We start from the raw sequence: 54,464 nt of genomic DNA, 5'->3' as shown, positions 1-54,464 counted from the left end.
CGTCGCCGCCGTACTCGCCTCGCTCTACCCGGTGGTGACGGCCCTGGCCGCCCGCGGCTTCCTCAGCGAACGGCTGCGTGCCGTTCAGGCGGCGGGCGCGGGACTGGCCCTCGCCGGGACTCTGCTGCTGGCGACGGGCTAGGGCCTGTCGTTTGGATCAGGTCGGCTGAGAGAGACTGCGGCTTTCAGCCGACCCGAGCGGGGGCGATGGGGGTGCCCCCGCGCGAGCTGGTTCGAGCGTGGGGGAGTCGGCAACCGACGACAACGCGGCTGGGGGTACCTCCTCTGGGGAGCGCGTGCCAGGCCCCGCGACGCCGGCATGATCCAAACGACAGGCCCTGGGTCAGGCCTCCGGCTCCAGCTCGGCCAGCCGTGCCGCCGTCTCCTCGTCGAGGTCCGCGAGCGCCGTCAACTGCTCGGGGGTGACGCCCTCGGGTATCGGCACCGGCGCCGGTGTCCTGAGCGGCGGTTGCCAGCCGTCGACGGCAGTCCAGCGGCGTACGATCCGGGCGGGCGCCCCTGCCACCACGGCGTGGTCGGGCACCACCCCGCGCACCACCGCACCCGCGGCCACCACCACGTTCCGCCCGATCCGTGCGCCCGGCAGGATCACCGCGCCGGTCCCGATCCAGCAACCCGGCCCGATCTCCACGGGCTCCATCCGGGGCCACTGCTTGCCGATGGGCTGGTGCGGGTCGTCGTACGAGTGGTTGGTGGACGTGACGTAGACGTACGGCCCGAAGTAGCAGTCGCTGCCGATGGTGACCGTCGTGTCGGCGATGACGTGGCTGCCGCGGCCCAGGACGACTCCGTCGCCGATGTGCAGGATGGGCTCGGGTCCGAGGTCGAGGTCGGGCATCAGACCAGCCGTCAGGGTGACCTGTTCTCCGACGATGCAGTGGGCGCCGAGGTGGATCCAGGGTTCGCCGAAGATCGTGCCGAGCGGGAAGGCGAGCCGGGTGGCTTCGCCGATCGAGCCGAAGTGGAAGCGGCCGGGGTGCTCGGCCGTCACCGAACCCGTGCGCTGCACCCAGGCCCAGCCCGCGTGGACAGCGCGCTGCGCCACTCGGTGTCGCCAGGATGAGAACGTGTTCTTGCGCTTCGGCACGCGCACACGTTACTCAGCGGGCGGTTCATGCACCGTGCCGGAGGCCTGTGATCTTCGCCCCATGGGTTGGCGTACCGTTCCCTCGTACTCGACGACCAGGGAGACGAGGATGACGCAGCAGGCGCTGATCACCGGCATCGGCGGCAAGGAGCCGAGGGTCGATCAGGAGGCGTTTGTCGCACCGACCGCGGCGGTGATCGGGGACGTGACGGTGGGGGCCGGGGCGAGTGTCTGGTACGGGGCCGTGCTGCGGGGGGACGTCGAGCGGATCTCCGTGGGGGCGAGCAGCAATGTGCAGGACAACTGCACGCTGCATGCCGATCCCGGGTTTCCGGTGAGCGTCGGCGAGCGGGTGTCCATCGGGCACAACGCCGTGGTGCATGGGGCGACCGTTGAGGACGACTGCTTGATCGGGATGGGGGCCACCGTGCTCAACGGGGCGGTGATCGGGGCGGGGTCCCTGGTCGCGGCCCAGGCGCTGGTGCCGCAGGGGATGCGGGTGCCGCCGGGTTCGCTTGTCGCGGGGGTGCCTGCGAAGGTTCGGCGGGAGCTGAGCGAGGAGGAGCGGGAGGGGATCACGCTCAACGGGACGATGTATGCGGAGTTGGGGAAGGCGCACCGAGAAGCGCACGGGGAGTGACCGTGGTCAGCGGTCTGCGGGCCGCGGGGGCTGGTCGCGCAGTTCCCCGCGCCCCTTAGGCAGGTCTACTCGCCGACGACGACAGGTTCCCGTTCGGGCACGTGCTGTACCTGCGCCGACTTCTTCGCCTTGCGCTTGAGCACCAGCATCGACGTCAGGCCGATCAGAACCGCCAGCACCAGCCCCACCCACGAGAACCGCTTCAGCCACGCCTCGGCCACGACACCCACGTAGTAGATGACCGCCGTCGTGCCGCCCGCCCACAGGATGCCGCCGAAGACGTTGGCGATCAGGAACTTCCAGTACGGCATCCGCAGCACGCCCGCGAGCGGGCCCGCGAAGATGCGGAGAAGAGCGACGAAGCGGCCGAAGAAGACGGCCCACATGCCCCACTTCTCGAAGGAGCGCTCGGCCGTGGCGATGTGCGCCTCGCTGAAGTGCTTCGGGAACTTCCCGCCGAGCCAGGCGAGCAGCGGCCGCCCGCCCTTGCGGCCGATCGCGTAGCCGATGGAGTCACCGATGATCGCGCCGGCACTGGCGCACGCGCCGAGGACGAACGGGTCGATGTCGCCGTGCTGGGAGGCGAGCAGTGCGGAGGAGACCAGGATGATCTCGCCCGGCAGCGGGATGCCCAGGCTCTCCAGGCCGATGACCACTCCCACCAGCACGTAGATGGCGACCGCGGGTACGGTCTCGAGCCACTCCTGGACGTGCACCGCCGGTTCCTCCCGAATCGCGTCCCTGCACACACACGGCGTGCGCCCGGTCCCGGGCGCACGCTGGGAAGCCTACCGGGTCACGACGACACTCCCCGGTCCCACAGATCGCACTGGTGCTCCGCGCCGACGGTCGTGCGGCCGGGACAGCGCCCGCTGCTCGGCGTTGAGGGGCGAGTCGAGCCCGAAGCGACCGTCGGTGAGTCGTGTCACGCGGAAGGGGAGGTTCAGCCCAGCAGGGACTGCGCCACCGCCGTGCCGCCCGACGTGACCGCACCCCGGACGCCGGCAGTCAGATCGTGTACGCCGGATTCGAGCACCGGCGGGACGACCGGCTCGGCCTGCTCCTCGCAGCAGCCGACCTGGGCGAACCATTTCTCGTACTCGTCCGGCGCGTCCTCGGGGACATCCCGGCCGTCACGATCCTTGTCACCACCGTCGGGGTCGCCGCCACGCCGGTCGCTGTCACCCCCGCGTCGGTCACCGTCTCCCTCACGCTGGCCGGAGTCGCCGCGCGGCTCCTCCGGCTGGTCGTGGCGGGAGCCGCGCTCCCGCCCGTCGTCGCTCTTCGGCGAGGTCTCGCCGGAATCGCCGGTCTGCCCCGTCTGGCCGTCCACCGCCTCCAACCGCCACCGCTGCTCCGCCGAGCCGTCCCGCGAGGCGACGACCAGTTCCCCGTCCGTGCCGGGAGCGACGAGTCTGCCCTTGCCCCAGCGGAGGAGCAGTTCGCCGCGCACGGTCAGGTCGAACTGCACCTGGCCGGACGGCGTCCCGCAGTCGGCCAGCGTGACCCTTCCGGCATCGGTGTCGGCGTCGAGGCAGAGCGAGGGGTCGGCGACGCTGCGCAACTGACCGTCGTCCTGGTACGACCACTGCTGCGAGTCGGCGGTCGTGCAGGCCGCCAGCCCGGCCTCGCCGCCCCGGCCGTCGAGGCACAGGCCGATCGAGAGGTTGCGCAGGCGTCCCCGGGCGACCTCGACGGGGCGTTCCACGGAGGCGGCGGACGGGGTTCCGGCGGACGGGTTCTCGGACGCCGGGCCGGGGCGGACGGTCTGGCCGCTGGGGGCTCCCCAGGTGGCGCCGGGGCCGGGGGCACCGTTGTCATCGGACCAGCCCCTGGCCGCCAGCACCGTCCCGAGCAGCGCGAGGGAGGTCAGGCCGACGCCGACGGCCACGGTCCGGGCGTGGCGTCGGGGCATGGTGAGGAATCCGGTCTGCGTCGCGGTCCGGTGGCGGCCGCCGGTTCTCGGGCGGATGGCGGCTCTCGGGCGGCCACCGGCTATCGGGCGGGCGGCGGCGAGCGGGCGCGGCCGGGGCGGTGGCGCCGCGGTACGGCCGGGGCGGGATTCGAGGTAGCGGTGGGCGCCCCAGCCGAGCACGGTTTCGGCGAGCAGGACGTCCAGGGCACCGTCGAAATGGCTGAGTTGTTCAGCGGCGTGACGGCAGTACCCGCACTGCGTCAGATGCCGTTGCACATCGGGCAGCAGGGCGCCGCCGCGGCGCATGGGGACGTCGAGGAGGCGGTTGCAGAAACGGCATTCCCTGGTGGGCGCGAGTTCCCGGTGGGCGCGTACGCAGCCGGTCCGGAATTCCTCGCGTGCCCGCTCCAGGGCGGAGGATGCGGTAAGGGCGTCAATGCCCAGCAGACCGGCCGGTATGGTTATCGTTTCCGTCTCGACCTCGGTGTGCCACAGGAGGCATTGGGAGGCCGACGGAAGGGCATGGAAAGCGCGCTCCGCCAGGCGCCGCTTTTCGGGCGTCGCGGACCTCACCGCGCGCAGTCCACGGGCTCCGGTGGGTTTGGCGAGTTCCGGCAGCAGTGCCGCCACATCGTCCTCGGCGGCCCATTCCCGGACCGTGTTCCGGACGGTCATCAGCAGCTGCGGGCGCAGTGCGCCGACCGGCATCCTGCGGCCGAGCACTTGCTGAAACGCGGCGCCGGCGGCGATCGACGCCGAAGCGGAGGAGGAGGCCAGGCAGATGACGGCGTATTCGTGCACGGCGCGCCAGTGCCGGGCCATGAGCAGGGCGACGGCCCTGACGTCCGGTTCGGGATCGGCGAGCCGGGCGAGAAGATCGCGGTCGGACTGCCCCGGGCGGGAACCGGGTCGGGGCGGGTAGGGCGGACGTGGGGGGTAGGGGGGCTGCACGGAACCATTTCCTTCCAAGCCGAGGACAGCACACGGAATGCGCTTCCTTCGGAAAGAGGTGCTGATTGGTGCGTACTTATCGGCCTTGACCTGTGCCTTTGCCTTCCAGCGGGGGCATACCTTCGCACATGCGCCGCACAGGAAACAAGGAGTTCGAGTGACCGTTGCCCAACGATTCGGAAATTGCCGGGTGTTACCTCGGGTATCCGTACCCGCATTCGAAATCAGCAGGTGGCGCCAACCTCAACTTGTGTACATACGAAGCCCGTTGTCGCACACAATCTCCAACTTACGGGCGCGCATGACCACCCCACGCTAGCGCTGGTGCTTGCGGGGTCGGCCAAGGCGATGGCGCCCCGGGACATGCCACGCGTGCGTGCAGTGCCCACCCTGCCGCCTCTGCCCCCGGCGGGCGCCTTGCCATACGGTGATCAGCGCTGCGACACCGCTGAGGAAACCTCCGGTGCCCGACACCCCGGCGACCACAAGGGTCAGCACGCTGACGAGATTGGTCGAGGTCGGGTCGCCGTCACCGCTGGTGCCACCGTCTGAATTCGGCTGGTCGCCGGCCTCGTGCTGCTGGAGGCCACCGTCAGCCGGCTGGGGGCCACCGTCAGTCGGCTCGGCGCCACCGCCAGGGCCCGGCTCGGCGCCATTGGACGTGCTTCCGGTGAATGGATCGGGGCCGGTCTCGGAGGCAGGCGGGAGGAGATTGGAGGGGTCCGTGATGGACCACTCCACCGCGAGAGCACAGAAGCAGATCGCGAAGCCGACGAGAGCGATGATCTGCCATCGCAGCGCGGCGCGGAAGCCCCTCGGTCGACACCGGGCGGCCGGTGTCCCGACGCCCGCCGATGTCCGCTCAGGACGATCCAGCATCTGACTCACTCCAAACCTCAGCCGGCGCCACACCTCCGTGTGAACCCATGCCTCCATTGCGCCCTGGCTGCCGATGCGCGTCACGGCACTGCATTTCGGGACTTGACAAGGGAGTGAGTCAGCTCAGAGGACGCCGGATCCCCGTCCCCGCGAGATCCGGGGGGAGGGACGACTGGGCCGTCGATGTACTGGTCGACTGGATCACCGAGTCGTATGGGCCATGCCCATCTGTCAGCCTCAAATACCGGAGCCTCCGGAAGGGCTGCGGCGAGAAGGGGTGCACGGGGTCAGTTCCCCTGGTTCGTTCCGTCAGTCGTCCGAGCCCCACCCCCTGGCCCGACCCCGCCCCGACCGCCGCACCAGGCGGCGCCATCCTGCCAGGAGGCGCAACGGGCCGTCGCAGTGGGCCGGTTGGCGAGTGGCCCCGGCGTATGGCCGGGGCCACTCCGCAATGCAGCTCTCAGCTGTTGGGACGCAGCGTCCACACCACCGTCATCTCCGTGGTCACCGCCCCGTCCTCCCGCTGGATGGCGACGGCCACCGGAAACTCCGGGCGCTTGCCCTCGTCGAGCTCGGCGACGACCTCGGCGGCCGGGCGTCCGAGCGTCGCGGTGGCCGTGACGGGACCCAGGGCGATCTTCTTGAACGCGATCTCCGCATGCACCGGCAGCGGCACGGCACGCGAGAGCTGGTCGCCGAACGCGGCCAGCACAATCGCGCCGCTGGCCGACTCGCCCAGCGTGAACATGGCTCCCGCGTGCGGCCCGCCGACGTGATTGCGGTACTCGCTCTGATCCGGCAGGGCCAGCACGGCCTTCTCCGGAGTGGTCTCCAGGTACTCCAGGTTCAGCGTCCGAACCATCGGCACCGTGGCGGCGAGCATCTCGCCGATCGACATCTGATCTGCGCTCATGACCGAAGGTTACCCATGAGTAGCCTCAGCTGGCCAGATCCGCGTGATGATCGTCGTACCCTCGCGTCCACCCAACAGCGCCCGCAGCACGGAGATCGCCCGTGCGGATTTGCTACGTCCCTGACAAAGCCCGGTGACCGAATCGTGTCCCCAGCCCTACTAGGGTTACGGCTCATGTGGCCAGGACAGCAGCCGCCCGGGGGCGAGCAGAATCCGCAAGGGCAGAACAACCCGTACCAGCAGCCGGGGTACCAGCAGCCGAATCCGTATCAGCAACCCGGCTATCAGCAGCAGCCCAACCCGTATGCGCAGCAGCCGCAGTGGGGCACCCCCGCGCCGGTGGGTGCGCCGCAGCCGCAGCCCCAGCCCGGCGGTAGCGGAGGCGGTGACGGCAACCGAACCAAGCTGGTCGCCATCATCGCGGCCACCGCCGTGGTGGTGACCGCCGGTGTCACGGGCTTCCTGGTCCTCGGGGGCGACAAGGACGACCAGGCCGACGGCGGCGGGCAGACGAAGACGAGCCAGTCGCCGTCGGACCCCGCCGAGCCCACCGCGTCCGGGTCCGGGTCGGACGACAACCCGCGGAGCAACGAGACCGAGCAGCCGACGATCCCGGGCTGGAAGGTCGTCGTCAACCCCAAGCGCGGCGTCGCCTTCGACGTGCCGCCGGACTGGGAGGTCGAGTCGCCGGGGATGTCCATCGGCTTCGAGGACCAGAAGTCGGACGACGCCAAACCGCTGATCGTGATGTCGGCACCGGCGTACTACAAGTCGAAGTGGTGCACGACCGACGAGAACAAGGACGGCCGGACCGAGGACACCCACCTGGCCGCCGTGGGCACCAAGGGAGCCGACGGCGCCAAGGACACCGACGAGGTGGCCATCAACACGGTCCCGTGGTGGGTCTACGGCGGCTACACCCAGCCCGACAAGAAGAGCATGAAGTTCGAGGAGAAGGCCGAGCCGTACACCACCAAGTCGGGCATCGAGGGCAGCGTCGCCTGGGCCGAGTCGCAGAACACGCCCCAGAAGGGCAAGTGCGACAGCGACGGCAAGGCGGTCACGTTCGGCTTCAAGAACTCCGCCGGCGACTTCGTGTCGTGGAACTTCTACGGCGCCAAGGGCGTCGAGGGCGAGGTCCCCAAGGCGACCATCATGCAGATCCTGAGCACCGTACGGCTGCACGGGGAGCCCACCGGAGGCTGACCGACAACCGGTTTGGCAAGTCGGGGGCCGGGCGGTGATAGTCGGCCGGTGAACACCGCCGCCGAAACCTCCCGCCCCCCGCAGGCCCGCTTGGGCGGACCGCAACTACAGCCTGCTGACCGCCGCCGCGGTCGTCACCCAGCTCGGCAGCAACGGCGCGCTCGTCGCCGCCGCGTTCGCGGTGCTGCAGGCGGGCGGCGACGGCGGCGACGTGGGCCTCGTGGCCGCCGCACGCACCCTGCCGTTGGTGCTGTTCCTGCTGATCGGCGGCGCGGTCGCGGACCGCCTGCCCCGGCACCGCGTGATGGTCGCCGCCAACGCCCTCAACTGTGTCTCGCAGGGCCTGTTCGCCCTGATCGTGCTCGCCGGCGAGCCGCAGCTGTGGCAGATGATGCTGCTGAGCGCGCTGGGCGGCACCGGCCAGGCGTTCTTCGGCCCGGCCGCCGAGGGCATGCTGATGTCCTCCGTGCGGGGCGAGCAGGTGAGCCGCGCGTTCGCGGTGTTCCGGATGGCGATGCAGGGCGCGGGCCTGGGCGGTGCCGCCCTCGGCGGTGCGATGGTCGCCGCGATCGGCCCGGGCTGGGTGCTCGCCGCGGACGCCGCCGCGTTCGCCGTGGCCGGGGCGCTGCGCGCCTTCCTCGACGTCAGCCACATCCCGCCGCGCGAGCCGGGCGGCGGGCTGCTCGCCGATCTGCGCGAGGGCTGGCGGGAGTTCGCCGGCCGGCCGTGGCTGTGGGGCATTGTCGTCCAGTTCTCCATCGCCAACGCGGTGGTGGCGGCCGCCGACGCGGTCTACGGCCCACTGGTCGCCCGGGACCATCTGGGCGGGGCGGCGCCCTGGGGTCTGGCGCTGGGCTTCTTCGGCGCGGGCACGGTCGTCGGCGCGCTGCTGATGACCCGCTGGAAGCCACGCCGGCTGCTCCTCGCGGGCATCCTCTGCGTCTTCCCGCTGGCCCTGCCGTCCGCGGCGCTGGCGGTGCCGTTGCCGGCCGGGGGCCTGTGGGCGGTGATGTTCGTGACCGGCGTGACGGTGGAGGTCTTCGGCGTCTGCTGGATGACCGCCCTGCATCAGGAGATCCCGGAGAACAAGCTCTCGCGCGTCACGGCGTACGACTGGTTCGGCTCGGTCGCCCTGGTCCCGCTGGCGACGGCGCTGGCGGGCCCCGCCGAGCTGGCGTTCGGGCGGACGGCGGCGCTGTGGGGCTGCGCGACGCTCGTCGTGGTGGTCACGGCGGCGGTGCTGTGCGTCCCGGACGTGCGGAATCTACGGCGCCGTACCCACCACGTGGCCAAGGGCGCACCGGCCGACTCAGCCGATGCCGAACGCCCCGTCCGGGGGCTCGGGTGAGGGCACGGCGTCCTCGTCCCGCACCGGCCGCGCATCGCCGATGAACTCCCGTACCGCGGGCCCGTGTTCGACGCGGGCCGGGAACGCGTCGGCGGCGGTGCGCCGGGCCAGGGCGGCCGTGTCGAGCGGTCGGTGTGCGGCGACCAGCACCGCGTTGCCGAACCGGCGCCCGCGCAGCACGGCCGGTTCGGCGATCAGCGCGAGCTCCTCGAACACCGTGGCGAAGTTGGCCAGTTGGGAACGGAGGAAGGCGAAGGGCGCGGCGTCGGCCAGATTGGCCATGTAGACCCCGTCGGCACGCAACACCCGCTCGACCTCACCGGCGTAGCCGACGGTCGTGAACCCGGCCGGAACCCGCGAGCCGCCGAAGACATCACCGACGACGACGTCCGCCGAGTCCGCCGGGGCATCCGCCAGCCAGCGGCGCGCGTCCGCGACGTGCAACGCGATCCCGGAACCCGCGCCGACCGGCAGATACTCGCCGACCAGCTCCACCAGCCCCCGATCGGCCTCGACGACGTTCTGCCGAGAACTGGGCCGCGTCGCCGCCAGGTACCGCGGCAAAGTGAGCGCACCCCCGCCGAGATGCAGCACATCCAACGGCCGCCCCGCCTCCGCAACGGTGTCCAGCACATGCCCGAGCCGCCGCGCGTACTCGAACTCCAGATGCGTCGGCTCGTCGAGGTCGACATACGACTGCGGCGCCCCGTCGACGGTCAACAGCCAGGCCCGCTCCCGATCGACATCAGGCATCAGCTTGGCGAACCCATGATCGACAGCACGACTGACGGGAATAGCCTCGTTCACACCTCCATTGTGCGGGCGGACATCGCCGCCAAGGGGCGCGGGGAACTGCGCGACCAGCCACAACGGACCCGCAGTCCCCCACGAACCGCAACACCCCTCACACGACGGCTGTCACGGTCCCCGCCCCGACGGTCCTGCCACCCTCCCGGATGGCAAATCCGAGCCCCGGCTCCAGAGGCACCTCACGCCCGAGCTCCACGTTCACCGTCACCGTCTCGCCGGGCCGGGCAACCCCCGCCTCACCGAGGTGCATGTCACCGACCACATCCGCCGTACGAATGTAGAACTGCGGCCGATACCCGGTGGAGACCGGCGTCGTACGCCCGCCCTCCCGCGCCGACAGCACATACACCTGCGCGGAGAACCGCCGCCGCGGCACCACACTCCCCGGCGCGGCCACGACAAGCCCACGACGGACCGCGTCCCGCGCGACACCCCGCAGCAGCAACGCCACGTTGTCCCCGGCCTGCGCCTCCTCCATCGGCTTGCCGAAGGTCTCCAGGCCGGTGACGACGGACTCCAGCTCGGCGCCCAGCACCTCGACCCGGTCACCGATCCGAACGGTCCCCCGCTCCACCGCACCGGTCACCACCGTCCCGCGCCCGGTGATGGTGAGCACGTTCTCCACCGGCAGCAGGAACGGCGCATCCAGGTACCGCTCGGGCATCGGCACATACGTGTCCACCGCGTCGAGCAGCGCCTCGATGGACGCCGTCCAGCGCGGGTCGCCCTCCAGCGCCCGCAGCCCGGACACCCGTACGACCGGTACGGAGTCACCCGCGTAGCCGTGCTGGGTGAGCAGGTCACGCACCTCCAGTTCGACGAGGTCGATGAGCTCCTCGTCATCCGCGCCGTCCGCCTTGTTGAGGGCGACGACGATGTGGTCGACGCCCACCTGCCGGGCGAGCAGCACGTGCTCGGCGGTCTGCGGCATGATCCCGTCGAGCGCGGAGACGACGAGGATCGCCCCGTCGAGCTGCGCCGCGCCGGTGACCATGTTCTTGACGTAGTCGGCGTGACCCGGCATGTCGACGTGCGCGTAGTGCCGCGTGTCGGTCTCGTACTCGACGTGCGCGATGTTGATGGTGATGCCGCGCGCCGCCTCCTCGGGGGCGCGGTCGATGCGGTCGAACGGCACGAAGGTGCCGCTGCCGCGCTCGGCGAGGACCTTGGTGATGGCGGCCGTCAGGGTGGTCTTGCCGTGGTCGACGTGACCCATCGTGCCGATGTTCAGGTGCGGTTTGGTGCGCACGTATGCCGTCTTGGACATGGCGATACCTCGAAGCGTCTCGATGGTGGTGGCTGGACCCCGGGGACTGACCGACCCTCCCCCTGCGGGGTCCGCCGGACGATCCGGGGAGGGTCAGCTTCGGGCGCCGTCGACAGCGGCCAGGAGGATCACAGCGGCAGCCTTCGGGGCATCCGCGACTGCGGATGCTGCGAGGAGGAAGGCGTGCCGGAACATGACGTCGATCATCGCCGACGCCGGGGCGGGCGTCGAATGGTTTTTCCAGGCAGGGGGTTCACGCCGCCCCGCCCGCCCCCACAGTCACGGCCCGATGGTCACGGCCCGATGTTCTTCAACGCCTCCCGCACCGACAGCGGCGCGAACCGCCCCCGCTCCCGCGCGAGGAAGCCGCGTACGGCCGCGGGATCGGTCTTGGCGTACTCCCGCAGGCACCAGCCGATGGCCTTGCGGATGAAGAAGTCCGGGTGCCCGGACTGACGCAGGCAGTAGGTGAACAGGCGTTCGCTGTCGGTGCGCTCCTTGTAGCGCAGTTGGTGGAGCAGGGCCGCGCGGGCGATCCACAGGTCGTCGTCCACGATCCAGGCGTCCATCTCGGACTTCAACCCGCCATCGGCAGCCACCAGTGGGCCCACCACATGGGCGGCGATCAGGTCGACGGTGTCCCACCAGGACACGGTGGTGATGAGCTGCCGGGCCACCGGCAGGAAGGCGGACGAGCAACGGCTCACATGGCGGCGCAGATAGTCGACGGCGAAGTAGTGGTACTCGCGTTCCGGCAGCTGCCAGCAGCGCAGGGCGACGGCGGTGCAGTCGGTCTCGTCCGGTCGGGGCGTGCCCTCGACGACCGTGCGGGACAGGGCGCGCCGCACGGGTGTGGTCAGGCCGAGGAAGGGCGCGACATCCTTCATGTACGCCCGCATGGGCGCCGCGCGCGCCGGATCGGCCGCGGCGGTGTACGTGGCGGTGAGCCGTTCCAGCAGCGTGTCGGCGAGGGTGCTGTGCGGGACACCCACCGTTCCCGCACCTGTGACGCTCATGAGACGAACCATACGGCGATCACACATATTTGTCGGTTAGTGTCACCGAATGCTCGATGCCCACACCCGCTCTGGGGGCACCGCACCGGCCTCTCCCCGGGCCACTGCCACCGAACTCGCGGCCGCCGTCCCCGCCGGCGCCGCGGCTGCGGCCGTCCGCCTCGGCTTCGCCGCGCGCTGCGTGAGAGTCCTGCTCTCGCCCTGGGCCCGTTTCTCCCTGCTCGTCGCCCTGCTGGTCGGAGCCGGGGCGGCGGTGCTGCTCTTCCAGCCGCAGCGGCTGCTCGCGCACGGCTGGCCGCCCCAGCTCGGCGGCGTCGCGGCCGCGCTCATCTTCGCGGTCGCGTACGGCGTCATCACCGTCGCGTTCGTGCCGCGGCCGCTGCTCAACCTGGCGGCGGGCGCGCTGTTCGGCTCCGAGCTGGGCATCGCGGCGGCGATCGGGGGCTCGGTGATCGGCGCCGGGATCGCCTTCGGGCTCGGCCGGTTCCTGGGTCAGGACGCGCTGCGCCCGCTGCTGCGCGGCAAGTTCCTGAACACCGTCGACGGGCAGTTCAGCCGGCACGGCTTCCGCTCCATGCTGGCGGTGCGGCTGTTCCCGGGCGTGCCGTTCTGGGCCGCGAACTACTGCGCCGCCGTCTCCAAGATGGGCTGGCTGCCGTTCCTGCTGGCGACGGCGCTCGGCTCGCTGCCGAACACCGCCGCATACGTCGTCGCCGGCGCCCGCGCCTCGACGCCGACGTCGCCGGTGTTCCTGATCGCGATGGCCGCCATCGCCATTCCGGGTCTGGCGGGCGCGGTGGTGGCCTGGCGCAAACGCCACCACCTGCGCGGCTGACCAGCGGTCAGAAGGCTTAGGGCCTGTCGTTTGGATCATGCCGGCGTCGCGGGGTCTGGCACGCGCATCTGCCGCGTTGTCGTCGGTTGCCGACTCCCCCACGCTCGAATGCGCTCGCGCGTGGGGACCCCCATCGCGTCGCCGCCCTCCTCCGCCTTGCAGCTGCACGCTCCCCCACGCTCGAACACGCTCGCGCGGGGGCACCCCCATGGCCCCGCTCGGGTCGGGGGGAAAGGCGCAGTCCCTCGCAGCCGACCTGATCCAAACGACAGACCCTACGCGGCTTCCAGGATCATCGCGTTGGCCAGCCCGCCCGCCTCGCACATGGTCTGCAGGGCATAGCGAGCGCCGCGCTCGCGCATGGCGTGCACGAGCGTGGTCGTCAGCCGGGTGCCGCTCGCGCCGAGCGGATGGCCGATGGCGATGGCGCCGCCGTGCACGTTGACCTTGGCCAGGTCGGCGCCGGTCTCCTGCTGCCAGGCGAGAACGACGCTGGAGAACGCCTCGTTGACCTCGAACAGGTCGATGTCGTCCAGGGTCAGGGAGGCCCTGCGCAGCACCTTCTCGGTCGCCGGGATGACGCCGGTGAGCATCAGCAGCGGGTCGGAGCCGGTGACGGCGAAGCTGTGCAGCCGGGCGAGCGGGCGCAGGCCGAGGCGGGCCGCGGTCTCGCTGGTCGTGATGAGCACGGCGGAGGCGCCGTCGTTGATGGGGCTGGCGTTGCCCGCGGTGACGTTCCACTCGATCTGCGGGAAGCGCTCGGCGAAGGCGGGGTCGTAGTAGGCGGGCTTGAGGCCGGCCAGGATCTCGGTGGTGCTGCCGGGCCGTACGCACTCGTCGCGCGCGACCCCGTCCAGGGGCGCGACCTCGGCGTCGAACAGGCCGCCGTCCCAGGCCGCGGCCGCCTTCCGGTGCGAGGAGACGGCGAAGGCGTCCATCTGCTCGCGCGTGATCGACCACTTGGCGGCGATCAGCTCGGCGCTGATGCCCTGCGGGACGAGGCCCTCCGGGTAGCGCTCGGCGACACCGGGGCCGAACGGGTCCTTGCCGGGCGGGACGTTCGACCACATCGGCACGCGGCTCATGGACTCGACGCCGCAGGCGACCACGATGTCGTACGCGCCCGAGAGGACACCCTGCGCGGCGAAGTGCACGGCCTGCTGGGAGGAGCCGCACTGACGGTCCACCGTGGTCGCGGGGACGGTCTCCGGGAAGCCCGCCGACAGCACGGCGTACCGGGTGGTGTTCATGGCCTGCTCGCCGACCTGGTCGACGGTGCCGCCGATGACGTCGTCGATCAGCGCCGGGTCGACGCCGGAGCGCTCGACGAGGGTGCGCAGGGTGTGGGCGAGGAGTTCGACGGGGTGGACGTGCGCGAGCGAGCCGTTGGGCTTGCCCTTGCCTATGGGGGTGCGTACGGCTTCGACGATGACTGCGTCACGCATGCTGCGGGCCTCCTTGGCCGCCTGGAGCCACCTGGGCGCCTACCAGTGAGTAGGAAATCCAGACTCACCATAACTCTGCGAGTTGGAAAAACAAACCCACGAGCGCAAGCAATCAGTTGGATAACCAAACCCTCCCCTAGACTGGGCTGCATGGCCGCCACCAAAGATCCGCGCCCCTGCTCGATCGCCGACGCCCTCGCGCTCGTCGGCGAGAAGTACTCCCTGCTCGTCCTGCGGGAGGTCTGCCTCGGCAACGGCCGCTTCGACCAGCTCGTGCGCAACATCGGCGCCCCGCGCGACATCCTGGCCACCCGCCTGCGCCGCCTGGTCGACGCCGGGATCCTCACCAAGCGGGCCTACAGCGAGCGCCCGCAGCGCTTCGAGTACCGGCCCACCCAGGCGGGCCTCGAACTGGAGCCGGTCCTGCTCACCCTCATGGAATGGGGCAACCGCCACCTGCGCAAGGACGACCGCCCCATGGTCGTCGAGCACATCTGCGGCCACGAGCTGGTCCCGCTTGTCACCTGCCAGGCCTGCGGCGACCCGGTCCAGCACGAGGACCTGACCCCCCACCCCCAGTCCCCGGGCTGGACCGTCACCGGGCCGACGGCTGCGTGATCCGACCTAACGGGCGCGTGATGCTGACCTAGTGCCCGGGATACACGTCCAACCGCCCGCACATCCCGAACTTGCCGCGCGCCGACGGCTGTTCGCTCCGCACGACGGCCCCCGCGAGGTGGGACACATCCCCCCGCTCCAGCCGGTCCAGCTGCTCCCCCGTCGCAGCGGCCGCCGCCTCGGCGCCCCGCCGCCAGCGCTCACGCCACTCGACGAGCCGGGGCCGTACCAGCGCGCCCGCGGCCCGGTGGAACTCGGCCAGCGCCTCGGGGCCGGACGCGCGCAGCACGCGGTAGCCCTCCAGGGCGAGGTCGCGCCGGGCGCGGGCCACGCGCTCCTGCTCGGCGACGGGCGCGTCCGCCGGGATCGCGGTGGCGGCGGCGTACGTCTCCGGGTCGGTCAGGTACTCCGGCGGCAACGTGAGCACCGCGTCCCCCGCCTCGGGCAGCCCGCTGTTCTGCATCAGGACCGTGATACGCAGGTCGTCGTCGTTGACCAACCGGTGGATCGTGCCGGGCGTGAACCAGGCGACCGTGCCGGCCGCGAGCGGCGTGACCTCGTACCCGGACGTGGTGAGCGTCTGCACCGCGCCGCGCCCGCCGGTGACGACGTACGCCTCCGAACAGGTCAGGTGCATATGGGGAGTTCCGCCGCACACCCCGTCCGCAGCCGGCCAGTCGTAGACGGACAGGTGCGACACGGCGACCGAGCCCGGCAGGCCGGTGAACACGCCCGTCAGCTCCTCGGTATTCACCACGGGTGCGCCTCCAGGTACTTGGCGATCTCGTCGCGTTCCCATGCCCCGTCGGCGACGACGACCCGGTAGCGGCGGGTGAGGGTGTCGCCCGGGGCCAGCTGAAGTTCGTCGTAGAACGCCCAGGAGGGGGCGACTGCGGCGAAGGGCTCGTTGCGGACGAACCAGTGGGCGGGGTGGGCGCCCCCGGCACCGGTGTGGTCGTTCTCCGGGGCGTGCGCGAAGACCAGGGTGGCGTGGCCGTCGACGCCGTCGTGCTCGCCGGAGTACGCCAGCCACGGCGCCTGCTTGCCCATCAGGTCGGGGCCCTCGCTGTCCGGCCCGAGGACGCGGCCGTCCCGGAAGGCGCGCGGTCCACGCCAGAACAGGCCCGTGTAACCGGCCATCTCGCGCCCCGCCGTGGTCGGGCTGCCGAACAGCAGCGGCTCGTCCCGCCGGTTGGTGATGGCGCTGGTCCAGGTCAGCGCCCACGAGCCCGCCGCCGGGTCGACGTCGTGCACCTCGATCCGGCGCTGCTCCTCGGCCCACAGCTCGCCGCCGCGCGGGTGCCAGGTGAGCCGCTCGGCGATCACGACCCGGGAGCCGTCGGAGGCGACCTCGTCGAAGCCGACGTGCGCCATGGACCCGACGCGGTCCGGGAGGGCGACATAGCCCTCTCCGTGCACGTAGGTGTTGCCGCCCCACAGGTTCTGGCCGGACAGGTGGGAGGCCGTCAGCTGCAGGCCCTTGTGCCAGCGGTGGTCGTTGGGCCGGTAGTCGGTGACGACCGCGTTCCCCAGGGTGCGGATCGGGTGCAGATACGGCTTCGGCGCCTCCCAGGCCGCCTCGGGCCGGTAGACGTAGGAGAACAGCTCGACGCCGGTGGTGGGTTCGGTGACCGTGATCCGGTCGCCGTGCGCGTGGACGATGTGGGGACCGGTCATGCGGGCACCTCCTGGTTCGCGGCGGCCTCGGCGACGACGGGTGCCCAGCCGGGCGCACCGCCGTGCAGGGCCGTGTAGTACGGGTCGCCGGGGCCGATCTCGCCCCGGCTGACGGTCGTGTCGGTGAACGCTGACTTGTACAGCGCGGTGATCAGCTCCAGGCTCTTGCGCCCGTCCGGCCCGCTGCTGCGCGGCCGCTCGCCCGCGCGCATGCTGGCGACCAGCTCACGCAGTTGCGCCAGGTGCGAGCTGGGCACATCGGGCCCGAAGTCCCTCCAGAGCGCGGCCTCCTCGGCCGGTACGTCCGGCGCCGGGGTGATCCGCCAGTCGTCGTTGGCGTGCCCGTACAGGTGGGTGAGCTCGACGGTGGCGCGCTCGCAGTCGACGCGGATGCGGCTCACCTCGTCGGGACTGAGGACGCTGTTCACGACCGTCGCCATGGTGCCGTTCTCGAAGCGGACCAGCGCGGTCGAGACGTCCTCGGTCTCCACGTCGTGCACCAGGCGCCCGGCCATCGCGCGCACCTCGCTCCACGGACCGAGCAGATCGAGCAGCAGGTCCATCTGGTGGATGCCGTGCCCCATCGCGGGCCCGCCGCCCTCGGTCTGCCAGCGGCCGCGCCAGGGCACCGCGTAGTAGGCGGCGTTGCGGTACCAGGTGGTCTGACAGTGCGCCACCAGCGGCCGCCCCATGGCCTGCTCCGCGAGCAGCCTGCGCACATGGGCGGCGCCCGAGCCGAACCGGTGCTGGAAGACGATCGAGGCGTACGGTCCACCGGCCGGGCCCTCCGCCGCCTCCACGGCGTCGAAGTCGGCGAGCGTGGGCACGGGCGGCTTCTCGCACCACACCCAGGCGCCGGCGCGCAGGGCGGCGATGGTCTGCTCGCGGTGCAGCGTGGGCGGTGTGCAGATCGTCACCAGGTCGGGCCGCTGTTCCCGCAGCATCCGGTTCATGTCGGTGTACGCGTGCGGAATCCCGCCCTCCGCGCAGAACGCCTCGACGGCGGCCCGGTCGATGTCGACGGCCGCGACGACCTCCGTCTCCCCCTCCTCGGCGAGCCGGGTGAGGGCGGGGAGGTGACATCCGCGGGCGATGCCACCGGTGCCGATGACTGCGGTTCTGACGGGGCGGCCGGTGAGGGGGGCGGAGGGGGATCGGGAGGTCTGGGGGTCGTGGGTGTCGACTGTCGTGGCCGTCGTGGATGGTGTGTCAGCCGCTGATGGCACCGATGTCGCGGATGTGGGCATGAACCTGATCAGCACTCCTCCGGGGTCCCTGGACGCATGACAAGCGCGACAGCAAGCGCTTTCCCCGCCCTGCAACGTAGGCCCGGCACGGCGGCCGGTCAACACCCCGAACCGATCACCGTCGATCGCCCGGGAAACCCCCTGTGTCGGGCGTGTCTGCCCGGGACGCTACGCTGCCCCTCAACACACCCGATCACCGCGCGCGGGGGCCCGGTGTGTCCTCCGTCCGTTCCACGATCGGCACTTGGACTCCGTAACTTCATGTCTTGGTTCGAATCACTCATCCTCGGACTCGTCCAGGGGCTGACCGAGTTCCTCCCCGTGTCCTCCAGCGCGCACCTGCGCCTGACCGCCGCCTTCTCCGGTTGGGAGGACCCCGGCGCCGCCTTCACGGCGATCACCCAGATCGGCACGGAGGCCGCCGTGCTGATCTACTTCCGCAAGGACATCGGGCGCATCCTGTCGGCGTGGACCCGCTCGCTCTACGACAAGACGTGGCGCAAGGACCATGACGCCCGGATGGGCTGGCTGGTGATCGTCGGCTCGATACCGATCGGCGTCCTCGGCGTGACGCTCAAGGACCAGATCGTCGGGCCGTTCCGTGATCTGCGCATCACCGCGACAATGCTGATCGTGGTCGGCCTGATCATGGGCATCGCCGACCGGATCGCGGCCCGCGACGAGACCGGCGGGCGCCACCGGGCGGCCAAGGAGCGCAAGACGCTGAAGGAACTGGGTGTGCGGGACGGCCTGATCTTCGGCATCTGCCAGGCCATGGCGCTCGTCCCGGGCGTCTCCCGCTCCGGCGCGACGATCACCGGCGGCCTCTTCATGGGCTACAACCGCGAGGCCGCGGCCCGCTACTCCTTCCTGCTCGCCATCCCGGCGGTGCTCGCCTCGGGCCTGTTCGAGCTCAACGACGCCATGGAGACCGGCCATGTGTCCTGGGGGCCGACGATCTTCGCCACGGTGATCGCCTTCGTCACCGGCTACGCGGTGATCGCCTGGTTCATGAAGTACATCTCGACCAAGAGTTTCATGCCGTTCGTCTGGTACCGCGTAGTGCTCGGCATCGTGATCGTCGCCCTGGTGACGTTCGGCGTCCTGAGTCCCCACGCGGCGGAGTCGGCAGGCTGAGCAGACGGCCCCCGGGGTTCACTCCGGGGGCCGTGACCAAGCCCATACGGGATGAGTAGCGGCCCGGTAGCGCAGCGTCAGTGCTTGCGCCTAGGCTTGCCCGCATGTCCCCCGACTCCGTGACCCCTGGTTCCGTGCGGTCTGCTGCCGAGGTGAACGAGCAGATCCGCGCGCTGTGGATGCGCGCGGGCGGCTCACTGTCGGCACAGGAGCGGGCGGAGTACGAGCTGCTGGTGGTCGAGTGGGCCGCGGCGATCCGCGGCGAGGTCATCGAGGCGGCCTGAAGACGAGACCTGGAGCGCCGGGACCGACGTATATGAGACATCTCACCGAGGTGCCACCGCGCCGTGGCCTGATCGTCTTCCTCAACGGCACATCCAGTTCGGGAAAGTCGAGCATCGCGACCCAGCTGCTGCGGATCCTCGACGAGCCGTACTTCCACATGCCGGTCGACGCCTTCCACGCGATGCGGTCCCGCGCCCCCGTCCCGCCCGATGAGCTCGACACCGTTCTGCACCGGACCTGGCAGGGCTACCACCGCGCGGTCGCAGGCATGGCCGCCGCCGGCAACAACGTCGTCATGGACCACATCCTCAGCGCCGAATGGCGGCTGAAGGACTGCCTCTCGCTCTTCGTGCCGCAGGACGTGGTCCTCGTCGGCGTGCACTGCCCCCCGGACGAACTGGAGCTGCGGGAGCGCGAGCGGGGGAACCGGCCGCCCGGTCTCGCCGCCCGCCAGCTCAAGCAGGTCCACGCCCACGGCGTCTACGACATCGAGTGCGACACGAGTGTCTCCGACTCCCTCGAATGCGCCCGCGGGATCAGGGACTTCCTGCGCGCGCGCCCCACTCCGACGGCCTTCCAGCGGCTGCGCGAAGAAGGCATGGGCGTCTGACGCGCCCTCACCGCCCGCCCGACACCCGCAGCACCGCCCCCGTCGCATACGACGCGTCCGGCGACATCAGCCATGCCACCGCCGCCGCGATCTCCTCGGCCCGCCCCGGCCGACGCAGCGGAATCGTGGCCGCCGCCCGGTGGGCGCGGTTCGGGTCGCCCCCGGCGGCGTGGATCTCGGTGTCGATCACCCCGGGCGCCACCGCGTTGACGCGGACGCCGTCCGGTCCCAGCTCCTTCGCCAGCCCCAGGGTCAGGGCGTCGACGGCCGCCTTGGTCGCCGCGTAGTGGACGTATTCGCCGGGACTGCCCAGCGTCGCTGCGGCCGACGACACGTTCACGATCACGCCACCGCCCCGCGCGGTCATCAGCTGTGCGGCCCGGCGTGAACACAGCAGCGTGCCCAGGAGATTGACGTCCACGACCCGGCGCAGATCGGCCGGGTCCGCGTCGGCCAGCCGCCCCAGCGGGCTGGTCACCCCGGCGTTGTTCACCAGGCCCGTCACCGGCCCGAGCCGCTGCTCGGCGATGTCGAAGAGCCGCTCGACGTCCGCCTCGACGGACGTGTCCACCCGTACGGTGACCGAGCGGCCGCCCGCTGCCCGTACCCCGTCGGCCACCGCCTCGGCCGCGTCGGCGTCACGGACGTAGCCGACCGCCACGTCGTGCCCGTCGGCCGCCAGCCGCAGGCAGGTGGCCGCGCCGATCCCCCGGCTGCCGCCGGTGACCACAGTGATGGGACGTGTCATTCCGAGCCTCCCGGAAGCAGATGTGCCAGCGCGTCATGGTCCAACGGATACGGCCGTTCGTTGGGCAACAGCTCGCCCGCGCGGGCGAGTTCACCGGCCCGCACCAGCCCGTGGACCTCCCTGGTGAGCGGCGTCACGTCCTCGATGCCCACGATCCACTCGTCGGCGTACCGGGCGGCCGCCTCCCCCGCCAGCCCCAGTTGCAGCGACCGGTGCGGCAGCGGGGTGAGGTGCAGGTCGCGTTCCGGGTCCCACTGCACGCGCGCGGGTGCCGTCCTCAGCTGCTCCTGCCACGCGGCCTGGTCGGCGTGCAGTCCGGGGACGTAGTGGGAGAGGCAGGCGTGGCGCAGGGCCCACAGGAAGCCCTCGCGGGTGATCTCGACGGCGAGGACGGTCTCCTGGTTCTCCTTCGTGCCCCAGCCACAGCGGTACATCATCCACAGGAAGGACGGCTTGATCCAGGTCATGCGCTCGCGCTTCCAGGTGGTGGGGAAGCGCCCGTCACGGGCCGCCGGTCGCCCGATGCCGGGGTGGTACGCCTGGTAGACGGTGATCGTGGAGCCCGTGTGGCGGCCCCGTACGCGGAATCTCGGCTCGGGCCGTTCGGTCTGATCGTTCACACGGGTCAGCCTCGCGCGCCCCGGCCGATCGGGACCACCGAATAACGCACGTCACGACCACCGAACGGCGGGGTCACGACCACCGATCAACTCGGCACGCCCTCTTGGCGCGGCCCGCCCCGTGCCCAACACTGAGCCGATGACGCAGCGTGTGGAGCTCGCGACCGTGATGGACCGGCTGGCCGTGGACGGCCTGGTCACCGACTACGCCGTGGCGGTGGACGACGGCGACTGGGAGGCGTACCGGAAGCTGTTCACCCCGGACGGGCGGGCGGACTACCGCTCGGCCGGCGGCATCGAGGGCGACGCCGGGAGCGTCGCCGCGTGGCTGGCCGAGAGCATGCGGGCGTTCGCCATGCGCCAGCACCTCATCGTCAACCGCCGGGTCCGCTTCGGGATCCTGGAGCGGGACACCGGGGACACGGCCCAGGTCCAGGCCGACTACATCAATCCGATGCGCCTCGCCGGTGACGGCTCGGCGGCGCCCGACTTCGTGTGCGGCGGCCGGTACGCGTTCGAGCTGCGGCGGACGGACGACGGCTGGCGGCTGCGGGAGGTGATCGTGCGGGAGAAGTGGCGGCGTGCGCCCCAGGGGTCCGGGGTCCGTGTGATCAACTGAGCGGGCGCCCTCTGTACCGAGATCGCCGGCCACGCGCACACTGGATCCACGGGTAGGGAGGCGCCGTATGAAGACCCGGCTCGAATCCCCGTGGCGGCGCTGCGTGATCGCCGCGGTGGCGGGCGCCCTGCCCATGCTCGCCTTCCCGGCTCCGTCCCTGTGGTGGTTCGCGTACGTCGCCCTGGTCCCGTGGATCCTGCTGGCCCGCACCGCGCCGACCGGGCGGCGGGCGCTGTACGACGGCTGGTGCGGCGGCTTCGGCTTCGTGCTGGCGGTGCACCACTGGCTGCTGCCCAACCTGCACGTGTTCACGTTCGTCCTCGCCGCCCTGCTCGGTGCGCTGTGGGCGCCGTGGGGCTGGCTCGTCCGCCGGTTCCTCGCCGGAGCGCCCTCCCCGGGCCGGATAGCGGCCGCGCTGCTGGTGCTGCCGTCGGGCTGGCTGGCGGTGGAGCTGGTGCGGTCCTGGCAGGGGCTCGGTGGCCCCTGGGGCATGCTGGGCGCCAGTCAGTGGCAGGTGGAACCGGCGCTGCGGCTGGCCTCGGTGGGCGGGGTGTGGCTGCTGAGCTTCCTGCTGGTGGCCGTCAATGTCTCAGTCGCCGTGCTCGTCTCGGTGCGCGCCGCCAGGATGCCCGCCCTGGCCGCCCTACTCGCCACCGCCGCGGCCACATCGGCGGCCTGGAGCTGGTCCCCGCGCCCCCACGTCGTCGGTGAGGTCCGGGTGGCCCTCGTACAGCCCGGTGTCATCCACGGCCCCGGCCCCCGGTTCGACCGCGAGGAACAGCTCACCCGGCAGCTCACCGGCCAGGACGTGGACCTGATCGTCTGGGGCGAGAGCAGCGTCGGCTACGACCTCGGCCGCCGACCCGACCTGGCGCAGCGCATAGCGGCGCTGTCCCGTGAGACGGGTGCCCCGATCCTGGTCAACGTGGACGCCCGCCGCTCGGACCGGCCCGGGATCTACAAGAGTTCGGTGCTGATCGGCCCGGACGGCCCGACCGGCGACCGCTACGACAAGATGCGGCTGGTCCCGTTCGGCGAGTACATCCCGTTCCGCTCGCTGCTCGGCTGGGTCACCTCCGTCGGCGAGGCCGCGGCCGAGGACCGCAGGCGCGGCACCGAGCAGGTCGTGATGGACGTCGGCGGCGGGCTGCGCGTCGGCCCGATGGTGTGCTTCGAGTCGGCGTTCCCCGACATGAGCCGCAGCCTCACCCGCGACGGCGCCGACGTACTGGTGGCCCAGTCGGCCACGTCGACGTTCCAGCAGAGCTGGGCGCCCGCGCAGCACGCCTCGCTGGCCGCGCTGCGCGCCGCGGAGACCGGCCGCCCCATGGTGCACGCGACCCTGACCGGCGTCTCCGCCGTGTTCGGCCCCGAGGGCCGGCGGATCGGCCCGCCGCTCGGGACGGACGCGAGCACGGCGCAGGTGTACGAGGTGCCGCTGGCCGACGGGGTCACGCCGTACGTCCGTCTGGGTGCCTGGCCGGTGTACGTCTCCGTGGTGGCGCTGCTCGCCCTGGGCCTGGTCGAGGGCGGGCGGGCGGTCAGGCGACCGCGCCGGGGCGCTCCAGAACCGCCCGTACCACCCGCTCGCACAGTTCGTGAGTCGCCAGCGCGTCCCGGGCGCTGAGCAACTTGCCCGCGCGCACGGCGTCGAGAAAGGCCAGCACCGCCTGCTCGATGCCCCGCTGGCGGGCCACCGGCACCCAGTCGCCGCGCCGCCGCAGCGTCGGCTGACCCTTGTGGTCGATCACCTCGGCCAGGTTGATCACCTGCCGCTTGGTGTCCTGCCCGGAGACCTCCAGGATCTCCTCGGCCGACCCGCTCAGCCGGTTCATCACACCGAGCGCGGTGAACCCGTCCCCGGCGAGCTGGAGCACGACGTGGTGCAGCAGCCCGTCCACGGTGCGGGCGCGCACGGTCACGTCGTCGATCTGGCCCGGCACCAGGAAGCGCAGCGTGTCCACGACGTGGATGAAGTCGTCCAGGATCATCGCGCGCGGCTCTTCCGGGAGCCCGACCCGGTTCTTCTGCATGAGGATCAGCTCGCGCGGATGCTCGGCGCACTGCGCGTACGCGGGCGCGTGCCGCCGGTTGAAGCCGACGGCGAGGCTCACGCCCCGCTCCTCGGCCAGCTCCACCAGCCGCTCGGAGTCGGCGAGTTCGTACGCCAGCGGCTTGTCGACGTACGTCGGGACGCCCGCCTCAAGCAGCCGCGTGACGATCTCGGGGTGCACGAGGGTGGGCGCGTGCACGAAGGCGGCGTCGAGGTCGTGGGCGAGGAGCGCGTCCAGGGTGCTGTGGCGCTGGGTGCGGGGCAGGTGAAGGCTGTCGGCGACGCGGTCGAGCGTGGCGGGCGTGCGGGTCTGCAGGTGCAGCTCGACCCCGGGCTGGACGCCGAGCACCGGCAGATACGCCTTCTGCGCGATGTCACCGAGTCCGATGCAGCCGACCTTCACGGGGGCTCCTTCACTGCTGGCCTGCTGGGGTCTGCTCGGAAGCATACGGCTGCCCGGGCGGCCGCCAGTCGGCGATGCCGTCGAAGCCGCGCAGCAACAGCGCCGGTGCGGCCTTCGACAGGGCGGCGATCACGGCATCGCGCACGGCCATGCCGGCGCGGTTGCTCATCATGTTCAGCCGCGCCACCTTCACGGCCTGGCGGGCGATGGCCGTCGTACGGGGCAGCCGGGCGGCGGTGTACGCGGCGAGGTCGGGCGCATGGTGCGCCAGGACGATCGCGTCCTCGATGGCCTGGTTGCCGCCCTGTCCGAGGGTCGGCGGCATCGCGTGGGCGGCGTCGCCGAGGAGCGCCACCCGGCCGCGGTGGTGGGCGGGCAGCGGCTCGGCGATGTGGTGCACGTCGTGGCGCAGCACGTCCTCGGGGCAGGCGGCGGCGAGCACGGCGGGGATCGGGTCGTGCCAGTCGCCGAACAGCCGTAGCAGCTCGGCCTTCTCGTCGTCCGGGGCTCGCTGCCCGGCGGGCGTGACGGCGGCGGCGTACGCGTAGACACGGCCGTCCTTGAGGGGATGCGTGCCCCAGATCCGGCCCCGGCCCCACGTCTCGTGCGAGGCGAACTCCACGCCGGGCACGGGGATGACGACCCGCCAGGTGGTGAATCCGGCGTACGCGAGCCCCGGGTGCTGCGGGAACAGGGCCCGGCGTACGGCGGAGTGGATGCCGTCGGCGGCCACCACCAGGTCGGCCTCCCACTCGCCGTCGGGCGTGGTCACGCGGGCCGGACGGTCCGCGTCGCCGGGGTCGGCGAGGGTCGCCGGGGCGGACGTACGGATGCGGTCCTCGGGGAGACGTGCGGTCAGGGCGTCGACGAGGGTGGCGCGGTGCAGCAGGACGAGCGGGCCGCCGAAGCGCTCGGCCGCGGCGGCGGCGCTGGACCGGGACAGCCACCGCCCCTTCGGGGTGCGCAGTCCGCCGTCGCCCTGCCATGCGGCCAGGGCGCGGATCTCGTCGCCGAGGCCGATGACGTCCAGGGCGCGCAGGGAGTTGGGGGCGAGGGAGATGGCCGCGCCGACGGGGGCCAGGGAGCGGGCGCGTTCCAGGACGGTGACCCGCCAGCCGCGCCGGTGCAGGGCGACAGCGGCGGTCAGGCCGCCGATGCCGCCGCCGATGACGACGGCTCGGGGTGGGTTGGATGGCGCTGCCATAATGCCCCTTTCTTCACTACACCCGTAGTGGCCTCGCCATCGACCGTACTACAGATGTAGTGAGACGGGTAGGTTGAGCAGCATGTCCGTACGCACCACGGGCGCGTCCCGCGCCGATCTCGTCGCCGACACCGCCCTCGCCCTGCTCGCCGAGCGCGGGATGCGCGGGCTGACGCACCGGGCGGTGGACGAGGCGGCCGGACTGCCCCAGGGCTCCACCTCGAACGTGGCCCGCACGCGCCAGGCGCTGCTGGAACTGGCGGTTCGCCGGCACGCCGAGCGGGAGGCGCGGGTGCTCGCCCTGCACGAGATGCCGGACCCGCGCGGCGGACTCGACTCACTGGTGGACGGCCTCGCCCTCGCGGTCCACCGCTCCCTCACCCGCAACCGTGACCTGGTCGTCGCCCGCTACGAACTCGCCCTGGAGGCCACCCGACGCCCCGAACTGCGCGCGTACTACGACGCCACGGGCGCCCGCTTCCGCGAGCAGCTCACCGGCCTGGTCACGGCGATGGGCTCGACCGACCCGGCCCGGCATGTGCTGATGCTGGTCGCGTGGGCGGACGGGCTGATGTTCAGCTGCGTGGCCGGGTCCTTCAACGCGGAGGTGCCGAGCCTGGACGAGGTGCGGGCGGGGCTGCGGGAGCTGCTCGGCGGGATGTTCGGCGGGGCGCCGGGGCGGCCGTAAAACCTCCTGGTGGATTTCCCTGGCGGTGCGCGAGGATGCGCCCATGACAACCGAGCGCCGTGAGCCCGCCCAGAACGCCGACGAACGGACCATGCTGGAAGGCTGGTTGGAGTATCACCGGCAGACCCTGGCGTGGAAGTGCGAGGGACTGAGCGACGCGCAGCTCCGGATCGCGGCCGTGGAGCCGTCCGAACTGTCCCTGATGGGACTGGTGCGGCACATGGCGGAGGTCGAGCGGGGCTGGTTCCGCCGGGTGCTCGTCGGCGACGACCCGGGGCCGATCTACTACACCGAGGAGGACCCCGACGGCGAGTTCCACCTCACCGAGGCGGACACCTGGGCGGGGGCGTACGCCACCTGGCAGGCAGAGATCGCGATCGCCCGGAGCAACGCGGCCGGGTTCGCGCTGGACGACCTGTCCAAGGGGCGCGGCCGCCACAGCGGCGAGCCGTTCAATCTGCGCTGGATCTACACCCACATGATCGAGGAGTACGCCCGTCACAACGGCCACGCCGATCTGATCCGCGAGCGCGTCGACGGCGCGACGGGCGACTGAACGTCACCTCGGAAGGGCGCGCCCCCTCCCTGCGGGGGCGCGCTTCACCCGTCCGGAGCAACCTGTGCTTGTCTGCTGGTCCTGCGGCGCCGCAGCCACCAGAGTGGCGGGGGTGCATCGAACGACGACCACCGCGACACTGCTCGTCACCGTGGCCCTCACGGCCGTCTCCGGCTGTGTGACCGTCCAGCGGGGCCCCACCGCCCCGCCACGGGCGTCGGCCCAGCCGTCGTTACCGCGCTCGGACGGCCGCACGGAACCGCAGATCGTGCAGGCGCCCGCCCGTGAGGCCCTGGAGATGATCGGCCCGTCCCGGCCCGACGCGACCACGCCGGAGCCACGCCGCCCCACCGCGAAGGCCCCGTTACCGACCCAGCGGCCCGCGTCCCCGCGCACGGAGTCCCGCCCGCACTCCGACCCGCCCCGTCCGGAGCCACGCCGCCCGCACGAGCCACCGCCCGCCGGGATCCCGGACGTCTCCACCGCGGTCCCCGAGAACACCGACGTGTGCGCCCTGGGCAGAAAGTACGGCGGCTGGCGCCCGGACAGCCCGGAGGCGGTGATCTGCGAGCAGACGTACGGGCGGTGAGGGGCGCGCCCCGATACCGGCGCCGCTCACGGCCGCTGCCGAGGCGGACCCCAGCCACCCCCACCGGGCGAACCGCCGTCCCCGAGCCGTAGCTCCATGCGCCCGATGGCCGCCCGCACCCCGTCCCCATAGGTGTCGTCGCCCAGGGCGTCCGCCGCGCCACGTGCCCGGCGCAGATGGGTGCGGGCGGCATCCGAGTGGCCGAGTTTGACGTAGTCGGCGGCGAGGTTCAGATGCAGGGAGGGATACAGGGCGCGGACCGCCAGGGCGCCCTCGTGGGCCGCGAGGCGGTCGTCGGCCAGCTCCTCGGCGGCGCCCAGGGCCCGCAGGTCCCAGGCCAGTTCGTCGCAGGGGTCGTCCTGGGTGTCGGCCATGTAGTGGGCCAGCGTGCAGCGGTGCAGGGGATCGCCGTCCTCGCCGATCTCCGCCCACAGCTTCAGGAAGCGGTGCCGGGCCTCCTCGCGGTCCCCCGCGTGATGCAGCATGACGACCTGCCCGATCCGTGTCATCACGGCATCCGGCGCCGCCTGCTCCTGTCGCTCCGCCACCGCACCCTCCGCGCACTCGCCGACGTCCCGTCCGTGCCGACGCTAACGGCCGCCACCGGCAATCCCGGCGAGGCGGGGCCGACCCATGACGTCGGCCCCCACGAAGCGCCCCAGGTCAGGTGAGGTCGGCCAGGTTCGGGATGCGCCAGTCCACCGGCGCATGCCCCTGCCGCGCGATCGCCTCGTTGATCTGCGTGAAGGGCCGGGAGCCGAAGAACTTCTTCGCCGACAGCGGCGAGGGGTGCGCGCCCTTCACCACCACGTGCCGGGTCTCGTCGATCAGCGGCAGCTTCTTCTGCGCGTAGTTCCCCCACAGCACGAACACCGCCGGGTCGGGCCGCTCGGCCACCGCCCGGATCACCGCGTCGGTGAACTTCTCCCAGCCCTTGCCCTTGTGCGAGTTGGCCTCGCCGCCCCGGACCGTCAGCACCGCGTTGAGCAGCAGCACGCCCTGCCGGGCCCACGGCATCAGATAGCCGTTGTCCGGGATCGGCAGGCCGAGCTCCTCCTGCATCTCCTTGTAGATGTTGCGCAGCGAGGGCGGGGTCCGCACCCCGGGGCGGACCGAGAAGCACAGGCCGTGGCCCTGGCCCTCGCCGTGGTACGGGTCCTGGCCGAGGATCAGGACCTTCACCTGCTCGTACGGCGTGGCGTCGAGCGCCGCGAAGACCTCCTCGCGCGGTGGGTAGACGGGACCGTTCGCCCGCTCCTCCTCCACGAACTCCGTCAGCTCCTTGAAGTAGGGCTTGTGGAGTTCGTCGCTCAGGACGCCGCGCCAGGACTCGGGCAGCATGGCGATGTCGGTCACGTCAACTTCCTTACGGTGTGCGGTCGGTTCCGGAGTACAGAACCTACCGGCGACCACTGACAACGGCCGCCGCGGGCGGCCTCACCAGCTGGTCTTCCGGTACAGCTCCCACACCATCATGATCGTCGACGGGTCCAGCGAGCGCTCGGCGCCGGAGATCTCCGCGCTGGCGGCGACGTACTGCTTGCCCTGCCACAGCGGCAGCAGCCGCGCGTCCTGGACGAGGATCTGCTGGGCCTCCTCGAAGTCGGCCTCCACCTGGGCGCGGTCGCTCTCGCGGCGGGAGCGGGGCAGCAGCTCCTCGGTGATCTTGGGGGCGGGGTAGGGCGTACCGAGGGCGTTCTGTTCGCCGACGAAGGGCGCGATGTAGTTGTCGGCGTCCGGGAAGTCGGGGAACCAGCCGCGCCCGAACACCGGGTACTCGCCCTTCTGGTAGCCCTCGACGTAAGTCTTCCAGGGCCTGCTCTTCAGGGTGATCTCGAACAGACCGGAGGCCTCCAGCTGCCGCTTGAGCTCCTTGAACAGCACGGCGGTCTCGGAGCCGTAGCGGTCGGTGGTGTACCAGAGGGTGAGCGGGACCGGCTCGGTGATGCCGGCCTCGGTGAGGATCTGGCGGGCCTTGTCCGGGTCGGGGTCGCCGAAGTTGTCGAAGAAGCCGGTGGTGTGGCCGGTGAGGCCCTTGGGGACCATCGAGTACAGCGGGTCGACGGTGTCCTTGTAGATGCGGTGGGCGATGGTCGCCCGGTCGACGACCTGGGCGACGGCCCGGCGCACGGCCGGCTTCCCGGCCCACTCGTCCCGCGGGTTGAACACCAGGTAGCTGATGTCGGCACCCGCGCCCTCGACGAGTTGCAGGGTCTCGTCGGCGCCCTTGCTCTGGAGGGCGACGATGTCGTCGGCGGCGAGGCCGCGGTAGGTCAGGTCGATGTCCTGGTCGCGCAGTGCCTTGACCATGGCGCCGGAGTCCTGGAAGTAACGGATGGTGACCGCATCGTTTCTTCGCTCGGCGAAGCCCTTGTAGCTGTCGTTGCGCACGAGTTCGGCCCGCGCGCCCTCGTCGTAGGAGTCCAGGACGTACGGTCCGGAGCCGGTGACGGCGCCGTCCTCGCGGAGGCGGTCGGCCGGGTAGTCGTCGGGGTCGACGACGGACATGGCGGGGGTGGCGAGCACGAACGGGAAGGTGGCGTCGGACGTCTTGAGGTGGAAGACGACCTCGCGGTCCCCGACCGCCTGCACCCGGTCCAGGCTGCCCAGCAGCCCGGCGGGGCCGCTCGGCGCGTTGATGGCCAGGATCCGGTCGATGGAGTGCTTGACGGCCTGCGCGTCGAGCGCGTCGCCGTCGGAGAAGGTCAGCCCCTCGCGCAGCTCGCAGCGGTACACCCGGTTGGCCGAGTCGGTGAACTCGCAGCTCTGGGCGGCGTCGGGCTGGGGCGAGGTGGCGCCGTTCGGGTAGCTCAGCAGCGTCTGGTAGATGTTGCGGAACAGCTCCCAGGAGCCGTCCCAGGAGGCGGCCGGATCCAGCGTGCTGGGGGCGCTGGTGGTCCCCACGACGATCGGACCGCCCTCGGCGGGGTCGCCGTCCGAAAACATGCCGCACCCGGCCACCAGGGATATGGAAGCGATCGCCGCCACTTGCCGCAGGCCTCGGTTCCGGTTGAACACGCGCACGCTCCTCGATCTGCCATACCAAGGGTCGGCAGACACTATCGCAGGCGTAGACGGCCTGAAACGTACTTGCGCCAGGTCGTTGATCAGCTTCCGGATGACGACGTTGTCATCGCCCTGTACGGCGACGATATGTCGACAGAGGCGCCGCTTCCGTCAACGGAATCGCGTCACGCGACCACCCGTCGACAGAAACGGCGCCCCTGTCCGAAAAGCCCGATCCGGTCAGCCGACCCCGGCGTTGAGGAAGATGCCGCCGTCCACGACGAGCGTCTGCCCGGTGATCCAGTCGGCCTGCGCCGAGGTGAGGAACGCGGCGGCGCCGCCGATGTCCGAGGGCACGCCGAGCCGGCCCAGCGGGTAGGCCGCGGCGGCCTCCGCCTCCCGGCCCTCGTACAGGGCCTGCGCGAACTTGGTCTTCACCACCGCCGGGGCGATCGCGTTCACCCGCACCTTGGGCGCGAACTCGTGCGCCAGCTGCAGGGTCAGGTTGATCATCGCGGCCTTGCTGATGCCGTACGCGCCGATGAAGGGCGAGGCGGAGACGCCGGCCACGGACGCGATGTTGACGATGGCGCCGCCGTTGTCCTTCTGCCAGGCGTGCCAGGTCTTCTGCGCGAAGCCGAGCGCCGAGACCACGTTGGTCTCGAAGACCTTGCGCGCGACATCGAGGTCGAGGTCGGCGATCGGCCCGAACACCGGGTTCGTACCGGCGTTGTTGACCAGGTAGTCGACCCGGCCGAAGGCCTCCATCGTGCGCTCGACGGCGACGGCCTGGTGGTCGACGTCGTGGGCCTTGCCGGCGACGCCGATGACCCGGTCGGCGCCGAGCTGCTCGACGGCCTCCTTCAGGGCGTCCTCATTGCGGCCGGTGATGCAGACGCGGTCACCGCGTGCCACCAGGGCCTCGGCGACGCCGTAGCCGATGCCGCGGCTGGCGCCCGTGACGAGCGCGACCTTGCCGGAGAGTTCAGGCAGTTCAGTCATGTCCGTGCCCCCTAGTCGAGCGGTCCGCCGGCGACGTACAGCACCTGGCCGGAGACGAAGCCGGCCGCGTCGCCCGTGAAGAAGGCGATGGCGTTGGCGATGTCTTCGGGCTCGCCGACGCGCTGGACGGGGATCATGGAGGCCGCGGCGGCCTTGAAGTCCTCGAAGCCCATGCCGACCCGCTCGGCGGTCGCGGCGGTCATGTCGGTGGCGATGAAGCCGGGGGCGACGGCGTTGGCGGTGACGCCGAACTTGCCGAGCTCCTTGGCGAGGGTCTTGGTGAAGCCCTGCAGACCCGCCTTGGCGGCCGAGTAGTTGACCTGGCCGCGGTTGCCGAGCGCGGAGGACGAGGAGAGGTTGACGATCCGGCCGAAGCCCGCGTCGACCATGTACTTCTGGCAGGCCTTCGACATCAGGAAGGCGCCGCGCAGGTGCACGTTCATGACGGTGTCCCAGTCGACGACGCTCATCTTGAACAGCAGGTTGTCGCGGAGCACGCCCGCGTTGTTGACGAGGATCGTCGGCGCGCCGAGCTCCTCGGCGACGCGGGCGACGGCCGCCTCGACCTGCGCCTCGTCGGAGACGTCGCAGCCGACCGCGATGGCCTTGCCGCCGGCCGCGGTGATCTTCTCCACGGTGTCCTTGCAGGCGGCCTCGTCGAGGTCGAGCACGGCGACCGCGCGGCCCTCGGCCGCCAGGCGTACGGCGGTGGCGGCGCCGATGCCGCGCGCGGCGCCGGTGACGACTGCGACCCGCTGCTCAGTGGTGGACATTGCTGCTTCTCCTCGCCCTTGGGATGCGGCTCAGCGGCACACTCTCCGATGAGCGACCGCTTAGTACCTTCAGCAGACGTGACGCTAGAAGCCCTGGCACCCGGTGTCAACGGCCCATCGGGTGCATGTGATCCATCACCTCACGAGCAGGTCGAGCAGCCGTTCGGTCTCGGCCACCGGATCGGCGGTGAGCCCGGTGTGTACGGGCCCGGGCTGGACGACCGTGGAGCGGGGCGCAATCAGCCAGCGAAAACGCCGCCCGGCGTCGTCCCCCACCGCCTGCCCGGCCGCCTCCCCGCCCCCGCACACGCCCTCCACCGCGCGCAGCGCGGCACGCACGCCGGCCACGTCCGCGTCCGGGTCCAGGGCCAGCAGCCGCGCCTCGTCCAGGTGGGTGCGGGCGCCGACGTACGCCTTGGCGCGGCAGTACACGAGCACCCCCGCGTTGATGCACTCGCCGCGCTCGATGCGCGGTACGACGCGCAGCAGGGCGTACTCGAAGACATCCCGGCCGCCGCCCTGACCGGCCCTGGTGATGTGGCGCTCGATCGGCTCGCTCACTTGACCCCCTCGATGCGTTCGTGGATGACGGCGGCACGCGCGAACAGCTCGTGTGCGTAGGCCCGGCGCAGGTCGTCCGGTGTGTCGAGGCCGGGCTCGCCGGTCAGCCAGGCGTCGGGGATCTCGGCGGTGACCTCGGCCAGCAGTTCCTCGGTGACCAGGGGTGCGAGCGCGGCGGCGGCCGCGGCGACGTCCGGCGCGAAGGAGTGCAGGGCGTGGTCGGAAGCGTCGTACGGGCGGGCGGCGAAGGCCGCGGCGCCGGGCCAGTTGTGGTGCCAGATCATGGTGGCGCCGTGGTCGATGAGCCACAGCTCGCCGTGCCACATCAGCAGGTTGGGGTTGCGCCAGGAGCGGTCGACGTTGTTCACCAGCGCGTCGAACCAGACAATCCGGCCGGCCTCCTCGGGGCTCACCGTGAAGGCGAGGGGGTCGAAGCCGAGCGCCCCGGACAGGAAGTCCATGCCGAGGTTGGTGCCGCCGCTGGACCTGAGCAGCTCCTGGACCTGCTGTTCGGGTTCGCCGAGCCCGAGGACCGGGTCCAGCTCGACGGTCGCCAGGCGGGGCACGCGGAAGCCGAGCCGGCGGGCGAGTTCGCCGCAGACGACCTCCGCGACGAGTGTCTTGCGGCCCTGCCCGGCGCCGGTGAACTTCAACACGTACGTCCCGAAGTCGTCGGCCTCGACGAGTCCCGGCAGCGAGCCGCCCTCACGCAGCGGTGTGATGTAGCGGGTCGCGATGACTTCCTTGAGCATCGCCCCAGGCTACTGGGGTGTTCGGGTGAAAGTTCGCCGTGGCGGTTGAACCCGGGCCGTCTTGCGGCCGTACTGCTGAACAGATCAGCTAGGAGATCAGGCAACGTCCGCGGAAGGAAACGTCAGCATGTCCAGCGAATCGCTTCACACCGAGTCGGGTCCGGCCCGTCGTACCGTCATGGCGGCGGCCGGGGCCGCCGGGCTCGCCGTCGCGCTGACCGCGTGCGGGTCGGGCGACGACTCGTCCGGATCCGGTTCCGAGTCCGGTGCCGAGTCCGGTTCCGAGTCCGGTGCCGGGGCCGGTGCAGGCGCCGGGGTCGGCACTGTCCTCGGCAAGACCGCCGACGTCCCCGAGGGCGGCGGGATGGTCTTCGGCGACGTGGTGGTCACCCAGCCGGCGGCGGGCGACTACAAGGCGTTCTCCTCCAAGTGCACCCACCAGGGCTGCGCGGTGAAGGACGTCAGGGACGGGGTCATCATCTGCCCCTGTCACGACAGCCACTTCTCCGCCACCGACGGCAGCGTGAAGAAGGGCCCGGCGACCCAGCCACTGGCCGCCGAGAACATCACCGTGGAGGGGGACGAGATCCGTCTCGTCTGACGGTCAGCGGCGACGCGGCCGTTTGAAGCAGCCGAGCACCTCGTCCGTGGTCGCGACCGTGGCGACCAATGCGAGGGTGTTGCGGATGATCGCGGGGGTGTAGTCGGCGGGCACCCCCGCGACGGCGTCGGCCGGCACCACGGCCGTGTAGCCGAGGTTCACCGCGTCGAACACCGCGTTGGGCACGGCCACGTTGGCGGAGACGCCGGTGACGATCAGAGTGCGGCAGCCGAGGTTGCGCAGCAGCGCGTCGACGTCGGTGCCGTGGATCGGCGACAGGCCGTGCAGCCGTCGTACGACGAAGTCCTCGTCGGCGACCTCGATGGGAGCCGCGACGCGCACCGCCGTGGTGCCGGCCAGCTGCTGGACGGGCAGCCGTTCGGCGGCGCGGAACAGGCGGGCGTTGCGGCTCGCGCCGCGGCCGTCGGGGCGGCGTTCGGCGATGGCGTGGATCACCTGGATGCCGCTCTCGTGGGCGGCGGCCACCAGCCGGGCCACATTGCCGAGGGCGCCCGAGGAGCGGAACTCCTTCGCCAGTTCCGGCAGGGCGCTGTCCGGGCCGACGACGCCCTGCTGGCACTCGACGGTGAGGAGCACCGTGGTCGCGGGGTCGAGCAGTTCGCTGAGCTGTTCGGACGACGGCATGGTGCCCCCTGCTGGCCGACGGTGTGGGAGCGGGTGAGATTAACCACCATTGCACGGGGACGGAAGACGGCCCATCCTTTCTGACATACCGTCAGGTGCCGTTCTTTCGATGGGAAGTCGAGGGGAAACACATGACAGCCACTCAGCGCCGGGGCCGGAAGATCATGATGACGCCCGGTGAGCTGGACGAGTTCCTGACCAGCCAGCGCACCTGCCGGGTCGCCACGGTGTCGGCCGACGGGGCGCCGCACGTGAGCACGCTCTGGTTCGCCTGGGACGGCACGTCGATGTGGCTGTACTCCGTGGTGCGCAGCAAGCGGTGGGCCGATCTGCGCCGCGATCCGCGGGTGGCGATCGTGGTCGACACCGGTGAGGAGTACGACGAACTGCGCGGCGTCGAGCTGTCCGGGACCGTCGAGTTCGTGGGCGAGATCCCGCGCACCGGGGAGCTGTGCGCCGAACTCGACGTGCCGGAGACGTTGTTCGCCCGGAAGAACTTCGGGCTGGACGAGATGCCGCACGACGGGCGGCACGCGTGGGTGCGGCTCACGCCGTCGAAGACGGTGTCCTGGGATTTCCGCAAGCTGGGGTCGCTCTAGCGGGCGGTCAGCCGACGCTCTCCCCCGCCGCCCGCAGCGCCGCGACCGCCGCCCGGATCGACGGGCGGCGGTCGGCGTCCGCCCGCCAGACGACGTACACATGCCGCCGCACCCGCTGCTTCAGCGGCACGGTGACGACTCCGGCGGGCATCGGATGACGGCCCAGCAGCGGGGCGATGCACACGCCCAGCCCCGCGGCGACCAGCGCCAGCTGGGTGTGTGTCTCGGCGGCGCGGTGGCCGAGGATCGGCTCGACGCCACGCGAGCGCAGGGTGAACATCAGCCACTCGTGGCAGAACTCGCCCTGGCCCCAGGTGATCCACTCGTCCTCGGCGAACTCCCCCAGGTCCACCTCGTCCCGGCGGGCGAGCGGATGCCCGGCGGGCATCGCCACATCGGCGGGGTCGTCCAGGATCGACGCCTTGACCAGGCCGTCCGGCAGCGCCATCGGCTTGTTGTACCAGTCCAGCACCACCGCGAGGTCGAGGTCGCCGCGCACCACGCCCTGGATGCCGGGCTCCGGCTCCAGCTCGCAGGTGCGCAGCCGCAGCCCGGGATGCGCGGCGCGCAGTGTGGCGAGCGCGGTGGGGAACAGTCCGCGCGCGGCGGTCGGGAACGCCGACAGGCGCAGCTCACCGGCGACCTGGCCGCGCTGGGCCTCCAGGTCGGACTGGGCGAGGGCGACCTGCGACAGGATGCGCGCCGCGTGCTCGGCGAGCAGCCGGCCGGCGTCGGTGAGCCGGACGCCCCGCCCGTGCTTGGCAAGCAACTGCTGGCCGACCTCGCGCTCCAGCTTGGCCAGCTGCTGGGAGACGGCCGAGGTCGTGATGTGCAGCCCTTCGGCGGCGCCGCTCACCGAGCCGTGCCGGGCGAGAGCGTCGAGGGTGCGGAGACGGTCCAGGCTCAACATGTAAGCAATGCTACGAGGTTCAGCGTGCGAAATCTCGCTTGTGCTACGAGATTGTTTCCAGCAGGGTTGCTTCCGTGACCACCGCCATGACCAAAGCCACCCACGGTCCTCTACGCACCCCGGCCGCCCGCCGCACGATCGACTGGCGAATCCGCTTCGCCGCCCTGTCGCTGGTCTGGGGATTCAGCTTTCTGCTCATCAAGGTGGGCACCGACGGCTACGCCCCCTTCCAGGTGACCCTCGGCCGTCTGGTGTTCGGTACGGCGGTACTCGCGGCGGCGCTGGCCATGAAACGCGAGCGGCTCCCGCGCGGGGCGCGCACCTGGGCCCATCTGACGGTCGCCGCGTTGCTGCTCAACGCGCTGCCGTTCTCCCTGTTCGCCTACGCCGAGCTGACCATTCCGTCCACGCTCGCCGGCATCTGCAACGCCACCTCACCGCTGTGGGGCATGGCCCTGTCCCTGGTCGCCCTCTCCGAGGACCGGCCCACCCGGGTCCGGGTCGCCGGTCTGGGCCTGGGCTTCCTCGGAGTGCTCACGGTGCTCGGCGCCTGGCAGGGCTTCACCGGCGTCGACCCCACGGGCACGGCCCTGGCGCTGCTGGCCTCGCTCAGCTACCCGATCGGATGGATCTACGTCCGCCGCACGTTGGCCGGGTCCAGCGACTCGCATCTGTCCCTGACCGGGGCCCAGTTGCTGCTGGCGACGCTCCAACTGGCGGTCGTCACACCGCTGTTCACGAGCATGCCGACCCGTTTCCCGGTGGTGCCGCTGCTCGCCGTCGCGGCCCTGGGCACCCTGGGCACGGGCCTCGCGGTGCTGATCCAGTACGGCCTGGTCGCCGAGGTCGGCCCGACCACCGCCCAGATGGTCACCTACTTCATCCCGGTCATCGCCACGGCCGCGGGCGTCGCCATCCTCGGCGAATCCCTGACGTGGTCGACGCCGGTCGGCGCGGTGATCGTCCTGGCGGGGGCGGCGTTGACGCAGGTGCGGTCGCGGGGCTGATACGGCGGGCCCGGGGGCCTGACCCGGCTCAGTCCTTCGGCGAGCTCGCTCAGTCCTTCGGCGTGCCGATCCGCAGCCGGTTGCCGTCGGGATCGCGCAGTTCGACCTCGCGGGCCCACGGGGCCTCATGCACCGGCACGCCGAACTCGGCGGCGACCTCGTCGACGTCGGCGAGCCGGAGATAGACCAGCGTGTCGGGCCGGGCGTCGCCGGTGTGCTCCGACAGGAACAGGCTCACCGGCCCCCGGGCCACCTCCACGAACGCGGGGAGCCCCGGCTCGAAACGGTGCTCCCACTGCTGGGCGAAGCCCAGGCGCTCGTACCAGCGGACCGCTGCGGCGGCGTCGGCCACCCGCAGGATCGGGATGACGTCCTCGTCCATGCCGCCATCGTTCCAGACGGCGCTCCTAGACGTAGCTGCGCACCGGCGCCGGGCGGACGGCGGCCGCGATCGCGTCGGCCAGCGGTTCCGTCTCGGCGTCGGTGAGTGTCGAGACGGTGACCCGGATGCCGGGCGGGGCGCTCATCCGGAAGCGGGCGCCGGGGGCGACGGCCCACCCGGCGTGCAGCAGCCGGGCGACGGCCGCCGTCTCGTCCGGCACCGGGATCCAGACGTTCAGGCCACTGCGCCCGTACGCCGTCACCCCGCGCCGCGCGAGCGCGTCGATCAGCGCGTCCCGGCGCCGCCCGTACGCCGCCGCCACCGCCGCCGGGTCCACCGCGCCGTCGGCCCACAGCCGCGCCACCGCCCGCTGGGTGATCCGGCTGACCCAGCCGGGCCCGAGCCGCTGCCGTCCACGCACCCGATCCAGCGTGACCTCGTCACCGGTGAGCACGGCGAGCCGCAGGTCGGGGCCGTAGGCCTTGGCCGCCGAGCGGACGAAGGCCCAGTGCTGGGTGACGCCGGCCAGGGGGTGCAGGGGCAGGTCGACGATGCCGTGGCCGTGGTCGTCCTCGATCAGCAGGGTCGCCGGATGCCGTCGGAGCACCGAGCGCAGGGCACGCGCGCGTGCGGCGGTCAGCGCGGCGCCGGTGGGGTTCTGCGCGCGGTCCGTGACGACGAGGGCCCGGGCGCCCGTCTTGAGGGCGCGCTCCACCTGCTCGGGGAGCGGTCCGTCGTCGTCGAGGGCGACGGGGAGGGTGCGCAGGCCGAGCGCGGGGACCAGGTCGAGCAGGCCGCCCCACCCGGGATCCTCCACGGCGACGGCGTCCCCGGGCTTCAGGTGGGCCGCCAGGACCCGCTCGATGGCGTCCAGCGAGCCGGAGGTCACCGCGATCGGGCCCGCCGGCACTCCCCCGGCGTCCAGCTCGGCCCGGGTGAGGCGGGCCAGTTCGGGCTCCACCGGGTCGTCCCCGTACAGCACCGGCGCCCGGTCCGCCGCGTCCGCGAAAGCCGCCGCCAGCGACGGCAGCAACGCCGGGTCCGGGTTCCCGGCGGCCATGTCCCGCACGCCCGCCGGTACGTCCACCCCGAGCTCCTCGCGCCCGGTGGTGGCCGGTTTGTGCCGCACACGGCTGCCGCGCCGACCGTCGGTCTCGATGACCCCGCGCTCCCGCAGGATCCGGTAGGCGGCGGCCACGGTGTTCGGGTTCACACCGAGCCGGGCGGCCAACTCCCGCAGGGGCGGCAGCAGTTGCCCGGGCTCCAGCTCGCCCGCGGCCACCGCGCGCTCCACACTCGCGGAAATCTCCGCTGCGCCCCGGCCTTTGATCGGATACTCTCCTAGCACAAAGCCAAGTATGCACTAGTGCAATGGGGATGCCAAATGCAGGAGACCCAGGAGACGACGCGGGGCGCCCGGGAAGCGACGCCGCCTCCCGCCGCCTACACCCCGACCGACCGCACCGTCCCCACCCGCTCCGCGGACCGCGCGTCGTACGACAAGGAGCTGGTGCACGCGATACTCGACGAGGGCTACGTCTGCCACCTCGGCTTCGTCCGCGACGGCGCGCCGGTGGTCCTGCCGACGCTGTACGGCCGGGTCGGCGAGCGGCTCTACGTGCACGGCTCGACCGGCTCGCGCCCACTGCGGATGACCGGCCAGGCCGATCCGGGCCTCCCGGTGTGTCTGACGGTGACGCATGTCGACGCCCTGATCCTGGCCCGCTCGGCCTTCCACCACTCGATCAACTACCGCTCCGTCGTGGTGCACGGCATCGCCCACGACGTCACGGATCCCGAGGAGAAGCGGCTGGCGCTGGACGCGCTGGTCGACCATGTCGTGCCGGGCCGCTCGCGCGACTCCCGGCCCGCCAACAAGAAGGAACTCGCCGCCACCGCCGTCATCCGCCTCGACCTCGACGAGGTCTCCGCCAAGCTGCGCACCGGCGGCGTCAACGACGAGCCTGAGGACCTGGCCCTCCCCCACTGGGCGGGAGTGGTCCCGCTGCGCAAGGGCTACGAGACGCCGGTCCCGGACGCCGATCTGGCGCCCGGGACCGAGGTGCCCGACTACCTCGCGGTGCCGTGACCCACGGGGGTCGGCCCGCCCCGGGGAGGTGCCGACCCCAGTGCGCCCTGCGACGGGCTGTCAGCCGATAGTTGGCTCGGACCGCGCCGCGCGTGCCTCGGAAACCACGAGCCCGCGACCGAGCCCAGCATCAGCAGGGTGCCGATCAGGGTGGCGGTGGTGAGCTGTTCGCCGAGCAGGGTGACGGCCAGGACCGCCGCGCTGACCGGCTCCAGCAGCATGATCACGGACACGGTGGCCGACCGGACGACGGCCGCGCCCGCGAAGTAGAGGGCGTAGGCGAGCGCCGTGGGGATCGCCGCGATGTACACCAGGAGCCATAGCAGCAGGGCGGGTTCGGCGGTGTGCGGCACCAGCCCCTCCGCCAGCGCGAACGGCAGCAGGCACAGGGTCGTGACCGCGAACGCCCAGACGGTGGTGTCGGAGGCGTCCGCGCCGCCACGGCGGCCCCAGTAGCGGGTGAGCAGGGTCATCGCGCAGTACCCGGCGGCGGACAGCAGCGCGAGCACGACGCCCCACGGGCGTACGGCGGTGTCCTCGCCGCCGAGTACGAGCACCCCGAGTCCGGTGAGCGCCCCGGCGACAGCCAGGACGCCGGGGCGACCGAGCCGCTCGCCCATGGTCAGCCGCGCGCCGAGCGCGATGAGGACGGGACCGGCACCGAGGGTGACGACGGTCGCGACGGCGAGGCCGGTGGCGTCCACGGCGGCGAAGTAGGCCGTCTGGAACGCCGCAAGCCCGAGTCCGGTGGCACCGGCCCGGAGAGCCTTGCGGGCGAGCGGTTCGGGGGCGGCCGTGGTGGATCGCGGGTGCGGGGCTTCGGAGGTGGCCGAGGTGGCTCGCGGGCGCGAGGTTTCGGAGCCAGCCGAGGTCGCTCGCGAGCACAGGGTTCCGGAGGCGGCCGCGGTGGCTCGCGGGCGCGGGGTGGGAGCCGCGCCCGGACGCGGACGCAGGGCGGGGCCCCCGCCGGGACGCGGGCGCAGCTGACGCGCCGCGAGCAGCAGGAGCAGGCCGGCCGCGCAGCGCCAGAAGGACAGGGCGACGGAACCCATGTCGCTGGCGCGGTAGACCAGCGAGGCGGCCGCGCCCGCGGTGCCCCAGGCGGCACCGGCGACGATCAGATACAGGAGGCCTCGCCCGACGGGCAGGCCGGAAGCAACAGTGGACACGCGTGTTCTCCGCAGTTGCGCAGGAGCGCAGAAGATCGGGAAGGACCACCGCTCAGCGGGGTCCGCGGACGTCTTCCGCGGGCAGCACCGTTCGGCCCGGCAAGATCACGCCGAGCAGGGATGTCCGGAGGGCCCGCCTCAGGCGGCCGGAGGCGGAAGAACGCGTGCGTCCGAATGCATGGTCAGCACCTTACGTAGCCGTACCCCGGGCCGACAACTCGCGTTCGGGCCCGCCACCGGCCGCCACCGGCTCCGCAGACCCCTTCGCGGGCGTCGACGACTGCGCGATGAACGCCCCGACGAGAACCACCACGCCGCCCACGATCTGCGGCGCCGAGAGGTGCTCCCCGAGCAGCACCCAGGCCAGGACGGTCGCGATGACCGCCTCCAGGCACGCCACCACGCCCGCGACCTGCGGGGAGAGCCGGCGCACGGAGAGCACGCCGGTGACGTACGCGACGACGGTCGCGACCAGCACGATCCAGGCCAGCAGTGCGACGGCCGGGACGGCGGTGCCGTCCATGTGCGCGGAGTCCGCGAGCACCGACCAGTCCATGCCCCAGGGGCGGGCCACGACGGTCAGCACGGCGGCGCCGATCAGGAGGCCGTAGGCGATCACGCCCAGCGGGTCCGGGGCGTCGGCGCCGGAGTCGCTGCCCTGGTCGGACAGCACGAAGTAGCCGACCTGGCAGCAGGCTGCGCCGAGCGCGAGCAGCAGCCCGAGGGCGTCGAAGCCGAGTCCGGACCACACCTCGACCACGCAGGCGAGGCCGCCGACCGCGAGGACCACGCCGAGCGCCGCCGCACGCGTCACCGGCCGCCGCTGCACGAACCGCACCCAGCCGAGCACCAGGGCCGGCGCGAGGTACTCGACGAGCAGCGCGACACCGACCGGGATGCGGGAGATCGCGGCGAAGTAGCAGGCCTGCACACCGGCGACGGCCAGCAGTCCGAACCCGGCGAGCAGCGCGGGGCGGCGGCGCAGCAGCGCGCGGTGGCGCACGGCGAGCGGCAGCATCACCAGGGCCGCCCCGGCCACCCGCAGCCACACCACGTGCAGCGGGTCGAGGCCCGCCTCGATCAGCGGCTTGGCCGCGACTCCCGATCCGCCGAAGGCGAGGGCCGACCCGAGCGCGAGCGCGAGCCCGGCACCCTTGCCGCGGCCGCCCCGACTGCTGACTGACGTATGCACCCGGACATGATGACAGGCGACGACATGACCGTCACCCCTGATGACTCCTGTCTCACCGGCTGGACGTCCGGCATCGGTCAGCAACCGGCTTCGGCGCCCCCGACGTACTCCTGTGAGCCGTGCTCGATCCGCATGAACAGCTCGGGCACGTCCACCCCGGCGCGCTCCAGCACCTCCACGGCCCGCGACCGGGGGTCCACCACGATCCCCGCGAGCAGATCGACGCCGTGGGCCGGGCCGTCGCCCCGACGGGCGGCCCGCTCACCGGCGTACGACATCGCCGTGGCGGCCAGCGGCGAGTAGCCCGCGTCCCCGGTCACGACCGGGATCGCGCCGGAGTCCTCGACGGTGCTCTGCCAGCGCAGGCCGTAGCCGATGCTGCGCTGCACGAGATAGCCGAGCAGCCGGGCGATCTGGGGCTCGCCGTCGAAGGCGGCGCGCACCTGGGGGTCGTACTCCAGGAGCGAATGGAGCAGATGGGCGGTGTCGATCTGCCGGTCCCCGTCCCGCACGGCCCGCCTGCGAGCAGCCGCGACCACCGCTGCCAGCTCGGCGCTGAGCCTGGCATCGTTGTCCACACCGGACTGTTCGTCGGCCTGCTGCCGGGGGATCGGGAATTGCACACCCCTACCCCATCAGCCCCCTTGGATCCCGTCATCCCCAGCCAGAACCATTTTCGCGTCCCACACCCAGCGGACATCACCGGCGGGAATCTCCTCCTTACGGATGACATCAGGCCGTATCGGCCATGGGGGCGTGCGCCGCCTTGCCATGCACCCCCAACGCGGCCATCATGCCCCGTCGACCGTCCCGCACCGCTCACACCGCGGAGCGCGTGTGAGAGCGTCTGAGCGCGTCCACATTTCCTGACGGTTCATCAGTATTGAATGTTGCAGGCCCTGCGGCTACGTTCCGCGACACCGAAGCCCGACACGAAGGGGTGGTCGCATGGCCGAAGTCAGCGCGGAGGCACGCATCGGGGCGCCGGCCGAGAAGGTGTGGGCCCAGCTCACGGACTGGTCCGCGTACGGGGAGTGGAACGCGACCCACACCAGCTTCCCCAAGGGCGGACCCGCCGTACTGGAGGTCGGCGCGACTTTCCAGGAGAACATGAAGCTCATGGGCTTCCCGGCCGAGGTCGAGTGGACCGTGGAGGAACTGACACCGGCCCGGGTGCTGGCCATCCGCGGCAAGGGGCCGATGTCCGTCACGGTCGCCACGCGCTACACACTGACCCCCGACGGCGACGCCACGACGGTGCGCATCGACGGGGAGTTCACAGGCGCGGCGGTCTCGCTGATGGCGGGCAAGCTCAAGGACTCGGCGACGGCCGCACTGAACGAGTCGCTGCGCAAGCTGGCGGGGCTGGTGGCCTGAACGAACGGCAGGCAAAGCGCCCCGCGGATCGCTCCACGGGGCGCCTGTGGTGCCGTACGGCTGCTGTCAGTCCTCGTCGGCGAGGATCAGATACAGCTTCTTGCGGGCCTCGTTGATGACCGTGAGCGCCTTCTCGCGCTGCTCCTTGTCGCCGGTCTTCCAGACCTGGCTGAAGGCCTCCATCAGACCGAAGCCGGCCTGGCGGATCTCGCTGAGGGCCTCCCAGTCGACGCCGCGCGAGGCCTCTTCCCAGGGGGCGTCCGGGCCTTCCTCGGCGGCCGTGCGGCCCGCCTCGGTGAGCGAGAACAGCTTCTTGCCGCCCTCGGTCTCGCTGGCGATCAGCCCCTCGTCCTCCAGTAGCTGGAGGGTGGGGTACACCGAGCCGGGGCTGGGCTTCCACGCCCCGCCGCTGCGCTCGGCGATCTCCTGGATCATCTCGTAGCCGTGCATCGGCCGGTCCTTCAGCAGGGCGAGGATCGACGCGCGTACGTCACCGCGCCGCGCCCTCCCCCTGGGCCCGCCGCGCCCTCGTCCGCCCCAGGGGCCGGGACCGAAGCCGCCGAAACCGCCCGGGCCGCCGTGGTGGCCGAAGCCGTGTCCGCCCGGCCCGAAGGGGCCGAAGGCCGCACGCCGTCCGTCGAAGTCGCCCCGACCGCGCCGGGGACCGCCGTGACCGTGTCCATGCTCGTATCCGTGGCTGTGCATTGCCATCACTCCAAACGTTCGTTGATCTAGCGCAGATCTACCGTTGACCTGTCGCGATGCCTCAACGATATATCGGAAGCAGTCGGCTGGCAACCCTCACCGACAGACAGCCGCATCCAGAAACGGTCCAGAGATCGCGAATTGGCCTTGGTCTGCGGCTTCGGCCGCTCCTACCGTCATGGCCATGCGGATTCGAATCGTCGATGCCTTCACCGACCGCCCCTTCGCCGGCAACCCGGCCGGGGTCCTTCTCCTCGACGCCTTCCCCGAGGACGACTGCCTGCAGAAGGTGGCCCTGGAGGTCAACCACGCCGAGACGGCCTACGCCCACCCGCTGCCCGAGGGGGGCGAGGCCGACTGGGCGCTGCGCTGGTTCACTCCGGCGACCGAGGTCGCGATGTGCGGCCACGCCACGCTCGCCACGGCCCACGTCCTGCACACCACCGGCGCCCACGAGGGCCCGGTACGGTTCGCCACCCGCAGCGGCGTCCTCATGGCGACGCCCCACGACGACGGCTCGATCACCCTGGACTTCCCCACCGCCCCGCTCACGCCCGTCGACGCGCCCGAGGGGCTCGCCGAGGCCCTGGGCGCGCAGCCGCGGGCGGTCTTGGACACCGGCCCGAACGTCGGTGACCTGCTGGTGGAGCTCGCCGACGAGAAGACCGTCCACGCCCTGCGCCCCGACCACAAGGCCATCGCCGCCCACTCGACGCGCGGCATCATCGCCACCGCCCGCGCCGAGGACCCGGCCCTCGGGTACGACTACGTCTCCCGGTGCTTCTTCCCGAACGTCGGCATCGACGAGGACCCGGTCACCGGCAGCGCCCACACCGCGCTGGCCCCGTTCTGGTCCGAGCGCCTCGGCCGCGCCGAGCTGACCGGCCTGCAGGCATCGCCCCGCTCCGGCCGCGTGCGCACCGAACTGCGCGGCGAGCGCACGCTGCTGAGCGGCCGGGCGGTGACGGTGATCGAGGGCGAGCTGCTCGCCTGACGGCGCCTCAGGCCGTGGGCAGCCAGTCCACCTTCCCGGCGAGCAGGGCGTACCCCACGAACGCCCCGATGTCGAGCAGCGAGTGCGCGACCACCAGGGGGCCGACGCGGCCCCAGCGCCGGTAGAGGTAGACGAAGACGACGCCCATCACCATGTTGCCGATGAAGCCGCCGATGCCCTGGTAGAGGTGGTACGACCCGCGCAGCACGGAGCTGGCCGCCAGCGCGGCGCCGCGCGACCAGCCCAACTGGTCGAGCCGGCGCAGCAGGTAGCCGACGACGATGACCTCTTCGAGGATCGAGTTCTGCAGGGCCGAAAGGATGAGCACCGGGTACTTCCACCACACGTCGGGCAGGGCCTCGGGGACGACCGTGAGGTTGAAACCGAGGCCGCGTGCGGCGAGGTAGAAGGCGATGCCGGTGCTGCCGATCACCGCGGCGATGGCGGCTCCGCGCCCGAGGTCGGGCCAGGGGCAGGTGCGGTCGAAACCGAGGGTCTTCAGGCTCTGCCCCTCGCGCAGCAGGAAGTGCGCGACGAGGGCGACGGGGATCAGCGCGGTGGTGATGCCGAACAGCTGCCAGGCCAGATCGAGCCAGGGGCGGCCGGGGGCGGCGGAGGCGTTGAGGGTGGCGGCCTGGTCCTTCAGCCCACCGGGTTTGGTGACGGACCCGACGAAACTGATGACGGCGGACACGGCGCTGGCGCCCAGCGAGACACCGAGCACGAGCAGGGTCTCGTCCCGCAGCACCCGCCGCGACGGCACCTCGCCCGACGCGGCCCCATCCACGGTCCCCGCCTCACCCTGCACGCCTGCCTCCAGTCGAGTGGTCGCGTAACGCCCCCATCATGGACTGTCGACGACCGCGACCAGGCAGCAGGGGCCGACGGCCCCATGAGTTGCCGTGCACATCTCTTCTCCGCCGCAGCGGCATCGCCGGTCTGTGCCGTCGTGGTCACCCCAACTGCGCAGCCTCCGGCAACCCCACCGGCCACGTATGCACCGGCTCCCCCTGATGCATCAGCTCCGCATAGCGGCGCGTCGTCGCGGCCAGCGCGGCTTCGCGGGACAGACCGCTCTCCAGGGCCCGGTGGAAGGTCGCGACCTGCCAGGACGCCCCGTTCACCCGACGTCGGCAACGCTCGTCGATCACGCCGAGGTAGAGGTCCCGGTCGGCCGGTTCGACACCCCACGCGTCCAGCCCGACCTCGGCGAGCGGCAGCAGTTCGTCGCGGACGAGACTCACCGCGTCGACCTCGGTCGTGCCGCCGTACCGCCCCCGCCGCGGCCAGGTGAAGCGCGCCTCGATGCCGTACCGGCACGCGGCGTCGAAGTTGGCCGCGGCCGCCTCGAAGGGCAGCCGGGTCCACACCGGCCGGGAGTCCTCGGCGAGCGCGCGGATGACGCCGTAATAGAAGGCGGCGTTGGCGATGACGTCGGTGATGGTCGGCCCGGCGGGCAGGACGCGGTTCTCGACGCGCAGGTGGGGGACGCCGTCGGCGATGCCGTAGACGGGCCGGTTCCAGCGGTACACCGTGCCGTTGTGCAGCACCAGCTCGGCGAGCTTCGGTACGCCGCCCGCGTCGAGCACGGCCAGCGGGTCCTCGTCGTCGCAGATCGGCAACAGTGCGGGGTAGTAGCGCAGGTTCTCCTCGAAGAGGTCGTACGCCGAACTGATCCACCGCTCCCCGAACCAGGTGCGCGGCCGGACCCCCTGCGCCTGGAGCTCGGGCGGGCGGGTGTCGGTGGACTGCTGGAACAGCGGCGGCCGGGACTCGCGCCACAGCTCCCGGCCGAACAGGAAGGGCGAGTTCGCGCCCATCGCTATCTGCGCGGCGGCCGCCGCCTGCGCGGCGTTCCACACGTCGGCGAACCGCCCCGGCGTGACCTGAAGGTGCAGCTGCACGGACGTGCAGGCGGCCTCCGGCGCGATCGACTTCGACGTGCAGGTCAGATGCTCCACACCGTCGATGTCCAGCGTGAAGTCCTCGCCCCGGGCGGCCACGATCTGGTCGTTGAGCAGGACGTAGCGGTCCACGTCGGACAGGTTCGAGGAGACCAGATCGTCCCGTTCGAGGGTCGGCAGAATACCGATCATCACGATTCCGGCGTCCACCTCGCCCGCTTTCCGGTGGGCATATGCCAGGGACGTACGGAGCTCTTCCGCGAGCCGATCGAATACCCGCCCACCAAGTCGATGTGGGGCTATGTTGACTTCCAGGTTGAACATGGCGAGTTCTGTTTGGAAATCTCGGCTCGCGATTCTTTCAAGGACCTCCCCATTGAGCATTCTGGGCAGACCGTCGGCGCCGGCGAGATTGAGTTCGATCTCCAGCCCCATGAGGTTCTTCGGCCGGTCGAACCGCTTCTCCTCCAGCAGTCGCTCCAGCCCCCGCAGACACTGCCGGAGCTTCGTGCGGTAGCGCTGGCGATCGGACAGGTCGAACGCGCCCGCCACGACCTTCTCCCCCATCGAAGCGTCCCTCCTCGGTGGGCGGGCCGAAGATCCGGCCGCCGGTGTCCGGGTCAGGGTGGATGATGCCCAGCCCGAGCGATCCATAACGCCCCCGGTGAACGGCCGCAGTCGCTACTCTGGTCACTTGGGCCAAAGAAGATCGGTGGCACATTCACCGGGCATGGGGCAGCGAGCACTTTTCGCCGCCGAGGACCTCGTGAAAAACGCCGACGAGAATTGGCCGACCGCGGTGCGGGCATTCCCCGAGGTCATCGCCGTGCACCCCCTGTGGAATCGGGATGATTTCCACGTATCACCGACCGAATGAACTCTTGTGCGAGTGCCCGGAAGCGGTTAGACGAAACACCGGCTGAACAAATGTCGTATAAACTCGGTCGACAGGGCAGAAGGCTGGCGCCATGGTCGGAGGAAACTGTCGTCGTGATCACGCCCGGCAGGCCTCACACCCACCATCGCTTCGCAGACCCGGCCCCCGCCTCTCTGTCCCCGTGAGCTGACAGCGCCGTCCGCCCCCGCCCCCTCGCGCCGCCCTGCCTGTCGAATGAGAGGCGACCCACCATGCCGCTGCATGTCCCTCCGGCTCCCGCGCCCGCACTTCGCTCCGTCCTCACGGCCCTCGGTTCCCCCACCGCGGTCCGCGAGGCCCGAACCCCCGCCCTGCGCAGCGCCCAGGGCCCCGTCACGCCCGAGCTGCCGCTGCCGGTCCATGTACTGGAGCGGATCACGGCCAAGGGCGAGCCGGTCACCCGACTGGCAGGCTGGCGTTTCCTGATCCGCTCCGGCGACCACGTGGTGGCCGCGGCGGAGACGATGCTGACGCCGGACGGCTGGGCGTTCTCGCACTTCTTCGAAGGGCCGTACATCGTCTCCACCGAGCGCGCGCTGCGCCAGGCCGAGACGCTCACCCAGTCGTACCAACCCCGCCTGCTGTCCGTGCCGGGCCTTTACATGCTCACGCTCTGGCTGCACGGCGACTGCACCTCCGACGGCACCGCCGGCCACCCCGCGGCGACCGATCTGCTCGTCCCGCTGGCCCCGGCCCCGCCCGGCATCGCGGCCAACCGCCCGCACCGGTTCGCCGAGCTGCTCCCGGTGCTGACCCCCCGGGTGCCGCCGGCCCCGCCCACCCCACTGCTCGGCTCACCGGCCTGACAGCCGACCGGACGTCACGCAGCGAACTCCGTCTCCCGTACCCCGCCGCCGGACTCCGGGTGGCGGGGTACGCCACTGTTTCCGGCGTTTCAGGCGGGGCAATTCGCTCGTCGGAGCCCTCTACAACTCACCCGAGCAAAAACACTCGCTCGCACGAGTGCCCAATCGCTCGTACGAGACGAAAAACTGCCCGCCCCGCCCGGACTAGCCCCATCCGGCCACCCCGAACCACCCGATGGGACAGTGCAGTTGGGATGAACCATCCGCGCGGGTGAGGCGTCATCAACCTGTGAAGAAGCGGTGCAGCGAAATCCCTGCGGAAAGTCGCCCGTAGGGCAACACTGGGTTCGACCGACTTATCGCAAACGGGGGCGGCCATGAACGACACAACAGAGCGAAAGATCCCTTCCATGTGCCAGCACCAACCACCGTGCCCGACCGCCGACTCCGCCGACCGGGAATCCGCCCGTCTCGTGGCGCACCACCCGGAGCAGGGCTGGAGCCTGCTGTGCAACGGTGTCGTGCTCTTCGAGGACACCGGTGAGCTCCTGCCGGACGGCCAGATCATCGCCCCGCACCGGCTGCCGGCCGGCAGCCAGGTGATGACCGCCGCCTGAGCAGCACCAGGGCGGCGCCACCGCGCACCGCCCGGACACACCTGGGGCCGGACGCGATTCCCACCGCGCACCGGCCCCGACGCGTGTCCGGATGCCGTCACTCCCCGTGGTCGCCCGCACCCGGATCGGGCACATAGGGGGTGGCGACTACAGGCCTACGTCCCTGCTGCGGATGTCCGCCAGCGACTCCCGGCGGACGAGCAGCCGGGCGTGGCCGTCGGCCACGGCGGCCACCGGTGGGCGGCCGACCAGGTTGTAGCCGGAGGCCATGGACAGGTGGTAGGCGCCGGCCACGGGGACGGCGAGCAGGTCGCCGGGGCGTACGTCGGCGGGTAGTTCGACGTCGGCGGCCAGGACGTCACCCGCCTCGCAGTGCCGGCCGACGACGGTCATCCGGGCCATGGGTGCCGTGCTGAGGCGGCCGGTGAGGCGGGGGGCGTAGCGCACGCCGTACAGGGCGGGCCGGGGGTTGTCGCTCATGCCGCCGTCGACGGCGACGAACAGGTGCGGGCCGGTGCGCTTGACGGCCAGGACGCGGTACAGGGCGATGCCCGCCGGGCCCACGATCGCCCGGCCCGGTTCGACGAGCAGGCGGGGCACGTCCAGCCCGGCCGCCGTGCAGGCCTCGGTCAGCTCCGCGCGGATACGGCGGGCCAGGGCGGTGACGTCCAGGGCCGGTTCGCCGGGCCCGTAGGCGATGCCGTGGCCGCCGCCGAGGTCGAGCTCGGACAGGATCAGGCCGTGCTGGTCGTACAGCCGGGCCATCAGGCCCACCATGCGGCGTACGGCAGCCAGGTACGGCTTGACGCTGGTGATCTGCGAGCCCAGGTGGCAGTGCAGGCCGGTCAGTTCGAGCTGCGGCCGGCCCAGGATGCGGGCGATGGCGTGCTGGGCCCAGCCGTCGGAGAGGGAGAGGCCGAACTTCTGGTCGTCGGTGCCGGTGCGGATCTTGTCGTGGCCGCCGGCGCCGATGCCGGGCACCACGCGGACCATGACCTTCTGGTGGCCCTCGGGCCCCACCGCCGCGGCCAGCCGGGAGATCTCCGAGGGGCTGTCGATGACGATCCGGCCGACACCGAGGCGCAGCGCGGTCCGCAGGTCGTGCGGCGACTTGGCGTTGCCGTGCAGCACGATCCGCTCGGGCGGGAAGCCGGTGGTGACCGCGAGTTCCAGCTCACCGGCGGAACAGACGTCGAGACCGAGCCCCTCCTCGGCCATCCAGTGGACCACGGCCCGGCACAGGAACGCCTTGGCCGCGTACAGGACGTCGGCGTCGGGGAAGGCGTGCAGATACGTGCGGCAGCGCTCGCGCACCTCGCCCTCGTCGAGGACGTAGACGGGGGTGCCGAAGCGGTCGGCGACCTCGGCGAGCGGTACGCCGGCCACCGTGAGGTCGCCAGGGCGGGGTTCGGTGGTGGACGCGGGCCACACCGACAGGTCGGTGCGCACGGGTTCGTGAAGTGTCGTCATCGCGCGGTCCCTTCGGCCGGGGTGAGGGCCGCCTCGGAGTCCCAGCTCGGGAGCGGCCGGGGGGCAGGTGCGGAGAACGCCGGGTCCACCGTGACGGCGGTGACACCGAGCGGGGCGGTCAGTTCGCGCAGGGCGGGTTCGGCGAGCCTGATCCAGCGCTGCCCGGTGCCGAGTACGGCAGCCAGGCTGCGCGCGGACGTGAAGGCGACGGCCGTACGGTCGCCGAGCGGTGTGCGGAAGACGCGTACCGCACACCCGGCCGGGCCCGGCCGGACCGGGACGAACAGTGGTCCGGCCGGGAACGGATCAGAGGGCTCGGGGTCGTCGCCGCAGAGGAGTTCGGTCATGGATGCCTCCGGAGGAGTCAGTGTGAGGGCCCCGGACGCGGGGAGGCGGACCGGGGCTCGCCTTCGACGCTATGCCCGGCACCCGGGGGCCCGGGCCACCCCCTGACGCGATGCTGACGCCGTTCAGGCCGACGCTGATGGTGTGTTGACACCGTCCGTACGCCCCTGGGCCACCACAGCCGCGCCCCGGCCGGGCGCCATCCGCAGGCTCAGCACCATCGTGAGCCCGCCGCCGGGTGTGTCCTCGGCGTTGAGGGTGCCGCCCATGGCCTCGGCGAACCCGCGGGCGACTGCGAGGCCGAGGCCGACTCCGGCCCCGCGCGGGGCGTCGCCGTACCGCTGGAACGGCTCGAAGATGCGGTCCTTCGCCTCGTCGGGCACGCCCGGTCCCCGGTCCACGACCCGCACCTCGACGCGGTCGGCGATGGCGCTGGCGGCGACCAGCACGGGCGTACCGTCCGGGCTGTACTTGACCGCGTTCTCCACCACGTTGGCGACCGCCCGCTCCAGCAGGCCCTTGTCGACGTGGACCATCGGCAGGGTCTCGGGGACGTCCAGTTCGACGCTGTCCTCGGGGACCCCGCCGAGTGCCATCGGCACGACCTCGTCGAGGTCGACCTCGCGGATGATCGGCGTGACCGTGCCGGTCTGCAGGCGCGACATGTCGAGCAGGTTGCCCACCAGATGGTCGAGGCGGTCGGCGCCCTCCTCGATCGCCTCCAGGAGGTCCGCCTGGTCCTGCTCGGACCACTCGACGTCGTCCGAACGAAGCGAGGTGACCGACGCCTTGATACCGGCGAGAGGCGTACGAAGGTCATGGCTGACGGCGGCGAGCAGCGCCGTACGGATGCGGTTGCCCTCGGCCAGCGTGCGGGCCTGGTCGGCCTCCTCCTGGAGGCGGCGGCGGTCCAGTACGACCACGGCCTGGGCGGCGAACGCGGCCAGGACGCGCCGGTCCTCGGCGGGCAGCACCCGGCCCGTCAGGGCGAGCGACATACGGTCGCTGACCGGCATGTCGACCTCCGCGTCCTCGGGGCACCCGGCCGGACGCGGTCCCACGCTGCCCGCGCAGGTCCAGGGCGCCACCTCGCTCTCGCGCTCCAGCAGCGCCACCGACTCCATGCCGAAGGTCTCCCGCACCCGCTCAAGCAGGGCCTCCAGGCTGGTCTCGCCGCGCAGCACGTTGCCGGCGAGGAAGGAGAGGATCTCCGACTCCGCCCGCAGTCGGGCGGCCTGGTGCGTGCGCCGGGCGGCGAGGTCGACCACCGACGCCACGGACACCGCGACGCCGATGAAGATCGCGATGGCGACAATGTTCTTGGGGTCGGCGATGGTCAGGGTGTGCACGGGCGGCGTGAAGTACCAGTTCAGCAGCAGCGAGCCGACGACGGCAGAGGCCAGCGCCGGGAGCAGCCCGCCGAGCAGCGCCGCCGCCACCGTCAGCGAGAGGAAAAGCAGCATGTCGTTGGCGAGGCCGACGCTTGGAGCGACGCTCGTCAGCAGGAAGGTGAGCAGGACCGGGCCGAGCGCCCCGACGAGCCAGCCCCACAGCAGGCGCAGCCCGCCGAGGCGCGCGCCGCGCGCGACGGGCAGGCCACGTCCCTTGCCCGCCTCGTCGTGCGTGATGAGGTGAACGTCGAGGTCGGGACCGGACTCTCGGGCGACCGTCGCGCCGACGCCCGGTCCGAAGACGTACTGCCAGGTCTTGCGGCGGGAGACGCCGAGGACGATCTGGGTAGCGTTCACGCCGCGCGCGAAGTCCAGCAGCGCGGCCGGTATGTCGTCGCCGATGACATGGTGGAAGGTGCCGCCGAGATCCTCCAAGAGGGTGCGCTGGACCGCGAGTTCCTTCGGTGAGGCGGCCGTGAGGCCGTCGCTGCGCGCTATGTAGACGGCCAGCACCTCGCCACCGGCGCCCTTCTCCGCCAAGCGGGCGGCACGCCGGATCAGGGTCCGCCCCTCCGGACCACCGGTCAGACCCACCACGATCCGCTCCCGCGAACCCCAGATCTTCGACACCCGGTGCTCACTGCGGTACTGCTTCAGATACTCGTCGACCCGGTCCGCCACCCACAGCAGCGCCAACTCGCGCAAGGCGGTCAAGTTCCCCGGGCGGAAGTAGTTCGACAGGGCCGCGTCCACCTTGTCGGGCTTGTAGATGTTCCCGTGCGCCATACGGCGGCGCAGCGCCTGCGGCGACATGTCGACCAGCTCGATCTGGTCCGCCCGCCGCACCACCTCGTCCGGCACGGTCTCCCGCTGCCGGACCCCCGTGATCGACTCCACGACGTCACCCAGCGACTCCAGGTGCTGGATGTTGACGGTGGAGATCACGTCGATGCCGGCCGCGAGCAGTTCCTCCACGTCCTGCCAGCGCTTGGCGTTGCGCGAGCCGGGGATGTTGCTGTGGGCGAGTTCGTCGACGAGCACCACCTTCGGCCGGCGGGCCAGGACCGCGTCGACGTCCATCTCGGTGAACACCGTGTCGCGGTAGTGCAGTTCCCGGCGCGGGACCTGTTCCAGGCCGTGCAGCATCACCTCGGTGCGCGGCCGGTTGTGGTGTTCCACGAAGGCCACCACGCAGTCCGTGCCGCGCTCGATACGCCGGTGCGCCTCGGACAGCATGGCGTACGTCTTGCCCACGCCGGGTGCCGCACCGAGGTAGATCCGCAGCTTGCCGCGTGCCATGTTCATCCTTCGAAGCGGTAACCCATGCCGGGTTCGGTGATGAGATAGCGAGGGTGCGAGGGGTCCGCTTCCAGCTTGCGGCGCAATTGGGCCATGTAGACCCGGAGGTAGTTGGTCTTGTTGCTCTGGGAGACCCCCCAGACCTCCTGGAGCAGGTGCTTCTGTGTGATGAGCCGGCCGGGGTTGGTGACCAGGATCTCCAGCAGATGCCATTCGGTCGGGGTGAGCCGTACGTCGTGGCCGTCCCGCACGACCTTCTTGGCGAGCAGGTCGATGGTGAACTCGTCCGTCTCCACCTGCGTGGTCTCGGGGGCGAGCGGGGTCTCCTCGGTGCGGCGTACGGCGGCCCGCAGACGGGCCATCAGCTCGTCCATGCTGAACGGTTTGGTGACGTAGTCGTCGGCTCCCGCGTCCAGCGCGGCGACTTTCTCGTCGGACGCCTGACGGGCCGACAGCACCAGGATGGGCACGCGGGTCCAGGCACGTAGCGCCTTGATGACGTCGACGCCGTCCATGTCGGGCAGCCCGAGGTCGAGCATGACGACGTCGGGCTGGCGGGCGGCCG

The 54,464-nt window shown here is 71.7% G+C and carries 59 protein-coding genes (1 of these 59 running past the window's edge); 23 read left to right on the top strand and 36 right to left on the bottom strand.

Features of this window, described 5'->3' with window-relative positions; translation table 11 throughout:
* Positions 1-142, top strand: partial view of an EamA family transporter gene (locus SSP24_RS23520; protein ID WP_141311671.1) — the 3' portion only. Its footprint begins 716 nt before the window's first position; the window shows 142 of its 858 coding nt (coding positions 717-858); the start codon falls outside the window, past its left edge; the stop codon is at positions 140-142.
* Between the two features lie 201 nt (positions 143-343).
* Here the strand turns inward: SSP24_RS23520 and SSP24_RS23515 are convergent, their stop codons facing one another.
* A complete protein-coding gene (locus SSP24_RS23515) occupies positions 344-1,108 on the bottom strand; it encodes an acyltransferase (RefSeq protein WP_141311670.1) in 765 nt (254 codons plus the stop codon).
* A gap of 109 nt (positions 1,109-1,217) precedes the next feature.
* On the opposite strand from SSP24_RS23515, the gene SSP24_RS23510 reads away from it, so the two are divergent.
* Positions 1,218-1,748: a gamma carbonic anhydrase family protein gene (locus tag SSP24_RS23510; RefSeq protein WP_141311669.1), complete on the top strand. Its 531-nt coding sequence runs from the start codon at positions 1,218-1,220 to the stop codon at positions 1,746-1,748.
* Positions 1,749-1,813: 65 nt separating this feature from the next.
* Here SSP24_RS23510 and SSP24_RS23505 read toward each other — a convergent pair whose 3' ends face one another.
* From SSP24_RS23505 to SSP24_RS23495, 3 genes are all read right to left on the bottom strand, one after another.
* Positions 1,814-2,464: a DedA family protein gene (locus SSP24_RS23505; protein ID WP_141311668.1), complete on the bottom strand. Its 651-nt coding sequence runs from the start codon at positions 2,462-2,464 to the stop codon at positions 1,814-1,816.
* A 227-nt stretch (positions 2,465-2,691) separates the two neighbouring features.
* Positions 2,692-4,614 carry an RICIN domain-containing protein gene (locus tag SSP24_RS23500; RefSeq protein WP_229866286.1) on the bottom strand — a complete coding sequence of 641 codons (1,923 nt, stop codon included), beginning with the start codon at positions 4,612-4,614 and terminating at the stop codon, positions 2,692-2,694.
* A gap of 1,339 nt (positions 4,615-5,953) precedes the next feature.
* Complete coding sequence (locus SSP24_RS23495) at positions 5,954-6,391, bottom strand: DUF4442 domain-containing protein (protein ID WP_141311695.1); 438 nt, start codon at positions 6,389-6,391, stop codon at positions 5,954-5,956.
* 189 nt (positions 6,392-6,580) lie between these two features.
* Between SSP24_RS23495 and SSP24_RS23490 the strand changes: the two genes are divergently transcribed.
* The gene (locus tag SSP24_RS23490) at positions 6,581-7,612 is read left to right on the top strand and encodes a DUF8017 domain-containing protein (RefSeq protein ID WP_141311667.1); all 1,032 of its coding nucleotides are present in this window, start codon (positions 6,581-6,583) and stop codon (positions 7,610-7,612) included.
* Positions 7,613-7,724: 112 nt separating this feature from the next.
* Positions 7,725-8,960, top strand: a complete 1,236-nt coding sequence (locus SSP24_RS23485) for an MFS transporter (RefSeq protein WP_141311666.1) — start codon at positions 7,725-7,727, stop codon at positions 8,958-8,960.
* On the opposite strand, the gene SSP24_RS23480 is transcribed toward SSP24_RS23485, so the two are convergent.
* The 3 genes from SSP24_RS23480 to SSP24_RS23470 form a co-directional block, all read right to left on the bottom strand.
* A complete protein-coding gene (locus SSP24_RS23480) occupies positions 8,922-9,767 on the bottom strand; it encodes a spermidine synthase (protein WP_141311665.1) in 846 nt (281 codons plus the stop codon). The genes SSP24_RS23485 and SSP24_RS23480 overlap by 39 nt on opposite strands.
* A 97-nt stretch (positions 9,768-9,864) precedes the next feature.
* Complete coding sequence (gene tuf, locus SSP24_RS23475; RefSeq protein WP_141311664.1) at positions 9,865-11,037, bottom strand: elongation factor Tu; 1,173 nt, start codon at positions 11,035-11,037, stop codon at positions 9,865-9,867.
* A 293-nt stretch (positions 11,038-11,330) separates the two neighbouring features.
* Positions 11,331-12,053: a DNA alkylation repair protein gene (locus SSP24_RS23470; protein ID WP_141311663.1), complete on the bottom strand. Its 723-nt coding sequence runs from the start codon at positions 12,051-12,053 to the stop codon at positions 11,331-11,333.
* 49 nt (positions 12,054-12,102) lie between these two features.
* Here SSP24_RS23470 and SSP24_RS23465 point away from each other — a divergent pair, with 49 nt between their 5' ends.
* Positions 12,103-12,888 (top strand): TVP38/TMEM64 family protein, encoded by a 786-nt coding sequence (locus SSP24_RS23465; RefSeq protein WP_141311662.1) that lies wholly within the window; start codon positions 12,103-12,105, stop codon positions 12,886-12,888.
* Positions 12,889-13,163: 275 nt separating this feature from the next.
* Here SSP24_RS23465 and SSP24_RS23460 read toward each other — a convergent pair whose 3' ends face one another.
* Positions 13,164-14,333, bottom strand: a complete 1,170-nt coding sequence (locus SSP24_RS23460; protein WP_141311661.1) for a thiolase family protein — start codon at positions 14,331-14,333, stop codon at positions 13,164-13,166.
* Positions 14,334-14,483: 150 nt separating this feature from the next.
* Between SSP24_RS23460 and SSP24_RS23455 the strand changes: the two genes are divergently transcribed.
* Positions 14,484-14,951 carry a winged helix-turn-helix transcriptional regulator gene (locus SSP24_RS23455; protein ID WP_141311660.1) on the top strand — a complete coding sequence of 156 codons (468 nt, stop codon included), beginning with the start codon at positions 14,484-14,486 and terminating at the stop codon, positions 14,949-14,951.
* A 28-nt stretch (positions 14,952-14,979) separates the two neighbouring features.
* On the opposite strand, the gene SSP24_RS23450 is transcribed toward SSP24_RS23455, so the two are convergent.
* The 3 genes from SSP24_RS23450 to SSP24_RS23440 form a co-directional block, all read right to left on the bottom strand.
* On the bottom strand, positions 14,980-15,588 hold the full coding sequence (locus SSP24_RS23450; RefSeq protein WP_229866292.1) for a cupin domain-containing protein: 609 nt from the start codon (positions 15,586-15,588) through the stop codon (positions 14,980-14,982).
* 113 nt (positions 15,589-15,701) lie between these two features.
* Positions 15,702-16,628 carry a DUF6807 domain-containing protein gene (locus SSP24_RS23445; RefSeq protein ID WP_141311659.1) on the bottom strand — a complete coding sequence of 309 codons (927 nt, stop codon included), beginning with the start codon at positions 16,626-16,628 and terminating at the stop codon, positions 15,702-15,704.
* Positions 16,625-17,875 carry a Gfo/Idh/MocA family protein gene (locus SSP24_RS23440; RefSeq protein ID WP_141311658.1) on the bottom strand — a complete coding sequence of 417 codons (1,251 nt, stop codon included), beginning with the start codon at positions 17,873-17,875 and terminating at the stop codon, positions 16,625-16,627. The genes SSP24_RS23445 and SSP24_RS23440 overlap by 4 nt, the downstream gene beginning before the upstream one ends.
* 261 nt (positions 17,876-18,136) lie before the next feature.
* Between SSP24_RS23440 and SSP24_RS23435 the strand changes: the two genes are divergently transcribed.
* The 3 genes from SSP24_RS23435 to SSP24_RS23425 all read left to right on the top strand — a co-directional run bounded on the left by SSP24_RS23435 (position 18,137) and on the right by SSP24_RS23425 (position 19,907).
* Positions 18,137-19,012, top strand: coding sequence for an undecaprenyl-diphosphate phosphatase (locus tag SSP24_RS23435; RefSeq protein ID WP_141311657.1), 876 nt, complete (start codon positions 18,137-18,139; stop codon positions 19,010-19,012).
* A 104-nt stretch (positions 19,013-19,116) separates the two neighbouring features.
* Complete coding sequence (locus SSP24_RS23430; protein WP_141311656.1) at positions 19,117-19,296, top strand: hypothetical protein; 180 nt, start codon at positions 19,117-19,119, stop codon at positions 19,294-19,296.
* 32 nt (positions 19,297-19,328) lie between these two features.
* Positions 19,329-19,907, top strand: a complete 579-nt coding sequence (locus SSP24_RS23425) for a chloramphenicol phosphotransferase CPT family protein (RefSeq protein WP_141311655.1) — start codon at positions 19,329-19,331, stop codon at positions 19,905-19,907.
* Between the two features lie 7 nt (positions 19,908-19,914).
* On the opposite strand, the gene SSP24_RS23420 is transcribed toward SSP24_RS23425, so the two are convergent.
* Both SSP24_RS23420 and SSP24_RS23415 read right to left on the bottom strand, forming a co-directional pair.
* Complete coding sequence (locus SSP24_RS23420; RefSeq protein ID WP_141311654.1) at positions 19,915-20,655, bottom strand: SDR family oxidoreductase; 741 nt, start codon at positions 20,653-20,655, stop codon at positions 19,915-19,917.
* Positions 20,652-21,275, bottom strand: a complete 624-nt coding sequence (locus SSP24_RS23415) for a DUF4291 domain-containing protein (protein WP_229866287.1) — start codon at positions 21,273-21,275, stop codon at positions 20,652-20,654. The genes SSP24_RS23420 and SSP24_RS23415 overlap by 4 nt, the downstream gene beginning before the upstream one ends.
* 139 nt (positions 21,276-21,414) lie before the next feature.
* On the opposite strand from SSP24_RS23415, the gene SSP24_RS23410 reads away from it, so the two are divergent.
* Together SSP24_RS23410 and lnt are read left to right on the top strand one after the other, a co-directional pair.
* Positions 21,415-21,894 (top strand): nuclear transport factor 2 family protein, encoded by a 480-nt coding sequence (locus SSP24_RS23410; protein ID WP_141311652.1) that lies wholly within the window; start codon positions 21,415-21,417, stop codon positions 21,892-21,894.
* Between the two features lie 67 nt (positions 21,895-21,961).
* Positions 21,962-23,521 (top strand): apolipoprotein N-acyltransferase, encoded by a 1,560-nt coding sequence (lnt, locus tag SSP24_RS23405; protein ID WP_141311651.1) that lies wholly within the window; start codon positions 21,962-21,964, stop codon positions 23,519-23,521.
* Here the strand turns inward: lnt and SSP24_RS23400 are convergent.
* Together SSP24_RS23400 and SSP24_RS23395 are read right to left on the bottom strand one after the other, a co-directional pair.
* Complete coding sequence (locus tag SSP24_RS23400) at positions 23,436-24,350, bottom strand: Gfo/Idh/MocA family protein (RefSeq protein ID WP_141311650.1); 915 nt, start codon at positions 24,348-24,350, stop codon at positions 23,436-23,438. The genes lnt and SSP24_RS23400 overlap by 86 nt on opposite strands.
* Positions 24,351-24,360: 10 nt before the next feature.
* A complete protein-coding gene (locus SSP24_RS23395; RefSeq protein ID WP_141311649.1) occupies positions 24,361-25,554 on the bottom strand; it encodes an FAD-dependent oxidoreductase in 1,194 nt (397 codons plus the stop codon).
* Positions 25,555-25,636: 82 nt separating this feature from the next.
* Between SSP24_RS23395 and SSP24_RS23390 the strand changes: the two genes are divergently transcribed.
* The 3 genes from SSP24_RS23390 to SSP24_RS23380 all read left to right on the top strand — a co-directional run bounded on the left by SSP24_RS23390 (position 25,637) and on the right by SSP24_RS23380 (position 27,387).
* Positions 25,637-26,242, top strand: coding sequence for a TetR/AcrR family transcriptional regulator (locus SSP24_RS23390; RefSeq protein ID WP_141311648.1), 606 nt, complete (start codon positions 25,637-25,639; stop codon positions 26,240-26,242).
* Between the two features lie 43 nt (positions 26,243-26,285).
* Positions 26,286-26,798: a DinB family protein gene (locus SSP24_RS23385; RefSeq protein ID WP_141311647.1), complete on the top strand. Its 513-nt coding sequence runs from the start codon at positions 26,286-26,288 to the stop codon at positions 26,796-26,798.
* A gap of 112 nt (positions 26,799-26,910) precedes the next feature.
* A complete protein-coding gene (locus SSP24_RS23380; RefSeq protein ID WP_141311646.1) occupies positions 26,911-27,387 on the top strand; it encodes a hypothetical protein in 477 nt (158 codons plus the stop codon).
* Positions 27,388-27,413: 26 nt separating this feature from the next.
* Here SSP24_RS23380 and SSP24_RS23375 read toward each other — a convergent pair whose 3' ends face one another.
* The 7 genes from SSP24_RS23375 to SSP24_RS23345 form a co-directional block, all read right to left on the bottom strand.
* Positions 27,414-27,935 (bottom strand): hypothetical protein, encoded by a 522-nt coding sequence (locus tag SSP24_RS23375; protein WP_141311645.1) that lies wholly within the window; start codon positions 27,933-27,935, stop codon positions 27,414-27,416.
* Positions 27,936-28,050: 115 nt separating this feature from the next.
* Positions 28,051-28,743 (bottom strand): uracil-DNA glycosylase, encoded by a 693-nt coding sequence (locus SSP24_RS23370; protein ID WP_141311644.1) that lies wholly within the window; start codon positions 28,741-28,743, stop codon positions 28,051-28,053.
* Positions 28,744-28,824: 81 nt separating this feature from the next.
* Complete coding sequence (locus SSP24_RS23365) at positions 28,825-30,405, bottom strand: ABC transporter substrate-binding protein (protein WP_167529673.1); 1,581 nt, start codon at positions 30,403-30,405, stop codon at positions 28,825-28,827.
* A 228-nt stretch (positions 30,406-30,633) separates the two neighbouring features.
* Positions 30,634-31,395, bottom strand: coding sequence for an SDR family oxidoreductase (locus tag SSP24_RS23360; RefSeq protein ID WP_141311642.1), 762 nt, complete (start codon positions 31,393-31,395; stop codon positions 30,634-30,636).
* A gap of 11 nt (positions 31,396-31,406) precedes the next feature.
* Positions 31,407-32,168: a 3-oxoacyl-ACP reductase FabG gene (gene fabG / locus SSP24_RS23355; protein ID WP_141311641.1), complete on the bottom strand. Its 762-nt coding sequence runs from the start codon at positions 32,166-32,168 to the stop codon at positions 31,407-31,409.
* A gap of 135 nt (positions 32,169-32,303) precedes the next feature.
* Positions 32,304-32,729: a DUF3037 domain-containing protein gene (locus SSP24_RS23350; RefSeq protein WP_229866288.1), complete on the bottom strand. Its 426-nt coding sequence runs from the start codon at positions 32,727-32,729 to the stop codon at positions 32,304-32,306.
* Complete coding sequence (locus SSP24_RS23345) at positions 32,726-33,481, bottom strand: HipA family kinase (protein WP_141311640.1); 756 nt, start codon at positions 33,479-33,481, stop codon at positions 32,726-32,728. Before SSP24_RS23345 ends, SSP24_RS23350 begins: the two co-directional genes overlap by 4 nt.
* Positions 33,482-33,608: 127 nt before the next feature.
* On the opposite strand from SSP24_RS23345, the gene SSP24_RS23340 reads away from it, so the two are divergent.
* A complete protein-coding gene (locus tag SSP24_RS23340) occupies positions 33,609-34,082 on the top strand; it encodes a Rieske (2Fe-2S) protein (RefSeq protein ID WP_141311639.1) in 474 nt (157 codons plus the stop codon).
* Positions 34,083-34,085: 3 nt separating this feature from the next.
* Here SSP24_RS23340 and SSP24_RS23335 read toward each other — a convergent pair whose 3' ends face one another.
* On the bottom strand, positions 34,086-34,727 hold the full coding sequence (locus SSP24_RS23335; protein ID WP_141311638.1) for a cysteine hydrolase family protein: 642 nt from the start codon (positions 34,725-34,727) through the stop codon (positions 34,086-34,088).
* Between the two features lie 131 nt (positions 34,728-34,858).
* On the opposite strand from SSP24_RS23335, the gene SSP24_RS23330 reads away from it, so the two are divergent.
* Complete coding sequence (locus SSP24_RS23330) at positions 34,859-35,326, top strand: pyridoxamine 5'-phosphate oxidase family protein (RefSeq protein ID WP_141311637.1); 468 nt, start codon at positions 34,859-34,861, stop codon at positions 35,324-35,326.
* A gap of 7 nt (positions 35,327-35,333) precedes the next feature.
* Here the strand turns inward: SSP24_RS23330 and SSP24_RS23325 are convergent, their stop codons facing one another.
* Positions 35,334-36,236 carry a LysR family transcriptional regulator gene (locus tag SSP24_RS23325; protein ID WP_141311636.1) on the bottom strand — a complete coding sequence of 301 codons (903 nt, stop codon included), beginning with the start codon at positions 36,234-36,236 and terminating at the stop codon, positions 35,334-35,336.
* A gap of 86 nt (positions 36,237-36,322) precedes the next feature.
* Between SSP24_RS23325 and SSP24_RS23320 the strand changes: the two genes are divergently transcribed.
* Positions 36,323-37,243, top strand: a complete 921-nt coding sequence (locus SSP24_RS23320) for a DMT family transporter (RefSeq protein ID WP_174864698.1) — start codon at positions 36,323-36,325, stop codon at positions 37,241-37,243.
* Positions 37,244-37,292: 49 nt separating this feature from the next.
* Here the strand turns inward: SSP24_RS23320 and SSP24_RS23315 are convergent, their stop codons facing one another.
* Together SSP24_RS23315 and SSP24_RS23310 are read right to left on the bottom strand one after the other, a co-directional pair.
* Positions 37,293-37,625 carry a glyoxalase superfamily protein gene (locus SSP24_RS23315; RefSeq protein ID WP_141311634.1) on the bottom strand — a complete coding sequence of 111 codons (333 nt, stop codon included), beginning with the start codon at positions 37,623-37,625 and terminating at the stop codon, positions 37,293-37,295.
* 25 nt (positions 37,626-37,650) lie between these two features.
* Positions 37,651-38,973 carry an aminotransferase class I/II-fold pyridoxal phosphate-dependent enzyme gene (locus SSP24_RS23310; protein WP_141311633.1) on the bottom strand — a complete coding sequence of 441 codons (1,323 nt, stop codon included), beginning with the start codon at positions 38,971-38,973 and terminating at the stop codon, positions 37,651-37,653.
* A 36-nt stretch (positions 38,974-39,009) separates the two neighbouring features.
* On the opposite strand from SSP24_RS23310, the gene SSP24_RS23305 reads away from it, so the two are divergent.
* Complete coding sequence (locus tag SSP24_RS23305; protein WP_141311632.1) at positions 39,010-39,714, top strand: pyridoxamine 5'-phosphate oxidase family protein; 705 nt, start codon at positions 39,010-39,012, stop codon at positions 39,712-39,714.
* Here the strand turns inward: SSP24_RS23305 and SSP24_RS23300 are convergent.
* From SSP24_RS23300 to SSP24_RS23290, 3 genes are all read right to left on the bottom strand, one after another.
* Positions 39,696-40,883, bottom strand: a complete 1,188-nt coding sequence (locus SSP24_RS23300) for a DMT family transporter (RefSeq protein WP_141311631.1) — start codon at positions 40,881-40,883, stop codon at positions 39,696-39,698. The genes SSP24_RS23305 and SSP24_RS23300 overlap by 19 nt on opposite strands.
* Positions 40,884-41,073: 190 nt before the next feature.
* The gene (locus tag SSP24_RS23295) at positions 41,074-42,075 is read right to left on the bottom strand and encodes an EamA family transporter (protein ID WP_174864697.1); all 1,002 of its coding nucleotides are present in this window, start codon (positions 42,073-42,075) and stop codon (positions 41,074-41,076) included.
* 77 nt (positions 42,076-42,152) lie between these two features.
* Positions 42,153-42,698: a Clp protease N-terminal domain-containing protein gene (locus SSP24_RS23290; protein ID WP_141311630.1), complete on the bottom strand. Its 546-nt coding sequence runs from the start codon at positions 42,696-42,698 to the stop codon at positions 42,153-42,155.
* A gap of 325 nt (positions 42,699-43,023) precedes the next feature.
* On the opposite strand from SSP24_RS23290, the gene SSP24_RS23285 reads away from it, so the two are divergent.
* Positions 43,024-43,452 (top strand): type II toxin-antitoxin system Rv0910 family toxin, encoded by a 429-nt coding sequence (locus SSP24_RS23285; RefSeq protein ID WP_141311629.1) that lies wholly within the window; start codon positions 43,024-43,026, stop codon positions 43,450-43,452.
* 66 nt (positions 43,453-43,518) lie between these two features.
* Here SSP24_RS23285 and SSP24_RS23280 read toward each other — a convergent pair whose 3' ends face one another.
* A complete protein-coding gene (locus SSP24_RS23280) occupies positions 43,519-44,157 on the bottom strand; it encodes a PadR family transcriptional regulator (RefSeq protein ID WP_141311691.1) in 639 nt (212 codons plus the stop codon).
* Positions 44,158-44,341: 184 nt separating this feature from the next.
* Between SSP24_RS23280 and SSP24_RS23275 the strand changes: the two genes are divergently transcribed.
* Positions 44,342-45,151: a PhzF family phenazine biosynthesis protein gene (locus tag SSP24_RS23275; protein ID WP_141311628.1), complete on the top strand. Its 810-nt coding sequence runs from the start codon at positions 44,342-44,344 to the stop codon at positions 45,149-45,151.
* A gap of 7 nt (positions 45,152-45,158) precedes the next feature.
* Here the strand turns inward: SSP24_RS23275 and SSP24_RS23270 are convergent, their stop codons facing one another.
* A complete protein-coding gene (locus SSP24_RS23270; protein ID WP_141311627.1) occupies positions 45,159-45,959 on the bottom strand; it encodes a CPBP family intramembrane glutamic endopeptidase in 801 nt (266 codons plus the stop codon).
* A gap of 145 nt (positions 45,960-46,104) precedes the next feature.
* Complete coding sequence (locus tag SSP24_RS23265) at positions 46,105-47,622, bottom strand: glutamate-cysteine ligase family protein (RefSeq protein WP_141311626.1); 1,518 nt, start codon at positions 47,620-47,622, stop codon at positions 46,105-46,107.
* 163 nt (positions 47,623-47,785) lie between these two features.
* On the opposite strand from SSP24_RS23265, the gene SSP24_RS42965 reads away from it, so the two are divergent.
* The 3 genes from SSP24_RS42965 (at position 47,786) to SSP24_RS23255 (ending at position 49,394) form a co-directional block, all read left to right on the top strand.
* On the top strand, positions 47,786-47,932 hold the full coding sequence (locus tag SSP24_RS42965; RefSeq protein WP_167529672.1) for a hypothetical protein: 147 nt from the start codon (positions 47,786-47,788) through the stop codon (positions 47,930-47,932).
* Between the two features lie 251 nt (positions 47,933-48,183).
* Entirely contained in the window at positions 48,184-48,777 is a 594-nt protein-coding gene (locus tag SSP24_RS23260; RefSeq protein WP_141311625.1) for a hypothetical protein, read from the top strand.
* A gap of 410 nt (positions 48,778-49,187) precedes the next feature.
* Positions 49,188-49,394, top strand: a complete 207-nt coding sequence (locus tag SSP24_RS23255; RefSeq protein WP_141311624.1) for a DUF5999 family protein — start codon at positions 49,188-49,190, stop codon at positions 49,392-49,394.
* A 147-nt stretch (positions 49,395-49,541) separates the two neighbouring features.
* Here SSP24_RS23255 and lysA read toward each other — a convergent pair whose 3' ends face one another.
* From lysA to SSP24_RS23235, 4 genes are all read right to left on the bottom strand, one after another.
* Complete coding sequence (lysA, locus tag SSP24_RS23250; RefSeq protein WP_141311623.1) at positions 49,542-50,864, bottom strand: diaminopimelate decarboxylase; 1,323 nt, start codon at positions 50,862-50,864, stop codon at positions 49,542-49,544.
* Positions 50,861-51,211 carry an SAV_915 family protein gene (locus SSP24_RS23245; protein ID WP_141311622.1) on the bottom strand — a complete coding sequence of 117 codons (351 nt, stop codon included), beginning with the start codon at positions 51,209-51,211 and terminating at the stop codon, positions 50,861-50,863. The genes lysA and SSP24_RS23245 overlap by 4 nt, the downstream gene beginning before the upstream one ends.
* 123 nt (positions 51,212-51,334) lie before the next feature.
* The gene (locus tag SSP24_RS23240) at positions 51,335-53,899 is read right to left on the bottom strand and encodes a DUF4118 domain-containing protein (protein WP_229866290.1); all 2,565 of its coding nucleotides are present in this window, start codon (positions 53,897-53,899) and stop codon (positions 51,335-51,337) included.
* Positions 53,900-53,901: 2 nt separating this feature from the next.
* On the bottom strand, positions 53,902-54,464 hold a 563-nt coding region (locus tag SSP24_RS23235), incomplete at its 5' end, for a winged helix-turn-helix domain-containing protein (protein WP_141311621.1).

It is taken from the genome of Streptomyces spinoverrucosus (assembly GCF_006539505.1).
In the GTDB taxonomy this organism is placed as follows: Bacteria; Actinomycetota; Actinomycetes; order Streptomycetales; family Streptomycetaceae; genus Streptomyces; species Streptomyces spinoverrucosus.
Note: the sequence above shows the minus strand (reverse complement) of the source record. Positions and strands in the feature narration are given on the sequence as shown.

Excerpts from the sequence above, each read along its gene's own strand:
- SSP24_RS23335 (WP_141311638.1), bottom strand. The coding sequence starts at position 34,727 with ATGCCGTCGTCCGAACAGCTCAGCGAACTGCTCGACCCCGCGACCACG.
- SSP24_RS23410 (WP_141311652.1), top strand. The coding sequence starts at position 21,415 with ATGACGCAGCGTGTGGAGCTCGCGACCGTGATGGACCGGCTGGCCGTG.
- SSP24_RS23510 (WP_141311669.1), top strand. The coding sequence starts at position 1,218 with ATGACGCAGCAGGCGCTGATCACCGGCATCGGCGGCAAGGAGCCGAGG.
- SSP24_RS23435 (WP_141311657.1), top strand. The coding sequence starts at position 18,137 with ATGTCTTGGTTCGAATCACTCATCCTCGGACTCGTCCAGGGGCTGACC.
- SSP24_RS23240 (WP_229866290.1), bottom strand. The coding sequence starts at position 53,899 with ATGGCACGCGGCAAGCTGCGGATCTACCTCGGTGCGGCACCCGGCGTG.
- SSP24_RS23495 (WP_141311695.1), bottom strand. The coding sequence starts at position 6,391 with ATGTCGATCGGCGAGATGCTCGCCGCCACGGTGCCGATGGTTCGGACG.
- fabG (WP_141311641.1), bottom strand. The coding sequence starts at position 32,168 with ATGTCCACCACTGAGCAGCGGGTCGCAGTCGTCACCGGCGCCGCGCGC.
- SSP24_RS23360 (WP_141311642.1), bottom strand. The coding sequence starts at position 31,395 with ATGACTGAACTGCCTGAACTCTCCGGCAAGGTCGCGCTCGTCACGGGC.
- SSP24_RS23420 (WP_141311654.1), bottom strand. The coding sequence starts at position 20,655 with ATGACACGTCCCATCACTGTGGTCACCGGCGGCAGCCGGGGGATCGGC.
- SSP24_RS23450 (WP_229866292.1), bottom strand. The coding sequence starts at position 15,588 with ATGCACCTGACCTGTTCGGAGGCGTACGTCGTCACCGGCGGGCGCGGC.
- SSP24_RS23305 (WP_141311632.1), top strand. The coding sequence starts at position 39,010 with ATGCAGGAGACCCAGGAGACGACGCGGGGCGCCCGGGAAGCGACGCCG.
- SSP24_RS23460 (WP_141311661.1), bottom strand. The coding sequence starts at position 14,333 with ATGCGTGACGCAGTCATCGTCGAAGCCGTACGCACCCCCATAGGCAAG.
- lysA (WP_141311623.1), bottom strand. The coding sequence starts at position 50,864 with ATGACGACACTTCACGAACCCGTGCGCACCGACCTGTCGGTGTGGCCC.
- SSP24_RS23445 (WP_141311659.1), bottom strand. The coding sequence starts at position 16,628 with ATGACCGGTCCCCACATCGTCCACGCGCACGGCGACCGGATCACGGTC.
- SSP24_RS23440 (WP_141311658.1), bottom strand. The coding sequence starts at position 17,875 with ATGCCCACATCCGCGACATCGGTGCCATCAGCGGCTGACACACCATCC.
- SSP24_RS23390 (WP_141311648.1), top strand. The coding sequence starts at position 25,637 with ATGTCCGTACGCACCACGGGCGCGTCCCGCGCCGATCTCGTCGCCGAC.
- SSP24_RS23325 (WP_141311636.1), bottom strand. The coding sequence starts at position 36,236 with ATGTTGAGCCTGGACCGTCTCCGCACCCTCGACGCTCTCGCCCGGCAC.
- SSP24_RS23245 (WP_141311622.1), bottom strand. The coding sequence starts at position 51,211 with ATGACCGAACTCCTCTGCGGCGACGACCCCGAGCCCTCTGATCCGTTC.
- SSP24_RS23260 (WP_141311625.1), top strand. The coding sequence starts at position 48,184 with ATGCCGCTGCATGTCCCTCCGGCTCCCGCGCCCGCACTTCGCTCCGTC.
- SSP24_RS23455 (WP_141311660.1), top strand. The coding sequence starts at position 14,484 with ATGGCCGCCACCAAAGATCCGCGCCCCTGCTCGATCGCCGACGCCCTC.
- SSP24_RS23385 (WP_141311647.1), top strand. The coding sequence starts at position 26,286 with ATGACAACCGAGCGCCGTGAGCCCGCCCAGAACGCCGACGAACGGACC.
- SSP24_RS23430 (WP_141311656.1), top strand. The coding sequence starts at position 19,117 with ATGTCCCCCGACTCCGTGACCCCTGGTTCCGTGCGGTCTGCTGCCGAG.
- SSP24_RS23265 (WP_141311626.1), bottom strand. The coding sequence starts at position 47,622 with ATGGGGGAGAAGGTCGTGGCGGGCGCGTTCGACCTGTCCGATCGCCAG.
- SSP24_RS23425 (WP_141311655.1), top strand. The coding sequence starts at position 19,329 with ATGAGACATCTCACCGAGGTGCCACCGCGCCGTGGCCTGATCGTCTTC.
- tuf (WP_141311664.1), bottom strand. The coding sequence starts at position 11,037 with ATGTCCAAGACGGCATACGTGCGCACCAAACCGCACCTGAACATCGGC.
- SSP24_RS23465 (WP_141311662.1), top strand. The coding sequence starts at position 12,103 with ATGCTCGATGCCCACACCCGCTCTGGGGGCACCGCACCGGCCTCTCCC.
- SSP24_RS23395 (WP_141311649.1), bottom strand. The coding sequence starts at position 25,554 with ATGGCAGCGCCATCCAACCCACCCCGAGCCGTCGTCATCGGCGGCGGC.
- SSP24_RS42965 (WP_167529672.1), top strand. The coding sequence starts at position 47,786 with ATGGGGCAGCGAGCACTTTTCGCCGCCGAGGACCTCGTGAAAAACGCC.
- SSP24_RS23320 (WP_174864698.1), top strand. The coding sequence starts at position 36,323 with ATGACCAAAGCCACCCACGGTCCTCTACGCACCCCGGCCGCCCGCCGC.
- SSP24_RS23255 (WP_141311624.1), top strand. The coding sequence starts at position 49,188 with ATGTGCCAGCACCAACCACCGTGCCCGACCGCCGACTCCGCCGACCGG.
- SSP24_RS23285 (WP_141311629.1), top strand. The coding sequence starts at position 43,024 with ATGGCCGAAGTCAGCGCGGAGGCACGCATCGGGGCGCCGGCCGAGAAG.
- SSP24_RS23280 (WP_141311691.1), bottom strand. The coding sequence starts at position 44,157 with ATGCACAGCCACGGATACGAGCATGGACACGGTCACGGCGGTCCCCGG.
- SSP24_RS23340 (WP_141311639.1), top strand. The coding sequence starts at position 33,609 with ATGTCCAGCGAATCGCTTCACACCGAGTCGGGTCCGGCCCGTCGTACC.
- SSP24_RS23315 (WP_141311634.1), bottom strand. The coding sequence starts at position 37,625 with ATGGACGAGGACGTCATCCCGATCCTGCGGGTGGCCGACGCCGCCGCA.
- SSP24_RS23470 (WP_141311663.1), bottom strand. The coding sequence starts at position 12,053 with ATGAGCGTCACAGGTGCGGGAACGGTGGGTGTCCCGCACAGCACCCTC.
- lnt (WP_141311651.1), top strand. The coding sequence starts at position 21,962 with ATGAAGACCCGGCTCGAATCCCCGTGGCGGCGCTGCGTGATCGCCGCG.
- SSP24_RS23330 (WP_141311637.1), top strand. The coding sequence starts at position 34,859 with ATGACAGCCACTCAGCGCCGGGGCCGGAAGATCATGATGACGCCCGGT.
- SSP24_RS23345 (WP_141311640.1), bottom strand. The coding sequence starts at position 33,481 with ATGCTCAAGGAAGTCATCGCGACCCGCTACATCACACCGCTGCGTGAG.
- SSP24_RS23275 (WP_141311628.1), top strand. The coding sequence starts at position 44,342 with ATGCGGATTCGAATCGTCGATGCCTTCACCGACCGCCCCTTCGCCGGC.
- SSP24_RS23490 (WP_141311667.1), top strand. The coding sequence starts at position 6,581 with ATGTGGCCAGGACAGCAGCCGCCCGGGGGCGAGCAGAATCCGCAAGGG.